Annotated in this window: 56 protein-coding genes, 1 other RNA gene, 2 pseudogenes and 1 riboswitch (2 of these 60 cut by a window edge); of the genes and pseudogenes, 5 read left to right on the plus strand and 54 right to left on the minus strand. The window is 42.2% G+C overall.

The features are described from left to right. The 32 genes and pseudogenes from PGW42_RS05335 to PGW42_RS05490 form a co-directional block, all read right to left on the minus strand. Positions 1 to 982, minus strand: partial view of a hypothetical protein gene (locus PGW42_RS05335; RefSeq protein ID WP_117824752.1) — the 5' portion only. Its footprint begins 536 nt before the window's first position; the window shows 982 of its 1,518 coding nt (coding positions 1-982); its start codon is at positions 980 to 982; its stop codon lies off the left edge, out of view. 437 nt (positions 983 to 1,419) lie between these two features. Then, positions 1,420 to 1,992 (minus strand): CDP-alcohol phosphatidyltransferase family protein, encoded by a 573-nt coding sequence (locus tag PGW42_RS05340; protein WP_117834787.1) that lies wholly within the window; start codon positions 1,990 to 1,992, stop codon positions 1,420 to 1,422. Then, positions 1,982 to 3,046, minus strand: coding sequence for an FUSC family protein (locus PGW42_RS05345; RefSeq protein ID WP_117558430.1), 1,065 nt, complete (start codon positions 3,044 to 3,046; stop codon positions 1,982 to 1,984). Before PGW42_RS05345 ends, PGW42_RS05340 begins: the two co-directional genes overlap by 11 nt. Positions 3,047 to 3,079: 33 nt before the next feature. Further along, positions 3,080 to 4,123: a sensor histidine kinase gene (locus tag PGW42_RS05350; protein ID WP_117558428.1), complete on the minus strand. Its 1,044-nt coding sequence runs from the start codon at positions 4,121 to 4,123 to the stop codon at positions 3,080 to 3,082. Beyond that, complete coding sequence (locus PGW42_RS05355; RefSeq protein WP_044024695.1) at positions 4,123 to 4,833, minus strand: response regulator transcription factor; 711 nt, start codon at positions 4,831 to 4,833, stop codon at positions 4,123 to 4,125. The genes PGW42_RS05350 and PGW42_RS05355 overlap by 1 nt, the downstream gene beginning before the upstream one ends. Continuing rightward, entirely contained in the window at positions 4,812 to 6,245 is a 1,434-nt protein-coding gene (locus PGW42_RS05360) for a phospholipase D family protein (RefSeq protein ID WP_270204058.1), read from the minus strand. Before PGW42_RS05360 ends, PGW42_RS05355 begins: the two co-directional genes overlap by 22 nt. 197 nt (positions 6,246 to 6,442) lie before the next feature. After that, a pseudogene (locus PGW42_RS05365) lies at positions 6,443 to 6,664 on the minus strand (cardiolipin synthase); the annotation flags it as partial. 238 nt (positions 6,665 to 6,902) lie between these two features. Next, positions 6,903 to 7,427, minus strand: a complete 525-nt coding sequence (locus PGW42_RS05370; protein ID WP_270203726.1) for a flavodoxin family protein — start codon at positions 7,425 to 7,427, stop codon at positions 6,903 to 6,905. A gap of 123 nt (positions 7,428 to 7,550) precedes the next feature. Next, the gene (locus tag PGW42_RS05375; RefSeq protein ID WP_173690791.1) at positions 7,551 to 7,694 is read right to left on the minus strand and encodes a hypothetical protein; all 144 of its coding nucleotides are present in this window, start codon (positions 7,692 to 7,694) and stop codon (positions 7,551 to 7,553) included. A 218-nt stretch (positions 7,695 to 7,912) separates the two neighbouring features. After that, positions 7,913 to 9,289: a sensor histidine kinase gene (locus PGW42_RS05380; protein WP_005330846.1), complete on the minus strand. Its 1,377-nt coding sequence runs from the start codon at positions 9,287 to 9,289 to the stop codon at positions 7,913 to 7,915. Continuing rightward, positions 9,277 to 9,939 (minus strand): response regulator transcription factor, encoded by a 663-nt coding sequence (locus PGW42_RS05385; protein WP_015512795.1) that lies wholly within the window; start codon positions 9,937 to 9,939, stop codon positions 9,277 to 9,279. The genes PGW42_RS05380 and PGW42_RS05385 overlap by 13 nt, the downstream gene beginning before the upstream one ends. Before the next feature lie 14 nt (positions 9,940 to 9,953). Beyond that, positions 9,954 to 10,694, minus strand: a complete 741-nt coding sequence (locus PGW42_RS05390; protein WP_195502160.1) for a lantibiotic immunity ABC transporter MutG family permease subunit — start codon at positions 10,692 to 10,694, stop codon at positions 9,954 to 9,956. Position 10,695: 1 nt separating this feature from the next. Further along, positions 10,696 to 11,427 (minus strand): lantibiotic immunity ABC transporter MutE/EpiE family permease subunit, encoded by a 732-nt coding sequence (locus PGW42_RS05395; protein WP_270203725.1) that lies wholly within the window; start codon positions 11,425 to 11,427, stop codon positions 10,696 to 10,698. Continuing rightward, the gene (locus tag PGW42_RS05400) at positions 11,420 to 12,133 is read right to left on the minus strand and encodes a lantibiotic protection ABC transporter ATP-binding protein (RefSeq protein WP_005609481.1); all 714 of its coding nucleotides are present in this window, start codon (positions 12,131 to 12,133) and stop codon (positions 11,420 to 11,422) included. Before PGW42_RS05400 ends, PGW42_RS05395 begins: the two co-directional genes overlap by 8 nt. Positions 12,134 to 12,298: 165 nt before the next feature. Beyond that, positions 12,299 to 12,487: pseudogene (locus tag PGW42_RS05405) on the minus strand (ParA family protein); the annotation flags it as partial. Positions 12,488 to 12,513: 26 nt separating this feature from the next. Beyond that, positions 12,514 to 13,248, minus strand: coding sequence for a zinc-ribbon domain-containing protein (locus PGW42_RS05410; protein ID WP_270203724.1), 735 nt, complete (start codon positions 13,246 to 13,248; stop codon positions 12,514 to 12,516). Positions 13,249 to 13,389: 141 nt separating this feature from the next. After that, on the minus strand, positions 13,390 to 13,908 hold the full coding sequence (locus PGW42_RS05415; protein ID WP_055264514.1) for a ClbS/DfsB family four-helix bundle protein: 519 nt from the start codon (positions 13,906 to 13,908) through the stop codon (positions 13,390 to 13,392). A 54-nt stretch (positions 13,909 to 13,962) separates the two neighbouring features. Continuing rightward, positions 13,963 to 14,565, minus strand: coding sequence for a Type 1 glutamine amidotransferase-like domain-containing protein (locus tag PGW42_RS05420; RefSeq protein ID WP_270203723.1), 603 nt, complete (start codon positions 14,563 to 14,565; stop codon positions 13,963 to 13,965). Between the two features lie 109 nt (positions 14,566 to 14,674). Continuing rightward, the gene (locus PGW42_RS05425) at positions 14,675 to 15,154 is read right to left on the minus strand and encodes an MGMT family protein (protein WP_177586208.1); all 480 of its coding nucleotides are present in this window, start codon (positions 15,152 to 15,154) and stop codon (positions 14,675 to 14,677) included. A 284-nt stretch (positions 15,155 to 15,438) separates the two neighbouring features. Further along, entirely contained in the window at positions 15,439 to 17,382 is a 1,944-nt protein-coding gene (gene lysS, locus PGW42_RS05430; protein ID WP_270203722.1) for a lysine--tRNA ligase, read from the minus strand. Positions 17,383 to 17,415: 33 nt separating this feature from the next. Then, positions 17,416 to 17,898, minus strand: coding sequence for a transcription elongation factor GreA (gene greA / locus PGW42_RS05435; protein WP_008370118.1), 483 nt, complete (start codon positions 17,896 to 17,898; stop codon positions 17,416 to 17,418). A gap of 186 nt (positions 17,899 to 18,084) precedes the next feature. Further along, positions 18,085 to 19,053 (minus strand): tRNA dihydrouridine synthase DusB, encoded by a 969-nt coding sequence (dusB, locus tag PGW42_RS05440; protein WP_270203721.1) that lies wholly within the window; start codon positions 19,051 to 19,053, stop codon positions 18,085 to 18,087. Next, positions 19,050 to 19,388, minus strand: coding sequence for a DUF6145 family protein (locus tag PGW42_RS05445; RefSeq protein ID WP_008370111.1), 339 nt, complete (start codon positions 19,386 to 19,388; stop codon positions 19,050 to 19,052). The genes dusB and PGW42_RS05445 overlap by 4 nt, the downstream gene beginning before the upstream one ends. A gap of 11 nt (positions 19,389 to 19,399) precedes the next feature. Then, entirely contained in the window at positions 19,400 to 20,380 is a 981-nt protein-coding gene (locus PGW42_RS05450; RefSeq protein ID WP_008370109.1) for a biotin--[acetyl-CoA-carboxylase] ligase, read from the minus strand. Positions 20,381 to 20,385: 5 nt separating this feature from the next. After that, complete coding sequence (argF, locus tag PGW42_RS16090) at positions 20,386 to 22,434, minus strand: ornithine carbamoyltransferase (protein WP_270203720.1); 2,049 nt, start codon at positions 22,432 to 22,434, stop codon at positions 20,386 to 20,388. 39 nt (positions 22,435 to 22,473) lie between these two features. Further along, positions 22,474 to 23,265, minus strand: coding sequence for a TrmH family RNA methyltransferase (locus PGW42_RS05460; RefSeq protein WP_270203719.1), 792 nt, complete (start codon positions 23,263 to 23,265; stop codon positions 22,474 to 22,476). A 31-nt stretch (positions 23,266 to 23,296) separates the two neighbouring features. Then, positions 23,297 to 23,986, minus strand: coding sequence for a response regulator transcription factor (locus tag PGW42_RS05465; RefSeq protein ID WP_008370100.1), 690 nt, complete (start codon positions 23,984 to 23,986; stop codon positions 23,297 to 23,299). Next, positions 23,979 to 25,136, minus strand: coding sequence for a sensor histidine kinase (locus PGW42_RS05470; protein ID WP_055249057.1), 1,158 nt, complete (start codon positions 25,134 to 25,136; stop codon positions 23,979 to 23,981). The genes PGW42_RS05465 and PGW42_RS05470 overlap by 8 nt, the downstream gene beginning before the upstream one ends. A 169-nt stretch (positions 25,137 to 25,305) precedes the next feature. Further along, positions 25,306 to 26,493: a methionine adenosyltransferase gene (gene metK / locus PGW42_RS05475; protein ID WP_008370096.1), complete on the minus strand. Its 1,188-nt coding sequence runs from the start codon at positions 26,491 to 26,493 to the stop codon at positions 25,306 to 25,308. Positions 26,494 to 26,632: 139 nt separating this feature from the next. Continuing rightward, a riboswitch (SAM riboswitch) is annotated at positions 26,633 to 26,732 on the minus strand. 102 nt (positions 26,733 to 26,834) lie between these two features. Continuing rightward, positions 26,835 to 28,127, minus strand: coding sequence for a UDP-N-acetylglucosamine 1-carboxyvinyltransferase (locus tag PGW42_RS05480; RefSeq protein ID WP_008370094.1), 1,293 nt, complete (start codon positions 28,125 to 28,127; stop codon positions 26,835 to 26,837). Between the two features lie 268 nt (positions 28,128 to 28,395). Next, positions 28,396 to 28,896, minus strand: coding sequence for a shikimate kinase (locus PGW42_RS05485; RefSeq protein WP_117835063.1), 501 nt, complete (start codon positions 28,894 to 28,896; stop codon positions 28,396 to 28,398). Positions 28,897 to 28,962: 66 nt separating this feature from the next. Next, positions 28,963 to 29,358, minus strand: coding sequence for a hypothetical protein (locus tag PGW42_RS05490; protein WP_270203718.1), 396 nt, complete (start codon positions 29,356 to 29,358; stop codon positions 28,963 to 28,965). 658 nt (positions 29,359 to 30,016) lie between these two features. Between PGW42_RS05490 and PGW42_RS05495 the strand changes: the two genes are divergently transcribed. Together PGW42_RS05495 and PGW42_RS05500 are read left to right on the plus strand one after the other, a co-directional pair. Continuing rightward, positions 30,017 to 30,478: a GNAT family N-acetyltransferase gene (locus PGW42_RS05495; protein ID WP_270203717.1), complete on the plus strand. Its 462-nt coding sequence runs from the start codon at positions 30,017 to 30,019 to the stop codon at positions 30,476 to 30,478. An 18-nt stretch (positions 30,479 to 30,496) separates the two neighbouring features. Next, positions 30,497 to 31,156, plus strand: coding sequence for a DUF2185 domain-containing protein (locus PGW42_RS05500; protein WP_270203716.1), 660 nt, complete (start codon positions 30,497 to 30,499; stop codon positions 31,154 to 31,156). Positions 31,157 to 31,323: 167 nt separating this feature from the next. Here the strand turns inward: PGW42_RS05500 and PGW42_RS05505 are convergent, their stop codons facing one another. The 16 genes from PGW42_RS05505 to PGW42_RS05580 all read right to left on the minus strand — a co-directional run bounded on the left by PGW42_RS05505 (position 31,324) and on the right by PGW42_RS05580 (position 48,185). Beyond that, positions 31,324 to 33,525, minus strand: a complete 2,202-nt coding sequence (locus PGW42_RS05505; protein WP_270203715.1) for a DNA topoisomerase III — start codon at positions 33,523 to 33,525, stop codon at positions 31,324 to 31,326. A gap of 20 nt (positions 33,526 to 33,545) precedes the next feature. Beyond that, positions 33,546 to 35,501 carry a diguanylate cyclase gene (locus tag PGW42_RS05510; RefSeq protein WP_270203714.1) on the minus strand — a complete coding sequence of 652 codons (1,956 nt, stop codon included), beginning with the start codon at positions 35,499 to 35,501 and terminating at the stop codon, positions 33,546 to 33,548. 363 nt (positions 35,502 to 35,864) lie between these two features. Further along, positions 35,865 to 36,266: an ATP synthase F1 subunit epsilon gene (atpC, locus tag PGW42_RS05515; RefSeq protein ID WP_117835073.1), complete on the minus strand. Its 402-nt coding sequence runs from the start codon at positions 36,264 to 36,266 to the stop codon at positions 35,865 to 35,867. Positions 36,267 to 36,278: 12 nt separating this feature from the next. Beyond that, positions 36,279 to 37,670 (minus strand): F0F1 ATP synthase subunit beta, encoded by a 1,392-nt coding sequence (gene atpD / locus PGW42_RS05520; RefSeq protein WP_008370073.1) that lies wholly within the window; start codon positions 37,668 to 37,670, stop codon positions 36,279 to 36,281. Between the two features lie 30 nt (positions 37,671 to 37,700). Continuing rightward, entirely contained in the window at positions 37,701 to 38,567 is an 867-nt protein-coding gene (gene atpG / locus PGW42_RS05525; protein ID WP_022220234.1) for an ATP synthase F1 subunit gamma, read from the minus strand. Positions 38,568 to 38,577: 10 nt separating this feature from the next. Continuing rightward, a complete protein-coding gene (atpA, locus tag PGW42_RS05530; protein ID WP_270203713.1) occupies positions 38,578 to 40,089 on the minus strand; it encodes a F0F1 ATP synthase subunit alpha in 1,512 nt (503 codons plus the stop codon). A 36-nt stretch (positions 40,090 to 40,125) separates the two neighbouring features. Next, a complete protein-coding gene (gene atpH / locus PGW42_RS05535; protein WP_008370066.1) occupies positions 40,126 to 40,671 on the minus strand; it encodes an ATP synthase F1 subunit delta in 546 nt (181 codons plus the stop codon). Beyond that, entirely contained in the window at positions 40,659 to 41,174 is a 516-nt protein-coding gene (gene atpF, locus PGW42_RS05540) for a F0F1 ATP synthase subunit B (RefSeq protein ID WP_270203712.1), read from the minus strand. The genes atpH and atpF overlap by 13 nt, the downstream gene beginning before the upstream one ends. Before the next feature lie 41 nt (positions 41,175 to 41,215). Further along, positions 41,216 to 41,482, minus strand: a complete 267-nt coding sequence (atpE, locus tag PGW42_RS05545; protein WP_117557506.1) for an ATP synthase F0 subunit C — start codon at positions 41,480 to 41,482, stop codon at positions 41,216 to 41,218. Positions 41,483 to 41,546: 64 nt separating this feature from the next. Further along, a complete protein-coding gene (gene atpB, locus PGW42_RS05550) occupies positions 41,547 to 42,266 on the minus strand; it encodes a F0F1 ATP synthase subunit A (RefSeq protein ID WP_022220233.1) in 720 nt (239 codons plus the stop codon). Positions 42,267 to 42,280: 14 nt separating this feature from the next. After that, positions 42,281 to 42,676, minus strand: coding sequence for an ATP synthase subunit I (locus PGW42_RS05555; RefSeq protein ID WP_270203711.1), 396 nt, complete (start codon positions 42,674 to 42,676; stop codon positions 42,281 to 42,283). A gap of 20 nt (positions 42,677 to 42,696) precedes the next feature. Continuing rightward, a complete protein-coding gene (locus PGW42_RS05560; protein ID WP_022220232.1) occupies positions 42,697 to 42,927 on the minus strand; it encodes an AtpZ/AtpI family protein in 231 nt (76 codons plus the stop codon). Between the two features lie 231 nt (positions 42,928 to 43,158). After that, complete coding sequence (locus PGW42_RS05565) at positions 43,159 to 43,656, minus strand: tRNA (cytidine(34)-2'-O)-methyltransferase (protein WP_117557510.1); 498 nt, start codon at positions 43,654 to 43,656, stop codon at positions 43,159 to 43,161. Continuing rightward, positions 43,649 to 44,659, minus strand: coding sequence for an AIR synthase-related protein (locus PGW42_RS05570; RefSeq protein ID WP_055156264.1), 1,011 nt, complete (start codon positions 44,657 to 44,659; stop codon positions 43,649 to 43,651). The genes PGW42_RS05565 and PGW42_RS05570 overlap by 8 nt, the downstream gene beginning before the upstream one ends. Before the next feature lie 53 nt (positions 44,660 to 44,712). Next, on the minus strand, positions 44,713 to 46,221 hold the full coding sequence (locus PGW42_RS05575) for a VanW family protein (RefSeq protein ID WP_270203710.1): 1,509 nt from the start codon (positions 46,219 to 46,221) through the stop codon (positions 44,713 to 44,715). A 203-nt stretch (positions 46,222 to 46,424) separates the two neighbouring features. After that, a complete protein-coding gene (locus PGW42_RS05580) occupies positions 46,425 to 48,185 on the minus strand; it encodes a B12-binding domain-containing radical SAM protein (RefSeq protein ID WP_270203709.1) in 1,761 nt (586 codons plus the stop codon). Positions 48,186 to 48,321: 136 nt separating this feature from the next. On the opposite strand from PGW42_RS05580, the gene ffs reads away from it, so the two are divergent. Further along, an RNA gene (gene ffs / locus PGW42_RS05585) (signal recognition particle sRNA large type) lies at positions 48,322 to 48,585 on the plus strand. Positions 48,586 to 48,667: 82 nt separating this feature from the next. Here ffs and tadA read toward each other — a convergent pair. From tadA to PGW42_RS05600, 3 genes are all read right to left on the minus strand, one after another. Beyond that, entirely contained in the window at positions 48,668 to 49,189 is a 522-nt protein-coding gene (tadA, locus tag PGW42_RS05590) for a tRNA adenosine(34) deaminase TadA (RefSeq protein ID WP_172676465.1), read from the minus strand. Then, the gene (locus tag PGW42_RS05595) at positions 49,113 to 50,180 is read right to left on the minus strand and encodes a hypothetical protein (RefSeq protein ID WP_270203708.1); all 1,068 of its coding nucleotides are present in this window, start codon (positions 50,178 to 50,180) and stop codon (positions 49,113 to 49,115) included. Before PGW42_RS05595 ends, tadA begins: the two co-directional genes overlap by 77 nt. 120 nt (positions 50,181 to 50,300) lie before the next feature. After that, a complete protein-coding gene (locus tag PGW42_RS05600; RefSeq protein WP_270203707.1) occupies positions 50,301 to 51,440 on the minus strand; it encodes a hypothetical protein in 1,140 nt (379 codons plus the stop codon). Between the two features lie 302 nt (positions 51,441 to 51,742). On the opposite strand from PGW42_RS05600, the gene PGW42_RS05605 reads away from it, so the two are divergent. Both PGW42_RS05605 and PGW42_RS05610 read left to right on the plus strand, forming a co-directional pair. After that, a complete protein-coding gene (locus tag PGW42_RS05605; protein WP_008370035.1) occupies positions 51,743 to 52,081 on the plus strand; it encodes a P-II family nitrogen regulator in 339 nt (112 codons plus the stop codon). Between the two features lie 123 nt (positions 52,082 to 52,204). After that, positions 52,205 to 53,455, plus strand: coding sequence for an ammonium transporter (locus tag PGW42_RS05610; protein ID WP_117824094.1), 1,251 nt, complete (start codon positions 52,205 to 52,207; stop codon positions 53,453 to 53,455). A gap of 282 nt (positions 53,456 to 53,737) precedes the next feature. Here the strand turns inward: PGW42_RS05610 and PGW42_RS05615 are convergent, their stop codons facing one another. The 3 genes in view from PGW42_RS05615 to hpt are tightly spaced (at most 19 nt apart) and all read right to left on the minus strand, a layout consistent with a single transcriptional unit that may run on beyond the window. After that, positions 53,738 to 55,780, minus strand: coding sequence for a glycoside hydrolase family 13 protein (locus tag PGW42_RS05615; RefSeq protein ID WP_117557522.1), 2,043 nt, complete (start codon positions 55,778 to 55,780; stop codon positions 53,738 to 53,740). Positions 55,781 to 55,790: 10 nt separating this feature from the next. Further along, positions 55,791 to 57,608: an ATP-dependent zinc metalloprotease FtsH gene (gene ftsH, locus PGW42_RS05620; RefSeq protein ID WP_117557524.1), complete on the minus strand. Its 1,818-nt coding sequence runs from the start codon at positions 57,606 to 57,608 to the stop codon at positions 55,791 to 55,793. 19 nt (positions 57,609 to 57,627) lie between these two features. Continuing rightward, positions 57,628 to 57,671, minus strand: partial view of a hypoxanthine phosphoribosyltransferase gene (gene hpt, locus PGW42_RS05625; RefSeq protein WP_117557526.1) — the end only. Its footprint extends 478 nt past the window's final position; only the last 44 of its 522 coding nucleotides appear in the window; the start codon falls outside the window, past its right edge — the gene reads right to left on this strand; its stop codon occupies positions 57,628 to 57,630.

Below are 57,671 nucleotides of genomic sequence, written 5' to 3' on the forward strand. Positions count from 1 at the left end.
TTGTATCTTTGGGATGTGAAATATTTCCTTTAACAAAACTTTGATAACATTTATGATATACAATTTCTCCATCCTCGAACTGTACAGTGATATTTCGACAACTAGACATTTTAATGATTTCTGCAACCATACCATTATTCATTTTTTTCTTTTCATATAAATGAATCGTTGCACGTTTATTATTTGATACATATTCCTTTATTGTACGTTTATCTTTCTCAAAGTTTATAAACTTATCATCCTTTTTGAGAACATCTCTGACAAAGCTTTTCAGGCAACATTCCAATGAAGCTGACATAAATCTACTATCCTCTAAAATATAGTTTCTTCCACTAACACCAGAACATCCCGGTTCTCTAAAACGATAAAGTTTTATTCCCAACTTTTCAACTATTTTATTCTTTCCTTCATCATCTTTATTTTTAGTATGAGAATATTCACCATCATACTCAATCGCTATTTTCAGCTTATCATTATATAAATCAAGCTCTTTCCCTTCTAAACCAACTCTGTCAGAACGCTTTGAACGTTGTGGAATTCGAACAAACCCCAATGACTCTAAATAAAATCTTAATACCAATTCATTTTGTGATACATTTCCTCCAGAAATTGTAGGATGTGCAATACTACCGATACAAAAATCCCGCCAGGATACTCCCGTTCTTTTTCCGCCATCTTCAAACAAAATATCCATATCATGACTCCCCCTGTATTCAATAACCTCAGCAGTCAATCCATTATTCATTACCTTTTTCTCGCCAATTCGCTCTTCTCTATTTCTTGGAGCTTTAAAATGTTTTTCATAGTTGAAGTTTCCCTCAATAAAGTATCTCCAATTTTTTAACTTCATTTCTTTCCCATCACAAAATCTGATTATAAAATTTTCACAAGTACTATAACTTACAACTTGTGCCCTCTTTCCATCCCTGGATGTACTCTCTACCCCTATTCTTTCACTTGCTTTTGTTATGTATTTTCTCATTTACACGCCTGCATTCTAATTTGATAAGTGTTTCTTTCTAAAATCAAAAAATCCTGTTCTGTACACCAAAACATTATTTTTTGACTTCCTTTATTATATTTTTCTATATAAAGGAATTCCCAGAATACTTACTGCTATCACAATAAGAAATTTTCCAAATCCTGATATTGTATATTCTAGACCTCTCATACAAATAATCTGGCTTCTATTAAATTGTCTTCTCTTCATCACCGTACATGATGAATCATTGTCAAATCATATCTGTTGTCAATTTGATGTCATTTAGTTATTTCTGTTGTCAGATGAAAGTGTTCATAAGCTCTTCTTAAAATATATCCATTGTTGCAGTCAAATGTTCAAATAGTTTGTGTGTTTGACTTACTGTTTATATCTATCTTCTCCTAAATATTTTTCTAGTCATTGCAATATAAAATTGCTTATACAGTCTCTCCCTTAAGAGTCCTGGTATTCTGGATAATATACAGAGCGACCGATATGACCATCATTATAGCGCACAAACCAATCAACAGATCTGATACCATCGGTGTAATGTGGAACCATATAATATGCACCGCTGCAGTTCCATATAATAAAAAGGTTACTATCTTTCCATGCCAGTCTGCACCATGTACTTTTCCTGTCTTTCGTATCACAAGACATCCACTGACTACCATATACAGCTCCTTACCTGCCATTATTACGATTAAAAGAAACACATGCGGAAAACGAGTAAACAGACAGATTAACATCGCTGCCTGTGTCAGCTTATCAGCCACCGGATCAAGTATTTTTCCTAAATTACTAATCCTATGGAATCTTCTTGCGATATATCCATCAGCAAGATCCGTAAGACCAGACAGCAATAAGATTTCACCAGCTAACAGAGGATTTTTCTTTACACAATAACTCCATATAATTACCGGAATCAGACAAAGCCGAAAAAAAGAAAGAAGATTAGGAACCGTAATAATTCTATTCAAATTTTCTTCCTGATTCACTTCACTCTGCATGTACGGTCACCTCACTTTCCTTTTTTTTAGACATAAACCAATAAAATATAACACAAAATGCTAAAGCAAACACAACACCAAAAACATTTTGAATCACTCTAAGACTAACCGCTCCTTGTAGTCCATAAGTCTCTGCAGCAATGGCTAAAGCACCAAATGTGTTAAATACTGCCTGCCAGCCATATTGTGCTGAAAGTCCTACACCGATTCCACCAAGAATTCCTATATATGCATAGATTGACGAAGGAAGCAGAAAATATAATACTGTAAAACATATAACACCTGCAATATTTCCGACAATTCTTTTACGGACTCTGTAGTGCATATCTTCCATAAACGGCAAAATCGCGGACATGGCCGCAATACCAGCCCACATTGCACGTGGCATATTACAAAGTTCTGCAATGCAAAGGACAATCGGTACGCATAAAATCTGACATATCTGCCATTTTGTTCTGGAAGAAGTGATATCAAATTCTTGTATCAGATCTTTCAGATTTCTTTTATAAGTTCTGTTTTTATGATTTCGATAAAATACGAAGCAGGTAAGTGCTGCACCTAAAGCCATTCCGACTAATCGCATCTGATAGCTTTTTCCCGTAACATCATAACCATATAGCAGCAGATACCCAAGAACCAATGTAGATTGATTAAACATGAATGGATTATGGCATCCGAACAGAATCAACACAGCCAGTGCCGCAATATTTAACAGCATTCCCAATACCGGTGAAAACTGATTTGCTAAATGCGGACATACAGTCATAATTACAAAGAACAAAGCCAAAAGCATCGTAGATTGTCCGGTGTGGATCCCCAGATCCGCATTTCTAAACACCATGAGACATAATAAGACTACTACACCTACAATGCTGTTCTCATTTCCAAATAGGATGCTGAAAATACTAACAAAGAAAAAACAAAATGCCAATGTAACAGCTATCTTCACCAGATATACCCACATATGATATAATTTTTCTTTTAGTGTTTCACTCTTTTTCAACAGGTTTTTAGAACCTGCCTGATTTAACTGCAACTCCTGATAAAATGTCATATAAATTCTCCCATCTTCTAATTTATCTTAAAACTATATAATCTCATCTTTCTGCTTTGGCAGCTCTATAACAAATCTGCATCCACCATATTCACGGTTTTCTGCTTTGATTGTTCCTCCGGCACTATCTACAATCCGTTTTACAAGTGCAAGACCTAGGCCATTTCCTTCTGCTTTATGAGATCCATCTACCTGATAGAACTTGTCAAATATTCTGGATTTTACATCATCCTCTATTCCTGGTCCTTCATCTTCCAGAATGAACTTAACAGAATCCTGTTCTTGTTTCAGAAACATCATAATTGTCCCCTTTGAAGGGCTGAACTTAATCGCATTATCCAAAAGATTTATCCAGATATGCATAAAAAGTCCTTCATTCCCAGTATATTTAACTTCCTCCAATTCTACCTGAAAACCAATTTCTTTTTCTGTCCATTTTGTTTCCAATGAAAGAAATGCCTGGCGGATCTGTTCATCCAGACGATATTCTGTTTTTTTCATTGGTATATTCTGATTCTCTAACTTGGATAACAGCAAAATATTACCAACCAATCCGGAAAGTCTTTGGGTGTTAAATAAGATTTTTTCTACATATTCCTCTTGATCCGGAGACAGTTCTTCTCCCTGAAGCAGCATTGTATATCCTTCAATGGCATTAATCGGGGTCTTAAACTCATGAGAAACATTAGATACAAAATCCATCTGCAGCACCTCTGTTGCACGAAGTTCTTTTGTCATAACGTTAAAACTTTGATAAGATTCTCCAACTTCTGCTATACGGCTGTTCGTTTCCAAATGCTGTTCAAAATCTCCCTGAGAAACTTCCTTCATTGCTTTACTAAGTCTGGTAATTGGTTCCAGTAACTTTGCATTGATAAAGGAAGTGATCAGCCCTGCAATCAATGTATTGAAAATCAAAAGCCAGCCAAGCACAGATATGCTGCCCGGCAGATTAAAATAATGATTCAAAAAAGCAAATAATAAAGCAGATATGACTGTTGAAAATACAAGTGCCAGCCAGATTGCACCAGTCAGACAGGATCGGATCCGCAATCCTTTTTCTTTCTTTTGTTCCATTATTTTTTCACCACCTTGTATCCAATTCCACGCATTGTTACGATTTCAAAATCAGGGTTATCTTTAAAACGCTCTCTGATTCTTCCTATATGTACCTCTATCGTATGTGGGTCTGCCTCCGTCTCGTATCCCCATACTTCATCCATCAACTGTTGTTTTGTAAATGTTCTGCCTGGCGAAGCTGCAAGCTTATATAAAAGCAGGAATTCTTTTTTAGGCAAAACAAGACTTTCCTTATCAGTTGTAACCGTCATTGCATCATAATCAAACTCTGTTGAACCGATCACAATTTTGTGTTCATTCAGTATCTGTGCACGGCGAAGCAGTGCTCCAACTCTTAAAACCATTTCATTCACATTTACCGGTTTTACCATATAATCGTCACTTCCCGAAAGAAATCCCTGGCGCATATCATCAAAGGAACCTTTCGCAGTGATCATAAGTACCGGTATCTGATATCCTGCTGAACGGAGTTCCGACACCAGTTCATAACCATCCATAACCGGCATCATAATATCGGAAATGATCAGATCAATATACTCTTTATCCAATATTTCTAATGCCAGTGCTCCATCCGATGCACTTTTGACCTGATATCCATTCTTCTCAAGCACTTTTTGGAATAGCTGGCTTAATTCTTTATCATCTTCTACAATCAATATTTGAAACACGTTTTCCTTCCTCCTTATTAAAACAGATACCTTGCCCATCCAAGCAGATGCTGTACCAAAAGTACGTTTCTCTGACGCTTCTTTGTCAATTCAATTGGCTCTACATGATACGGATCACGATAGGTTCCATCTTCCAATACCTGTCGGGACACTCTTTCATATTCCATCATGCCTTCTTCCAACTGTTTATTAATCTCTTTGCTACGTATTACAAGCATCAGTTCCGTATCCAGATACGTGCTTCTCATATCCATGTTAAAGGAACCGATTACGGATAGATCATCATCAATCAGGATGCTTTTTCCGTGGTAAGAATAGCCGCCTTCATACTCCCAGATATCAATTTCTGTATTTAAAATTCTGTTTCTGTTTCTCGCATAATCAGCAGAACCAAACGGATTTCCATTGTTGGCAACCGAATTGGTCATGATAGAAAAATCCGGAACTCTCTCCGCAATCTCTTTCCATGTATTATACATCATATCATTGCAAATAATATATGGTGTATGAATTTTCACGCGCTCTTTTGCATTTTTCATTAGTTTTCCCAGTTGATACCAGACTACTGGTTCCTTGGAACCTGTGTGGATAGGATTTGACACTAATGCAATCTTTTCTGTCTCAAAAGTTTCGTCCGTGTAATCGGTATCGCAGATTCTTTCCTTATTCTCTTCAAAATATTTCTGATAGCCGTTCTGCAGCTCTAAAACTGCGTTCTTTACAGATTTTCTATTTGCCAGTTTTTTATTGTCATGAAAATAACCACTGTCTTCTTGTTCCCATATCGTTTCAAAATACTCTGACAACTGGTTAACTGAATTTTCTTTCTCAGGTTCATCGCAAACCACTAACACGTCTCTGTCATAGTTCTTATGTCCCGGAAAATCACCCAGGAAATAATTGTATGTATTTCTTCCCCCAAGAATATATCTCTTTCCATCTGCAATCAAATATTTATCATGCATTCTACCCATCATTTTCCACGGTTTCAACGGATTGGCCTTATTATACAGTTTAATTTCAACATTCTCATGGGAAGATAATCCATAGAAATACGGATTTCCTTCCATATCAATCCAGCTCTCCATTCCATCTACTAACAGACGAATATGTACACCTCTGTCTGCCGCATCATGCAGTGCTCCTAAAATCAATTTTCCACTTTCATCGGATTGAAATGCAAAAGTAGAAAGAATAATTTCCTTTTTTGCATTCTTGATCAAACGCACTCTTTGTAAAAGCGCTTCTGGATTCTTTTCTATGATTACTGCCCGTTCTGTATTTTCACTGCATTCGTTCCATGACCCATTTTTTGTTTCTTTTTTGGTTGTATTGGACACTTCCGGCTGCTTTTTATATGCAACGCAGATTCCGAGCAATTCATAAAAAGCCACACATAAAAAAATTGCCAGCATAACAAGAAGGATTTTACATATTTTATACTTTTTCATTGTACATCACCTGATTCCTTTTTATTTCATACTTATACAATACAAAGTCAATCTCAATTTAACCTCAACAAGGTTTGTTTTTTCATCAATGCAAAATCTTCTTTGTACAACAGACTGTTAGATATAGCAAAAACGGCCTTTCAAAAACAGTCAACTTCTAAATCAACTGTTTTTTGAAAGGTCGTTTCATCAGATTCTTATAGCAATCCAGCAAATAATCTCATAAATAATTGTCCCAGTCGCAAATATGCACTTCGTCCGGTTTGATATTGGTCTGTCACATCACGACATTCTCCCATCGTTCTTATCAGATCATTTTTTATTTCCACAACTGCCTGACAATCTGCCATAAAACAGCCGTTTTCAAAATGGTGATATAAACTTCGATAATCCAGATTAATTGTTCCACAAGTTGCCATAACCTGAGTTGGAAGTAACGGATAATTTCTCTCCGACCACTCCGAAACAAGCTCCGGGTGTACTTCTGCTAAACTGTTACTCATATCAAAACCTCCACTTCCTCTGTGATTAGAGTATATGAAGTTTTAGCTTTATCTTGTAGTTTGCGAATATCTGTATAAATAGAAAAAGCCCTTTGAGAAAAGGATTTCTCCTCTCTCAAAGGGCAAGTTGGCAAACTGGAATTTGGAACGTGCTTTATAAATTTTTTCCGATCCCCTCAAGTTCGTTCATGGAATCCTTGTTTTTTTCAAGTTCATCTCTGGCTGTTGCGTAATATGATTTTTTGAAAAGCATATCCCATGAAAGATATTTTGCCATACAGTCAAACTGCTTATCAATCAGCTCATACTGGATACTGTCTATGGGAGAACCGCCTACAACAATCGTGCCAACTTTTTTATTTTTTAACTGCAATCCACGGCAGTAGCACTTATCAATGATAAGTTTCAATTGTGCTGACATTCCCCACCAATAAACTGGTGTAGCAAAAAGAATCATATCTGCGGCAACAATTTTATCAATTGTAGGATTTGTATCATCCTTATCGACGCATCCCTTAGAGCATTGACAGACACCACATCCCTTGCATGGTGCAATGTTGAGTTTGTCAGGTTCAATGATTTCAATTTCATTCTTTTCTGATGCTCCTTTTATAAATGCATTGATTGCTGTCAGCGTGTTTCCTTTTCTGGCACTTCCATTAATGATTACAATTTTCATGCTTGTATCCTCCAACTTCCGATTTTTATATTAAATCCATTTATCTGCTTATTTTTCTTCACATATTTTATCAATATCTCAAAAGCACTTAATAATAAATCCGCACCCGTTTCTTTCCCGTGATCAGTGTGTCCGTAACAACTGTACTGTGTGTTCTTCTTTTGCATTGACTGCCGACAGAATCCTGTCCCGGTACATGAGCCCTCTCTGGATACTGTAAAATCCAAATCTTCTGCGTATATCATCCACCGCTGAATCCATCTTCATCTGCTTTTCACGTTTCTCCACACTTGAGAACAACTATAATGATAGTTATGTAATAAAGAATAGTACGAGCATTTTTAATTTTATCAGCTATCATAATTCTGTATGCCTCCTTCTTCCATGAGATTACAGCAAACGTAGTAGTAATGTCTATCAAAAGGCTTTTACATATTAGATAAAAGCATGTAAAATTTCTTTTACATAGCTTAATTGCGGTCTATTTAGCTTGTTTCTTGACTACTCAGGAAAAATATTTCTACCCTCGCCCCACCTGTATTTTCAGAATTTGAAAGTTTAATACCTCCACCATATTTTTCAGCCACAGTTTTTGCAAAAAATAGTCCCATCCCATAATGGGCTTCGCCATTTCTACTTGTGTCATCCATAAAAAACTGCTCTGTGCCATGCAATAATGCTTCTTTTGTAAATCCTGATCCGCTATCCTCCACAATGAATGTCAGCCGGCCATCCTGCTCCTTTGCGTCAATATAAATGATTCCATTTTCTTTTGTATGCTCCACTGCATTCTGAATCATATTCATTACGGCCCGGAACATTGGATCATAAGCAATCGTTACCTTTTTATCACTTTGTCCCGCCTTCCAATCTATTTTCTGGTGATAGATTTCTACCAGTCCGAGTGCCTGTTCCTTTATATCTGCAAAAAAATCTTCTAACCTCACCGTTGTATAGGTAACATCACTGCAATTCCATGATTTTGTGACATCTATCAACTGTTTTACATAACTTTGTATCTGTGTTGTGCCGTTCAAAACATAAGTGATATTATTCTTCTGTTCTGTGGTCAGTTCAGTCTCTGAAAGTAGTTCTGCATTTCCCCGTACAATCGTAAGAGGTGTTTTAATATCATGCGCCAAAGCAGACATCTGTTGTTTCTTTTCCTGCTCTGTTTTCCACTGCTTTTCTAAAGATTCTCGCAATGCATCTCGCATATCATCGATTGCCGATAAACAGTCATCAAACTCTTTGATACCGGAACAGGATGTCTCATATTCCAGATTTTGATCCTTTATTTGTCTGATTGCGTCTAATACAGGCTGCATCTGCTTTTTGATTCTTTTTCCAAAACGTATGGACGGAATGATGATAATCGCTACCGCTCCAATCACAGACATAATACTCATCACATTCTGTGGTCCTATAAAATGCTCCCTCAAAAAAGCTGAATGATATTGAGGTGTCAGGCGATATTGCAATACAACATATTCATTTTCCCTTACAATTACTTTATAAAAATATTTCCCGGATGCGTTTCCGTACTTTGCAACATTCCATGCTATCTGTTCGTATTGTTCTGACAGATCTCCACCTATTTTCTCTCCATTCTCTGAAAAGATTACATAATCACAAAGTGCGGGAATCATCTCAGCAGTCACTTTATCTGCACGTAGAATCGTATCATATGCTTCATTAATCTTTTGCTCTGCATAATTCGCCGGATAGATACAGCCCACACTAATCAAAAGGTACAGCAGCAGCCAAGCAACAATCACCAAACCTACTAATGATCCAAGCATGACCAGTACATATCTCATAAAAATCCAGCTGAGTGCATTGCTTCTCTTTACTCTTCCCATTTATATCCAATCCCCCAGACTGTTTTTATCGGCATATAATCATAATCCGCAAATTTTGCTCTTATATTTTTGATATGCGTGATTATAGTACTGTCATTACTCTCATTGTCAAAGCCAAAGACCGCTTCCAATATCTGTTCTTTCGAGAAAACCTGTCCTCTGTTTTTAGCCAGAAATTCACAGATTTCGTACTCTGCTTTCGTAAACGGAAGTTCTTTATCATCCATCAACAGTTTCTTTTGAGACATCTGAATGCAGACTCTCCCTAAAACCATTCGGACAGAATGTTCCCTGTGCTCTCTTCTAAGATGTGCATTGATCCTTGCTCGAAGTTCCATCACTCCAAATGGCTTTGAAATATAATCATCTGCTCCTAAAGAAAGTCCGTTTACCAGACTGTTTTCCTCCGTTTTTGCCGTAAGAAACAAAATCGGACAATCCACAAGTGCCCTGATTCTTTTGCATAATTCGAAGCCGTCAATTCCAGGCATCATAATGTCCAGTAAAATCAGGTCATAACGATGTAATTCTTCCATATTAATTTTTAGTGGATTACTTACTTTGGTAACCAGATGTCCATCCTTATTCAAAATGCTTTCTATCATTTCCAAAATTGCCGGTTCATCATCAACTGCCAGTATTTTTGCCATAGTTTCCCTCGATTCTATTCCGATATTCTGTTTCCTTCCCAGTGGTTTACCCACCAAAAATAGTATACCATACTAATCCCTGTAAATATTAAGCAACCTGGTATGAATGACAACCATTCACCTACACTAGTTTCTCCCAATACAGATTGCAGATAAGTATATGGTACTCTACCCGTCCAGCAGACAAATACATATTTCCACACATAATCTCCAAGTCCGGTAAGCATCAATGCACTAATTAGTCCTGATATAATCCCTGCTCCAATGGATACCCCTTTTCCAAACTGAAAAGCCAGAATCAGCTGCCACAGATAAAGTGGAACACTGCTTCCCCACAGCAGCAATGCTGCAAATATACATCCTTTCATGATTTCGATATCGCTTGATGCGATTCTTCCAAATCCAATTCCGAATATGATTGCTGTCAATAGGATAGAGCACAGACACAAAACCAGTAGCATCAACAGTTTCGATAAAAATGCTGCAGGTTTATCCGGTAAAGACAACAGATTTTGAAAATCACCTGCATTTTGTTCCTGTTCCATCACACTTGCTGTAAAAATTCCAATAAGTACCGGAAGTCCTGCTCCTATTGCCTGATAAAATGCAATCATTTTCATATTTTCATTCCATGGTGAAAAAAAGTAATATATTAAAAATATAACGCTGGTTATAATCGGAATCAGTAAGTGTGCCAGAATCACAGATGTTCCTTTCATCTTTCGCAAGTCTGCATTAAGAGATCTTCCAATCATCTTATTTCACCTCTCTTCTCTCAAACCATTTCAAAAACAGAACCGTTACAAAAACAAACCAGATGATTGAGAGACACATTCCCGGAACAATGACTCCCGTATCCAAAAGAGGATTCCCTGCTTCTGTGGCAAGTCCATTTGGTAAAACATGAAGTAACGGGCACATCATTCGCATAGGGATTGCAGAAACAAGTACATACCAGATTCTGGTTTGTGATATTACCACACCGCTGACGGTAATAAATAGGCAGACGAACAGGTTTACAATCATTCCAAATCGTTCACTTAAAAATAAAGCTACCGGAATCTCCCATAACTCAGAAACCGTCAGAAACAATACTGCAATCAACGCTCCTCCAACTGGAACATGTGTCGTTAGAAGAAGGCCTCCAAGCGTTGCTCCTGCAAACACAATCACATTAGAAAACAAAATCATGTACCCAATATAAATAATTTTCCCCAGCAACAATTTTCTTCTGTCTGTGGGAATAGTCATTAAATGATAGTATTTTATCTTTTTCTCCTGCGCCACAGAAAGATAACAAAATAGAGCAATCATCCCCGGCAGCAAAAGTGTATACCACCAGTTCCAAACACTTTCTGCATAAGCATTTGTCATCCCAAGAGTAAATATAAATGCCATGACAAATGTAAGAAGAGGAAATCCCCAGATAAACTTTTTTCGCATGGTTCTTTTGGCTTTTTGATGTTCTGCTTTTATAATATTAACCATGGATTTCACCTGCTTTCTGGTTTTTTCTTACCACATTCATAAACAAATCTTCAAGATTATCTCCCTGCTTTAATGCTCCTTCGTATCCTAAGATTCCACCTGAAATAATTCCGACTTTATCTGCAAGTAACTGTACCTCTGAGAGAATATGACTGGAGAGAATTACAGTGATTCCCTGTTCCGGAAAAGACCGGATCAGCTCTCGTAATTCCTCGATGCCTATTGGATCTAATCCATTCGTAGGTTCATCCAATATCAAAAGTTCCGGTTCTCCAAGCAATGCCATTGCAATGCCTAGTCTTTGCTTCATCCCCAAAGAAAACTGTCCTGCTTTCTTCTTTCCGGTGTTTGTAAGTGATACAATCTGCAAGACCTCATCAATTCTGTTTTCATCTGTACCAAGCAATAATTGTCTTACCTTCAAATTCTCTCTGGCGGAAAGATTTTCATAAATAGGCGGATTTTCAATTAACGCTCCTATTTTTGATAAATCTTTCCTATCCAAAAGTTTTCCATCAAAGTAAATCTTTCCTGCAGTTGGTTTCATCATACCGGTCAGCATTTTCAATGTGGTAGATTTACCAGCGCCATTCGGTCCAAGCAGTCCATAAATCTGTCCCTTTTCGATATTAAGTGAAACATTATTTACCGCTTTCTGTTTTCTAAAATATTTACATAGATTTTGTGTCTGTAACATCATTTCCATCTTTACTATCCTTCCTTCTATATTTCATTTCTTACTGAAATATAACCTAACAGAAAAAAATAAAGATTTGATGAAGATTTATTCCCGTATGGAATAAACCATCAATTGAATATCATTATCAGAACTCGGCTTTCCACTGAAATCAGCAAAGCTGTTACAAATACGAAGCGTGATACCCAGACTGTCCGTATCCTGCCACCCCAGACAAGTGGTTAAATCTCCCTGTGGGTCTGCATCAACAAGTAATACTTTCTTTCCCTGCATTGCAAGACCGATTCCGAGATTGACCGAAGTGGTGGTCTTTCCTACTCCGCCTTTCTGATTGCAGATGGCAATCGTTTTGCAGTTTGACACTTCTTGCGTCCTCCTTTCCTGAATATTCATAGCCCTTTCCTCGACTTTGCATTTACTTCATCAGGCTTCAATGGCAAGTTCTTCTCCGACCACTCCGAAGCAATTTCAGGGTGTGTTGTCTGCAAATCGTTAAACCCTTTCAGGAATATGTACCCACTGCAATACGGGCATTTGCTCCCACCGGAACGAGTAGAAATAAGGGTGTTCCACTCTCTTCTGCAATCCTTACACTTCCACCAAGCCTTACGATTGGCAAAGACCGTAACCTGAGTTGGAAGTAACGGATAATTTCTATCCGACCACTCGGCAGCTATACCCGGCAGAAGTGTTGCAAAGTCATTAAATCCTGCCAACACTTTATTATGAGAGCAGTACGGACAACCTGTTTTATTTATTGTCCTGCTCTTAACGGCAGCTTCCCACTCGTGTCCTTTCTCACATCTCCAAATCACTTTCTTATGAGAGCCAATAGAAACCTCTGTCGGTTTTATCTTATTCTTTTTCGACCACTGCTTTACCAATAGTGGCTCTAATGTCGCCAAATCGTTAATACCTGCAATCACTCTCGCACCGGAACATATCGGACATTTCTCTCCATTAGAACGAGCCTTAACGCTTGCCTGCCATTCATGACCGCAAGCACCTCTCCACCATACTTTTTTATTTGAACCGAAAGTAATGTCATCAGGCGTAAGCGTTAAATTCTTTTCCGACCACTCCGAAACAAGCTCCGGGTGTACTTCTGCTAAACTGTTATTCATAGCCAAACCTCAACCTCCTTGTGCTTAGAGTATATGAAGTTTTGGCTTTATCTTGTAGTTTGCGAATATCCGTATAAATAGAAAAAGCCCTTTGGGAAAGGGATTTCTCCTCTCTCAAAGGGCAAGTTGGCAAACTGGAAGTTATAGTGCAATCTTTTTCCATTTTCTAATCTTGGTTCTAAAGGTTCCGAACGGAGCAACTGTATTAACATGTATGAATTTGTATACTTCCCAGACAGCTGTTTTAGTTGCTTCGTCAGCCCATTTTCTCATATGTGGTTTAAATAATTCTTCCTCACTCAGAGAATCAATCATTACATAAATAGAGTTGATATTCTCATTCAATCTGTCTTTCAATTCTTGCAGTGACAGCTGAGCATATGTATCTGTGAACCATTGATATAATTCGCCAAGCTGATTCCACTTAAAATTATCCGAAGGAGTTTTGACAGGAATACCCTTTCTTTCGTCTGATTCCCATTTAATAACAAGAGTTGTCCAGCCAACCTGATAAGCAAGATTTTCTGCCGGAGTTCGATCGACCTCATCAATTCTCTTATCTTTTAAATGCTCCGGAATATCATTAAATTCTGAAATATACTTTGCAAAGCTTTTATTTATCTCGTTTTTAAGCTCGTCTTTATTCTCATATGTTCTCAATAGTCTATCTCCTCAGCTTCCGATTTTCCAGTTTCAAAAAAAGGATTTTTCAAATTAGTCTTTGCAAATAACCTTTGAACCTTCACCATCAATTACAATTCCCTGATGGTTGTTAATAGGGCATAGATTCAAATCCGAAAATTCAGTCATTATTTTCTCGGTAACTTTCTTAAATGGTGCTGTAAGATAATGCGGAAGAACATAGAAATCAATCAAATCAAGCCCTGCATCATCTTCTTGTGAGTAGTCCTCCGGCTTTTCATCCATTTGCTCGATATATTGGATGCTTGGAGCGCATATAATCGCACCTGCCGATTCACCAATCATCAGTTTTCCCTTTGCCAATTCTTTTTTCAACAGCTCATCCGTTCCCGTTTTACGGAGCTGGTCTATAAGGAAAAAAGAATTTCCGCCGGTAAAATATATCACATCCGCATCTTCAAAAACAGACTGTATCGTTGAATAAGCCTCCGTTGAAATATCAATTTCAGTTACGATTACTCCCAACTTTTTGAATAATTTTCGAGCCGAGCCGACATAACCGGTGTAGCCTTCACGCAGCGAAGCTGTTGGAATAAATGCGACTTTTTTATTTTCAATTTCTTCCTTTATCAGACTTCCTACACTTGAAAAGTGCGAACATAAAAACAGTTTCATCAATATTCTCCTTTATATATAAATTCTAATTTTCCAATTTAACAAATAGGAAGTTATCTATCAATTGTCCAATAATCCTTATAAACGTAACCATCTATTGTTCCAAAGCCTACTTCAAATCAAAAAGAACCTTCTCATAATCTTTTACATAATAGCGTATATTTTTGCGACCTTTTTGTACAATGGTGTGTCCTTCCGCTTCTAATTTTTCCTTTTGTGCTTCAATACCGTTTGGATATTTTTCATTGAGTTCCCCATTAGCTTTCAATGTTCTCCAATAAGGTGTTTCATCATCTGTACGCTGATAACTTGCCCACGCTGCAATAGAAACAAAAATTCCTGCTGTAATAGGCTCTGTAAAATCAGCACCATTTAACTTGGCAAAGTATTCTCGTATCTTCCCAACAGTAATTACTTTACCATAAGGAATTCTTTTCATTGCCTTATCATAATAGATTGGCGGGGCAAAATACATTCTGCTTCCACCATACTTTTCAATACTCTTTTGGTCCGTAATTGTCTGAAATTTTGGCATATCCTTATTGTCATGCAACATAGCGTTAAAATCTTTTTTATCTTCGTTCGCCATTTCTGTCACCTCCTACTTTAAGGATAGTCTATTTGTAATCCCTATGCAATGAGACTGTTTGAATATTTTTGACAACTCCCGATTTGTATTTCCATTCATTTTAGGAAATGGGCAATCCCGATTTGGAATTGCCCATTCATCGTACTAATTATGCGATTTTTTCTTACTTGCACCGATTTCTGCATCAAATGATGTAACTTTGATGTAAATCGCTGTTTTTCCAGTTTTTTATCAAATGAAGTACGTCCCGTCTATTTGGTAAAACGGTACATCTTTACATCATCTTAATAGAGCTTTGCACCTGCCGGAATTCTGTCATTTACCATCAGAAGGTTCAGTCCCTCGTGACCATCTTCCTCGTGTACTGCTGAAATCAGCATACCCTCGGAATCAATTCCCATCATCTTTCTTGGTGGCAGGTTCACGATAGCGATTGCTGTCTTACCAACCAGTTCTTCCGGCTCGTAATACTCGTGAATACCACTTAAAATCACACGGTCTTTGCGTTCTCCGTCATCTAATGTAAACTTCAAAAGCTTCTTTGACTTCGGTACTGCTTCACAAGCTAAAATCTTAACTGCACGGAAATCAGACTTACTGAATGTATCGAAATCTACCATTTCTTCAAAGATTGGCTCAATCTTCACATTAGAGAAATCAATCTTTTCAGACTCAGTTTTTACATTTTTTTCAGGTGCTTCAGAAGCTGTATTATTTACATCATTTTTCTTATTTACACCATCTAAGGACTTCATTGTCGGGAACAGCAGCACATCTCTGATCGCCTCAGCCCCTGTCAACAGCATACACATACGGTCGATACCGAATCCGATACCACCTGTAGGCGGCATACCAATTTCCAGTGCGTTCATGAAGTCTTCATCTGTTGTGTTGGCTTCATCATCACCCTGTGCAAGCAGTTCTTCCTGTGCTTTGAAACGTTCTCTCTGATCGATCGGGTCATTCAGCTCTGAGTATGCATTTGCCATTTCCCATCCGTTCATGAAGAACTCGAAACGTTCTACATAGTCCGGATTTTCCGGTTTCTTCTTTGTAAGTGGTGAAATCTCAACCGGATGATCCATAACGAATGTCGGCTGAAGAAGGTGTTCTTCTACATATTCTTCGAAGAACAGATTCAGAATATCACCTTTTTTATGTCTTTCTTCAAATTCAAGATTGTGTGCTTTCGCAAGTTCTCTTGCCTGTTCAAGAGTTTCTACTTCGTTCCAGTCAACACCTGCATATTTCTTAACAGCATCAACCATTGTGATACGCTCGAACGGCTTTCCGAGATCCATCTCGATTCCTTTATATACAATCTGAGTAGTTCCAAGAACTTCCTGTGCAACAAAACGGTACAGGTTCTCTGTCAGATCCATCATGCCATGATAGTCTGTGTATGCCTGGTAAAGTTCCATCAGAGTGAATTCCGGGTTATGTCTTGTATCAAGACCTTCGTTACGGAATACACGTCCAATCTCATATACTCTTTCCAGACCACCAACGATCAGTCTCTTCAGATAAAGTTCCAGAGAGATACGGAGCTTCAGGTCTTCGTTCAGGGCATTGAAATGTGTCTCGAACGGTCTTGCAGCTGCTCCTCCGGCATTCTGTACAAGCATCGGAGTCTCTACTTCCATAAAGCCTTCATTTCCAAGATATTTACGGATTGCGGTAAGGATCTTGGAACGTTTAATAAAAGTATCCTTTACTTCCGGGTTCATGATCAGATCCACATATCTCTGACGATAACGGGTATCTGTATTTGTCAGTCCGTGGAACTTCTCCGGAAGGATCTGCAGACTCTTTGAGAGAAGCTTTACAGCAGATGCATGAATGGAAATCTCCCCTGTCTTTGTTTTGAATACTTCTCCTTCAAGACCTACGATATCACCGATATCCATCTTCTTGAATGCTTTATATTCTTCTTCTCCGATACTGTCTCTTGCTACATAAGACTGGATATTTCCCTGTAAATCCTGCACATTACAGAAAGATGCTTTTCCCATCACACGTTTGGACATCATACGTCCTGCGAGTACAACGTGTTTTCCTTCCAGTTCATCAAAGTTGTCTTTCACTTCCTGGCTGTGATGTGTTACGTCATATTTTGTGATCTCAAAAGGATTCTGTCCGTTTGCCTGCAGTTCTGCAAGTTTCTCACGGCGCACCTTTCTTAAATGATTCAAATCCTGTTCCTGTCCATTGTTCTGCTGTGTTGCCACTTTTTTCACTCCTTCTCTCTGCTGTATACCATCTTATACTGAACGATTGATCTTCAGTACTTCGTACTCAATAACTCCTGCCTGTGTCTCAACTGCTACTACGTCTCCGACTTTCTTACCGATCAGGGCTTTTCCTACCGGAGATTCATTGGAAATCTTACCTTCCAGGCTGTTTGCTTCTGTAGAACCTACCAGCTGAAATACGATTTCCTCTTCAAATTCTTTATCATATACATCTACTGTACATCCGATGTTGATGGTATCAAGATCTACGTCATCTTCTACTACAACTTCTGCATTCTTGAGGATTTTCTCAAGTTCTTCGATACGTGCCTCGATATCACGCTGCTCGTCCTTTGCTGCATCGTACTCAGCGTTCTCTGAAAGGTCTCCCTGTTCTCTGGCTTCTTTGATCTTTCCTGCTACTTCTTTTCTTTTCACAACTTTTAAATTTTCAAGCTCATCTTCCAGTTTCTTAAGTCCTGTATAGGTGAGTAATGTTTTCTTTGCTTCCATTATAATTCTCCTTACTTACCGACAAATCATTTTCTATTCAAGCCGCAGATACTGATTTTATCCGCATTTAAAGCTACTTTCACAATTTCATTATTATACATATTTCCGGCGGCTGTGTCAACAATTCTTTGCTGGTTTAATATATGCAAAAACGCATTCTCTCATGCGAAAGAACACGTTTTATGTCTATCCGATTTTTTCCATTAAAAGGTTCTCCAGTTCTTCATAACTTTCCACCTGATTGATCTCATCTCTGAGCTTCGCAGAACCCTGCATTCCCTTGGTATACCATGCCACATGCTTGCGCATTTCACGGATTCCGATATAATCTCCCTTGAACTCGATCTGCAGTCTTGCATGACGCAGCATTGTTTCCCGGATCTGGTCTGTGCCCGGTCTTTCCGGAATGGATCCGGTCTCTTCATATGCCAGTAATTCCCTGAAGATCCATGGATTTCCCTGGCAGCCTCTTCCGATCATCACACCATCACAGCCGGTCTGCTCAAACATATCCAGTGCCTTCTGTCCGCTTGTCACATCCCCATTTCCGATTACAGGAATCTTCACTGCTTCTTTCACCTTACGGATAATCTCCCAGTCTGCATTTCCGGAGTAATACTGTTCTCTGGTCCTTCCATGTACTGCGATTGCCGCTGCACCTGCTTCTTCTGCAACCTTCGCAATCTCCGGTGCATTGATACAGGTATCGTCAAATCCTTTGCGGATCTTTATCGTCACCGGTTTCTTGATTGCTCTCGCTGTCTTATATACAATATCATAGATTCGCTTCGGATCCTTCATCAACGCCGAACCTTCTCCATTGCGCACGACCTTTGGAACCGGACAGCCCATATTGATATCCAGGATCTGAAATGGAAGTTCTTCGATCCGCTTTGCCTGCTCGGCAATGATGTCCGGATCTTCCCCGAAAAGCTGAAGTGATACCGGGTATTCTCTTGGATCGATCGCAAGCAGCGCCTTGGTATTCTTATTCTTATACCGGAGCGCCTTTGCACTGATCATTTCCATGCACAGAAGCCCTGCTCCCTGTTCCTTGCATAACAGACGAAATGGCAGGTCTGTTACCCCTGCCATCGGTGCCAGCACATAACGGTTCGGAAGCTCTACATTTCCTATCGTCAGTGTCTTTATCATTCAATCTCTTCCCCCAGAAAAAATACTTTGTAATAAAGCTGAAGCTGTGTCAGAAGCTCCTGCTTCTTCTCGTCTGTCTGAATCTCCTTGATCTTCAGACGGCTTCCGATCTCGTCAAACATCGGATCTCCCTCTGCAGAAGTCACTTCAAATTCCAGCTCCCCATTCTCCTCAAATACAAGTGTAAGGATTCCCCCGACATCATGTACATACAGCACACACATGATCTTCAATTCATCTTTGATGTGCTGTGGCAGATTATCAAAATCCGGATTCATATAAAATTTTTCTTCGTAAGAGTTGGCTCCGCATAATACGATCTTATCCTGATACATAAATTCTCCTTCTATACATACCCATAAATTCCACGTACCGAAACTTCTCCGGCAAAGACAGACTTTCTGCTGCCGTCTTCACATTCTACCTGCAATTCCCCGGTCTTGTCAATCCCCAGTGCCAGTGCATCATATTCATGTTCCGGTTCCAGTACACGCACCCGACGCCCACAGTTTACCAACAGACGGTTATAATCTTCCATGATCGGCTCCAGACTTCCCGCCTCGCAGACCGCTTCGTAGGCTTTTTCAAAATGCTCCATAATCGCAGCGATCAGCTCAAACCTGCGAAATTCTTTGCCCGCTTCGATCCGCAGTGAAGTCGCTGTCTTTGCGATATCTTCCGGAAAAGACTCCATATTGACATTGATTCCGATTCCGATCACTACATGATTGATGTAATCGATCTCTGCGCTCATCTCCGTCAGTATCCCACTGATCTTCTTTCCACTCACGACCAGATCATTCGGCCATTTGATTCCTATATCCAACTCGGTCTTTTCACGCAAAGCTTTCGTTGCCGCATATGCCATGACAAGTGTCAACATCGGTGCATCTGACGGATTCATCACAGGTCTTAACAGAATCGACATGGAAATACTGCTGCCCGCCGGTGATTGCCAGCATCTGCCGCGTCTTCCTTTTCCCGCCGTCTGCGTCTCTGCAACAAAAAGAGTTCCATCTGCACCTCCGGCCTCGCCTAGTGCTTTGGCCCGGTTATTAGTCGAATCGATCTCGTCATAATACTCCAGATTTTTCGCCATCCATTTTGTCTCCAGACAGCTTTTTATCGCATCCGCGGTAATCCGATCCGGAATATCCACAATGCGATAACCTTTGTTTCTCACGGCTTCAATCTCATAGCCTTCTTCTTTTAACTGATTGATTGCTTTCCACACAGCAGTCCTGGACACCTGAAAGTGGTCACAGAGCTGCTGCCCCGACAGATACCCATCGCTCTGCCGGAGCATCTTTAATATCTCCGCTTTCATGCTTATTATTCGTTCTCTCCTAAAGTTGCAACCATAACTGCCTTGATTGTATGCAGACGATTCTCAGCTTCATCAAATACTCTTGACTGTGGTCCTTCAAATACTTCTTCGGTAACTTCTTTTTCTTTGATCGCCGGCAGGCAGTGTGAGAAGATTGTAGTATCTTTTCCTGTACGTTCCATCAGAGCTGCATTTACCTGATATGGCTTTCCGAGACGCTCTCTTTCCTGCTCTTTCTTTTCTTCGCCCATGGAAATCCATACGTCTGTGTAAATGACATCTGCTCCCTTTACACCATCAAGGTCATCGGTGATCTCGATAGTTGCTCCGGATTCTTTTGCATATTCGTCACATCTCTTCCACAGGGATTCCGAAGTCCAGAGGGCCTTCGGTGCAACGATTGTTACATCTACTCCGATTTTGGCGCATCCTACCAGAAGGCTGTTCGCAACGTTGTTACGTCCATCTCCAAGATATGCAACCTTCAGACCTTTCAGATGTCCGAATTCTTCTTTCATGGTAAGGAGCATAGCCAGACACTGTGTCGGATGTGTGGTATCTGTCAGACCATTCCATACCGGAACTCCACTGTACTCTGCAAGTACATCTGCGTATCTTTGTTCAAATCCACGGAATTCGATTCCATCGAACATTCTTCCAAGTACACGTGCTGTATCTTCGATACTCTCTTTATCACCTAACTGGATCTCATTACCTGCAAGGTATGTCGGGATTCCACCTTCATCCTGTGCTCCTACGGTAAATGCACATCTGGTTCTTGTAGACGGCTTTTCGAAAATAAGGGCAATGTTCTTCCCTTCCAGGCAGTGTCCTTTAATTCCTGCTTTTTTCTTTGCCTTTAATTCACCTGCCAGGTCAACGAGATATTCAATCTCTGCCGGTGTATAATCTTCCAGTTTCAAAAAACTTCTTCCTTTTAAATTCATCTTGTAGTCCTTTCTCAGCTTTGCAATCGCATGGACGAATTTCGGCAGTTTTTCTTTTCCCTCATCTGTACGAGTCTCGTACTTTCTGCTCGTCTCATTCCACAGTTCATCTGCTGTATAAATATTATATTTTGGAATTCTCATGAGCTTCGCACTTGCCTCCAGCATTCCATAGAACAACTCTCTGTCTGAACAGCCGATCGGCAACTTGAGTTTGAAACGATATTCCGTCTTTTCAAGTTCGCTCAAAAGCTTCATTATTTCTACATAATAACACTCTTCTCGTGTTTCTTCAATATAGTAAATCGATCCAGTGAGCCCGTAAAGCGCTCTTTTTGCATCATAATAGCCAATTTTCAAATTCTGTCTGCTCCGCTTTGCCGAAAATTCGAGAATACTGCCAAGTCCTACTCTCGGTTCGATCTCCAGCAGAGAGCCGTCTTCCGGAATCGTCGTCTTCGGCACTCTTCCCGGACCAAAGATCCTTACCTGGATCAGATCCTTATATCCCCTTTTTAGAAGAGACGCGGTCGGCACATTATTGACCGCACCACCATCAATATATGTCTTGCCGTGCAGCGGTTCATTTTTAAATCCAAGCAGATATGCGCTGGCAAGAAGAAAATCCTCCAGAAGACCTTCCGGTATATCTTCAATACTCAGATCAAGTTCCTTCATATCCGATACAGAAAATGTCAAAAGGCAGAATTCTTTTCCGCATTTCCTGATCTTTTCTTCGTCTACAACCTCATGGATCAATTCCTTAAGCGGTGTAATATCAATTCCACCATCTGCAAGCTTCTTCCAGAGACCTTTCAAAATCTCTCTTATGGATGCCTCTCCATCAAAGAACTGTTCCATCAACTCATCATCCACATCCATAACACGGGAAAATGCCATCTCTTTCCAGATATGTCCTGCTTTCTCCAGATCTCCCATACAAACAAGGGCGCCATTCAGGGCGCCCACAGAAGTACCCGCTACTGCACTGATCTTCACACCAGCTTCCGAAAGAGCCCGCCACGCACCGATCTGATACGCACCTCTGGCTCCTCCTCCATCGAATACCAATCCATATTCTTTATTTAAATCGATTATCGGTTTCATCAAATCACACTCTCCTTTGCGCTTGATTTCCCCTCATCACTACCGTCGCTGTCTTGCCGCCTCGAACATCAGAACCGAAGATGCAACCGCCGCATTCAGTGATTCTACCTCTCCACACATCGGAATCTTGATATAACACTCTGCTACATCTGCCACTTCATCCCGAAGTCCGTTACCCTCATTTCCAATTAAAAATGCTGTCCCTCTTGTGTAATCCTCCTGATCGTAGCTGTTCTTTCCTTTCAAATGTGCCGCATAGGAATGAATCCCGGCTTCTGCAAGTACTTCCAGAGTTTCTGGCAAATGCTCTACATACACAAACGGCATTCGGTAAACCGATCCCATCGTTGAACGGATCACCTTGGGATTGTAAATATCCACACAGTCGTGACTCATGATCACGCCGGTTACGCCTGCCGCTTCCCCTGCACGGAGAATGGTTCCCAGGTTTCCCGGATCCTGCAGATTATCCAGCACCATCAGAAGCGGTTTCCTTCCCTGCGCGTCCAGATCCAGCATCTCACATATCTCACAGCTCCTCTGCTTCATCACAAGCAGGATCCCCTGTGGTGTCTTTGTATCTGACACGTGGGAAAATACATGATCTGACAGGATTTCCAGCTGTCTTCCCCATGCCGAAAGTCCCAGCTCTTCTCCATATCGGCTGTAAAACTGCTCCGATACATAAACCTCTCTCACCTGCGCACGCGGAGCTTCCCGGTACATCCGGATCCCTTCTACGATATAGACCCCTTCTTCATCACGTGCCTTTCTCTTTTTCTGCCATGTAACAAGCTGTTTTACCCTGGCATTTCCTGTACTGGTTATCATACTGTAATCTCTTTCCTTTTATTCTTTTTCATTACATCTTGAAACGATATCCCACACCCCAGATTGTCTCAATATACTGTGGGTTTGAGGTATCATATTCAATTTTCTCACGGATTTTCTTGATGTGCACAGTTACCGTTGCGATATCTCCGATGGATTCCATATCCCAGATCTCGCTGAAAAGTTCATCCTTGGTATATACATGGTTCGGATGACTGGCAAGGAAGGTCAGAAGATCAAACTCTTTTGTTGTAAAATTCTTCTCCACTCCGTTTACCCACACTCGGCGTGCAGTGGTATCAATCTTAAGTCCACGGATCTCGATCACCTTATTCTCTTCCACGGCACTTCCGATCAGCCGCTCATAACGTGCCAGATGTGCTTTTACCCTTGCCACCAGCTCGCTTGGACTAAACGGCTTGGTCATATAGTCATCAGCCCCAAGTCCGAGTCCTCTGATCTTGTCGATATCATCTTTTTTCGCAGATACCATGATGATCGGTGTATTCTTTTCCGCACGAACCTTACGACAAATCTCAAAGCCATCCACGCCCGGAAGCATCAGATCCAGGATCACCAGATCAAAATCACCGAAAAGCGCCTTATCAAGCCCTGTCTGTCCATCATTTGCAACCTCTACTTCAAATCCACTCAGCTCCAGATAATCTTTCTCCAGATCTGCAATACTCTCTTCGTCTTCTACAATTAAAATCTTACTCATTTATCGGTACCTCCTGATATTTTCTGATTACAAAATACATCACTGTGCCAACACCTTCCCGGCTGGTCGCCCAGATTTTGCCACCGTGATCTTCAATGATCTTCTTCACGATCGAAAGACCGATTCCGCTTCCGCCCTTGGATGAATTCCTTGAAGCATCCGTCCGGTAGAACCGGTCAAATATATTCGGCAGATCTTTCGCTGCGATTCCTTTTCCGTTATCCTCAAGCTCTACCTGAATAAAATCACCTACGTCTTTTACCCGCAGATTGATCAGCCCGTGCTCTCGTTCCATGTATTTCAAAGAATTGCTGACAATGTTGTTGATCACTCTCTTTAACTGTTCCGGATCTGCAATGATCTTCTGATCACCCTCTACATAATTGAAATAACCAAATTCTACATTCTTTGAATCCAGCTCCATCTCAATATCTTCGGCACAGTCATTGAAATAATCGTTGACTGAAAGCGGTGCAAAGTTGTACGGGATCCGGTTTGTATCGATCTTCGCATATAAGGTCAGTTCGTTGATCAGCGTATCCATCTCATTCGCCTTATTATAAATGGTTCCGATATATTTTTCCATCTTCTCCGGCGTATCTGCAACCCCGTCACGGATTCCTTCCACATAGCCCTTGATCGCTGTGATCGGCGTCTTTAAGTCATGGGAAATATTGCTGATCAGTTCTTTGCTTTCCCGGTCACTCTTCAGCTTCTCCTCTGCATTATCTCTCAGACGGATCCGCATCTTTTCAAATGCCTGCATCAGCCGTCCCATCTCATCATCTTTTTCCGGCTTGATCTCAAAATTCAGATTGCCTTCTTCTACGTTCTGCGCTGCTTCCTGCAACTTGTGAATCGGACTGATGATACTTCCATAAATCCACACCATCATGATCATCGCTGTAAATGCCAGAATCAGGACTACTGCGATACATGCGCTTATAATAAACTGCTGGATCTCCGGCATATCTCCCAGCACTCTGATGGATTTTGCAAAATCTTTATATTCCTCACCGGTAATTCCATAAGTATGCTCGATGACTCCGATCTGATAACGCGCAATTCCAAAAATAAATGCCGTTGTCAGGATAGTCGGTATCATGATCATCGTCACAAAAGAAATCACCAGTTTCGTCCTTAGTTTCATGCTATATTCATCCTCCATTCATCGTGCACGCCCGGTTATGAGGTCCGTATGGCGCTCACGCAAGTCTGCCTGATAACTAATAGCATATCATAAAAACGGGTGCTTCACATCAAAGCACCCGTAAAATTTTCTAAATTTTTTCTAAAACGATCAAATTCAGAACCTGTTATTAAAGATATTTCTTCAAAGTATCCACTTTATCCAACTTCTCCCATGGAAGATCCAGGTCGTTACGTCCAAAGTGTCCGTAAGCTGCTGTCTGTTTGTAGATCGGACGTCTCAGATCAAGCATCTTGATAATTCCAGCCGGACGAAGGTCAAAGTTCTCTCGAACGATTTCCACAAGCTTATCATCTGCAATCTTTCCTGTTCCGAAAGTATCTACCATGACAGATGTCGGCTGTGCAACACCGATTGCATAAGAAAGCTGGATCTCGCATTTTTTGGCAATTCCTGCTGCTACGATATTCTTAGCAACATAACGTGCTGCATAAGCTGCTGAACGGTCTACCTTTGTACAGTCTTTTCCTGAGAAAGCTCCACCGCCGTGACGCGCCATTCCCCCATAAGTATCTACGATGATCTTACGTCCGGTAAGGCCGCTGTCCCCATGTGGTCCACCGATCACAAAACGTCCGGTCGGATTGATGAAGAATTTTGTATTCTCATCTACCATATCTGCCGGAAGGATTTCATCAAAAATGTATTTTTTCACGTCTTCATGGATCTGTTCCTGTGAAACATCCGGATCATGCTGTGTAGAAAGTACTACTGCATCAAGGCGGGCCGGAACTCCATTTTCATCATATTCTACTGTTACCTGTGTTTTTCCATCCGGACGAAGATATGGAAGTGTTCCGTTCTTTCTTACTTCTGTAAGACGTCTTGCAAGTTTGTGTGCAAGAGCGATCGGATAAGGCATATATTCTTCTGTCTCATCAGATGCATATCCGAACATCATTCCCTGGTCTCCTGCACCGATTGCTTCCAATTCTTCATCTGACATCTTGTGTTCCTTTGCTTCAAGAGCTTTATCAACACCCATGGCAATATCGCTTGACTGTTCGTCAATTGCTGTCAGAACGCCACATGTGTCAGCATCAAATCCGTACTTTCCTCTTGTATAACCAATTTCACGAACAGTATCACGAACGATTTTCTGAATATCTACATATGCATTTGTAGTAATTTCTCCCATTACCATAACAATTCCTGTAGTCGCGCATGTCTCGCAAGCTACACGGCTCATTGGATCCTGCTCCATAAGTGCATCCAGGATCGCATCGGAAATCTGGTCGCACATCTTATCCGGATGTCCTTCAGTTACTGATTCAGAAGTAAATAATAATCTCTCCATCTTTTTTCCTTTCTTTTCTTCTTTGTATCTGCCTCTCTTATCTCTGGAATAATGAAAATCGACAAACAGAATTTCTCTTCTGTCTATGCAAATTTAAAGGTCAGCCCCAAAGGACTGACCTGATATCTCATCATCAATCCTCTTATTGTTCGATTGCTCGCTCAGGTTGGCACCTTCCGGCTTACCGGGGTTGCCGTGGCTTCGCAGGTCCTTTGTACCTCCACCACTCTGAATAAGAGAAAGCGTATTTAATTGTTACCGCTACACATCATAACACTGTCCATAGCTTCCGTCAATATACATTTTGGGAAATATGTTCTATCAAAACAGGAATTCCTGTCTTAACCTACTTTTAACTTGAATTTCTGGATCTCACGTTCTGTAGAAACTCTCTCGATCACTGCGCCGAGACTTCTGAGCTTCTCTTCAAAACGTTCGTATCCCCTCTGGATATATACGATGTCATCTACGATCGTAATGCCATCTGCGGCCATTCCTGCAATCACAAGTGCTGCTCCTGCACGAAGATCCGGTGCACTGACCCTTGCTCCCGAGAATTTATCTACGCCTTCGATAGTCGCTGCATTGCCTTCAACCTTGACATTTGCACCCATTCTTGCAAGTTCTGAAAGATATTTGAAACGATTCTCGAAAATACTTTCTGTAATCGTGCTTGTCCCTTTACAAAGAGCAAGTGTAACACCAATCTGCGGCTGCATATCTGTCGGGAATCCCGGATATGGAAGAGTCTTCACCTGTGTATTATGAAGATCTCCTTTGGACACAACACGCACTGCATCATCAAATTCTTCTACTTCACATCCGATCTCAACAAGCTTTGCAATCGTAGCTTCCAGATGCTTCGGAATGACATTCATAACAGTCACATCACCTCTGGTTGCTGCTGCCGCAAACATAAATGTGCCGGCTTCGATCTGATCCGGAATGATAGAATAATCTGTCTTATGAAGGCGGGATACACCGCGGATCTTGATCACGTCCGTACCTGCTCCACGAATGTTCGCTCCCATACTGTTCAGGAAGTTTGCCACATCGACAACATGAGGCTCTTTTGCCACATTCTCAAGGATCGTAAGTCCTTCTGCCATCGATGCCGCCATCATAACGTTGATCGTAGCTCCTACGCTTACCACATCAAAATAAATGTGCTTTCCGATCAGACGCTCTGCTTCTGCGATAATCTTGCCATGCTCGATATCCACATAAGCACCAAGCGCACGAAAACCTTTCAGATGCTGGTCGATCGGACGGCTTCCGATATTGCATCCTCCCGGAAGAGCGACTTCTGCTCTTTTATACTTACCAAGAAGTGCTCCGAGCAAGTAATAAGATGCACGGATCTTCTTGATGTAATCATATTCTATATCAAAATTTTCAATGTTGCTTCCGTTGATTCTGACTGTGTGCCGATCAATACGGTCAACCTCGGCACCAATTCCACTGATTGCTTCCAGCAGAACGTTGATATCATTGACATCCGGAAGATTATCGATAGTAACTGTCTCATCTGTCATAATCGCAGCTGCCAGAATTGCCAGTGCTGCATTCTTTGCTCCACCGATCTCGACTTCGCCAACCAGCGGATTGCCACCCTTAATAATATACTGTTCCATTTCGCACCTCAATTAACGATTTCTTTCCCTCTGAAATATATCCTGTTCTATACTTCTGTCAAACACTCTATTCATACTCTTTATTATTTCATGAATAAAAAACCTCATACTTTTTATTCTTTCCAGATCTCTCAGGATTTGTATGAAGCTTTTTGTAATAATCCTCTATATCACATATCAGTATAGCATATTTCTATATTCATTGCAAAATTATTTATCTTGCCTTCTTCATTTTCGTAAAACTTTTGTAATAATTTCTTTAAAAAATTTATTGATTTTCCAAAATTTCCATTACATTTTCAATGGTTTCTTCCAGCTCCAGTCCATCCTCTGAAACAGTAATATCTGCATATTTTTCAAATAATACTACTCTTTCGTCATATAGATCCTTCAGCGTCTGCCCGTCCCGAAGTGCAACTCCCCTTTTCTTTGCATTCTTCAGTCTGGAATTGATAACCTCAAATGACGCATGCAGATAAACAATGGTTCCGATCTCTTTGTAATGCTTCATTGCTTCTTCACAGTAAACTACGCTTCCTCCCGGGGAAATCACCGCATGTTCCGCTTCCACATCACGATTGACCTGATTCTCAATACTTAAGAATCCGTCCAGACCTTCTTCTGCGATAATCTCCCGCAAAAGTCTGTTCTCCTGCTTCTGAATCAGCAGATCTGTATCAATAAACTCGTATCCAAGCCGCTTTGCGACTACCACTCCGACGGTACTTTTTCCAACCGCCGGCATTCCGATAAATATAATATTCTTCATATGTACCCTGGCCCACTCCTTACCGAAACTGTGTTTCAGATGCTGTCATTTTTATATCGGACGATATTATAGCACAAGTCCTGTGCATGAAGCAACTGTTTTTTCCTGTTGCCGCCTGCCTTTTCCTCTTCTTTCCATCAATTCCTGGTACATCAGGATTTCTACGATCTCCCGGATCTGTTCCGGAGTATAGGTCTCTTTTTCCCATTTTTCCTGTTTCATGACCTGTTCATACGCCCTACGACACATCAGGCACAGCTGGAGCTTATCCGGGTACTCATCATAGATCATGCTTCCTTCATATTCCTGGCGGTCGCATTCTTCCTGTATATATGGAAAAATCTTTTTTGCTGTTGCCGGATACATACTTTGCAGGTATTCCCGGTCGCGCTTCTGGATTTTGTCTTCGTCAAATGCGTGTGGAATCGGATACATCATATAATAAGGCAATCTCAGGTCCATGTCTGACACTTCCATTTCTTTTTTCTATGCTTTAGTGTATGCGGTATGGGGGAGTGGGGTTCCTGGGGGTGGGTGTGGAAGGGGGACGATTTTCGGGCAATCCTGTTTCCGGGGCGGATTCGGAATGTAACAGGGAGATAACGGGGAAGGAAGCGGCAAGTGGCGGCACCGGACAGATTCGCCTCGAAATCTGATGATTTCGCGGCTCAGGCTGTCCTCACCAGTCGTGCGGGAGGCACGGCTGGTGTCCACCTCTTGCCACTTCCTTCCCCTAACTCCCTGTAACGTTCCTGCATATGCCCCGGAAACAGGATTGCCCGAAAATCTGCGCGCTTCAAGACGGAGGGGTGTCCCGGAACTCTACTCGCGAAGTTGAGTGTTGTTCAGGACGGGCGCCAGGCGGACGTTTGTCCTGTGGCTTGGCAAATGTGCGGTTGAAATTTGTTGATGAAAAGGTTATTTATTAAAATGTTTTTATGAAAAGATGATATTTGTTGTGTGGAAATTACTTTACTAGTTTTTTGATTACCATATAATTTGCTATGAGTAGCAAATCTTTTAAATTATAAAAGGACATATTCTATATTGAAATAATTGAGTTTATGGTATACTGAATTATAGGTATATATTTTTTCATGCTTTACGAAGGAGGATATATATGGATATAATTATCAGACCTGCGGAAACCAGTGATTTTGACAGTGTAGTACATATCCTGAATCAGGTTCAGGCTTTGCATGTGAACTGGCGGCCTGATATTTACAAAGAAAGTAAGGATTTTTTCTCTTTGGATGCTTTTCAGGATGCTTTGGATAAAGAAGCTTTTTATGTTGCCGAATCAGAGCACAGGATTATTGGAATTCTGGAGCTTACATACCGGCATATTGAATTTCCTTCGATGCTTACCCGTGATGTAATTTATATCGATACAATGGCGGTTGATGAAAATTACAGAGGTATGGGTATCGGACATCATTTTTTTGAAATGCTAAAGGACTTAAAAAAAGAGAAACATTTTGATGGCATTGAATTACAGGTAAACGCTAAAAATGTTGCTGCATATGAAATGTACAAAAAATATGGCTTTACAGAAAAATCAATCAACATGGAATTATTATAAGTAGTGAGGTGCAAAGTTATGAATAATGAAATTGTGAATGCTATGGAGGAACTTGAAAACTGGTTGGCTGATCCGACTGAACTGGGGCGGAAACCGGCGAAGATTGAGTATACAGCTTCTTTTGAGGATGAAGATGGGATCAAATGTATGATCTTTAAATTCAAGAAATCTTTCTTTGGAAAATGGCTTCTTGGCATCGTCAGTGAATCTGGAACCTTCAGTGAGATGAAGGAATACAATTCTGCCACAGAAACAGAAGATGCTAAAGCGTTACTTCATATATTAAAAGAATACTGGAAAAAAATGGCAGAAAAAGAACAGGGATTTATCGAAATCCCGATTGAAAATCTGATCGAATGGGACGAGCCGAATGGGGAAGGTTGTGTCGTTTCCGATAAGATCACAAAAGAAGGCTATAAAGTCGGCTACATGCTCCGCGAAGAGCCAACAGAAGGGAATCCGGACAGTGGCTGGAGATTCATGGCTGGCAATGAAGATGACGAATATATGGACAATCCGGATAATCATCATGTCTTTGCACTCAACACCATCTGCAATTACGACAGCGATATTATCCCTTATCTTCATGCCAAAATCGGATCTGCTTTCATACGTGTAGATGAGTCCCATTTTGAAAAAGATCATGAATTTAAGCCTATGTTCATCCAAAAGCAATAAATAAGTAAAAATAAACTCTGTTTTTCCCACTTCGCCACAACATCCTCGTCTGCCAATGCACAGGCGTGTGGAAGGTTTGACTTTCCGGTTCCGTTTTGTACTACAGCCATCAAGTCAATGAGACGTACCAGAAAGCCAAACCTTCCACACGCCATCCCATTCGCCACCTACAACTTAATCTTAGCCAGCGCATCCGCAAATGGATTATTCACCGGCTCATCCTTCTGCTGTCTTAAATATTTCTGCACATCCTTCTTGCTGACTCCCGCACCTTCTTTCTTCCGTCTCTCCTGGAACGATGTCAGCTTCTCCTTATGTCCGCAGACACACACAAAAATCTGTCCATCCCCTCTTCCTTTCAGCTGCATCTTCTTGTGACACACAGGACATCTCGCATTCGTTGTCCGTGATACTGTTTCGCGGTATCCGCACTCTCTGTCCTGACAAACCAGCATCTCACTGTTCTTTCCTTTCACTGCAAGCATTCTCTTACCACATCGCGGACATTTACTATTTGTCAGATTATCATGCCGGAACGTTCCTGCTCCCGCCTTAATCTCAGAAACCACCTGATCCGTATATTTATCAATATCCTTCATAAAATCCTTCCGCGAAAGCTTTCCCTTCGCAATCTGCGACAAACGCATTTCCCAGTCTGCTGTAAGTTCCGGCTGTTTTAACTCTTCCGGCACAAGTTCCAGAAGCTGCTTCGCTTTCGATGTAAGATAGATATCTTTTCCACGCTTTTCCAGCAAAAAGCTTTTAAAAAGTTTTTCAATAATATCCGCTCTTGTCGCAACCGTTCCCAATCCTCCTGTCTCGCCAAGCGTTTTCGCCATCGCTTTGTCATGGCTTTCCATATAAGCCGTCGGGTTCTCCATTGCTGACAAAAGTGTTGCTTCATTAAAATGTGCCGGTGGCTTCGTTTTACCTTCTGTCAATGACAACACAAGTCCTTTAATCTCCTGTCCTTTTTCCAGTTCCGGCAGTGTCTGTCCCTTCAAACCCTTTCCAGACTCATACGCTTCTTCCTCTTCTTCATCCTCATCTGAATAGACTTCCTCTTCATAAGCAGCCCGCCATCCCTGCGCTTTCACAATCTTTCCAGACGCAAGGAAAGTTTCACCGCCAACCTTCACCATAATCTGTGTCTGCTCATACTCAAATGACGGATAAAGCACAGCAAGAAAACGCCGTACAACCAGATCATAAATCTTCCGCTCTTCATTTGTCATATGACTCAGATCCACAAACTGCTCCGTTGGGATGATCGCATGATGATCCGATACCTTTGCATCATTTACAAAAGCGAGCTTTCCACTCAGATCCTTTTTCTGCGCTGTCATTGCAAGCTTACGGTACGGTCCTGTACCACACGCCTCCAGACGGTCCTTGATCGTCGGAACAATGTCTTTGCTCAGATATCTGGAATCCGTTCTTGGATAGGTCAGCACCTTATGATTCTCATACAGTCTCTGCATGATATTCAGCGTCTCTTTCGCCGAATATCCAAACCGCTGATTGGCTTCTCTCTGCAGCTCTGTCAGATCATATAAAGGCGGTGCATACGTTTTTTTCGGTGTTTTTTTAATCTCTTCCACTACCGCTTTCTGTCCATCCAGCTTTTTCATCAGTCCGGTCATTTTCTCTTTATCGAATGAGCGATAACTCTTTGACTTCTGATCCTGCCATGTCAGCATAATATTTTGTCCTTTTGCGATCATTCCATAATAACCTTCCGGAACAAAACTACGGATCTTTTCTTCTCTCTTTGCAATCATTGCAAGCGTTGGTGTCTGCACACGTCCACAGGAAAGCTGCGCATTATATTTACAGGTCAGTGCCCTTGTTGCATTGATTCCAACCAGCCAGTCTGCCTCGGCACGACACATTGCAGCATCGTAAAGCGAATCATACTCATGCCCGTTCTTCAACTTTGCAAAACCTTCTCTGATTGCCTTATCCGTTACAGATGAGATCCACAACCTCTTGATCGGCTTTTTGCTTCCTGCTTTTTCCAGAATCAGCCTTGCTACTAACTCTCCTTCTCGTCCTGCATCCGTAGCAATGATAATCTCATTCACATCCTTGCGGTGAATCTGTGTTTTCACCGCTGCGAACTGTTTTCCGGTTTGCTTTATTACTTCAAGCTTAAATGGAGCCGGCTTCATCGGAAGCACATCCATTTTCCACTCTTTATATTTTTTATCGTAATCTTCCGGATCTGCCAGCGTAACCAGATGACCAAGTCCCCAGGTTACAATATAACACTCTCCTTCAATTGCTCCATTTATCTTTTTCCCACATTTAAGTACGCGCGCAATATCACGCGCAACAGAAGGTTTTTCTGCAATTACAAGTGCCTTCATTCTGTCTTTTCTACTCCTTTTTATTCTTCTTCTGCCACTTCCATCATTGTCTTTAATTTATCCTGCGCTTCGGTCATACACTGGAGTAACAGTGGGTTAAATGTACCGCATTCACCATTCCTGATCATTTCCAGTGCTTTTTCATGCGAAAATGCCTTCTTGTAAACACGTTCACTCACCAGGGCATCGTACACATCCGCCAGCGATACTACTTGTGCCGAAATCGGAATTTCTTCTCCGACAAGTCCGTCCGGATATCCCTTTCCATCATATCTTTCATGATGCCAGCGGCAAATCTCATATGCAAGCTTGAGCAGCTTTTCATTCCGGTACATATCCAGATTATCCAGCATTTGTGCACCGATCAAGGTATGTGCCTTCATAATCTCAAATTCCTCTTTGGTAAGCTTTCCCGGTTTGTTCAGAATTCTCTCGTCAATTCCAATCTTTCCGATATCATGCAAAGCCGATGCTGTTGCAATCAAAAATCTATCTTCCCATGAGAGCTGATATTTTCCTGTCTTTTTCACCAGTTGTTCCAGTAAAAGCTGTGTGATCAGATTGATATGGATCACATGCCGACCGCTTTCTCCGTTTCTGAACTCAACAATCTGACTCAGGATACCGATCAGCATTCGGTTGTTTCTCTCTTTTTCGTAAATCTGTCTGGTCACCAGACGGATCAGTCTCCTCTGTTTTGCATATAGCTTGATCATGTTCAGGACGCGTTGATATACGATTTTCGCATCAAACGGGCGGCTGATGTAATCTGAAACGCCCATCTCATATGCCCGTCTGATATAGCTATCTGAATCTTCACTGGAAATCATGATTACCGGAATATCTTCAATCCAATGATTCTGGTTCATCGCAGCAAGGACTTCAAATCCATCTATTTCCGGCATCACAATATCGAGCAGCACCAGTGAAATCCCTGTTCCATACCGTTCCAGTTGTTCCAGACATTCTTCTCCATTAGCCACCTCCAGGATCCGGTAGTCCTCTTTCAGGATCTCTTTCAGAATCTCGCGGTTTATTTCCGAATCATCCACGATAAGGATCTGTTGTTTCAGTTTTTCTGATGCAGAATTTTCTTCCTTTTTCTTTCCATTTTCATCCCATTCTGTGACAACCATATTTTTATAATTTTTAGCTATATACATCTGTCTGTCAGCACTGGCAACAGCATCTTCAATATTGCCTTCGCGGAATATAGCTCCGCCGATGCTGACCGAAAGCTGCATTTTCTCATAATTCGGCACAACCGCATCGTGGATTTTTTCCTGGATCAGTTTCAGCTTATCCTCAAAAATATGCTTCTTAATCGAAGGTAGGATCAGTAAAAATTCATCTCCACCATACCGGATCAGAATATCTGTCTTCCGGATATATTTTTTGATAATGTTCGCAGTCGTTATAAGTGCCGCATCTCCTGCACTGTGTCCATAAGTATCGTTATGGAGCTTAAAATCATCCAGATCGATCACTGCAATTCCGGCTTCATCCTCCATCTTTTTGATCTCTTCTTCAAAAAAACGCCGATTATATATCCCGGTCAGTACATCCGTATATAACTTTTCATTATATCCTGAAAGTTTACTGATCAGCTTCTCATACCCTTCCTGATCAATCTGAATACTCTCATCAAGATTCTGAATCATTTCCATAACATAAGGTCTGCCATCAATCTCAACATAACGCGAGATGACCTGAAATACCTGCGAATCCAGAAATTCAAATTTTATCTTCTGCGTCTGTTCTTTCAGTGCCAGAAGAGAGCTGCAGTTCTTGCATTCCTTGTCTTTTTTCCAGAAAGTGTAACACTGACACGTTTCAGATAAATCTCCTGCATTTATCCGTTTTTCCCGATCCATCAGCATTTTCCCGTCTACCAGTCTGACAACCTGAAACACTTCCCTCAAAGATTCCATCTTTCTTTCCGCTTCCTGCATTGTCATTTGGTCCTGTTTGTTCATCCCTTTATCCTCTCAATTTTATCCTGCCATTCATACTCTTTTTTACGCTATATAATGATGTTGGGGTCAAAAAGTATTTTGACCCCTTTGATACCAGATTGCTACGTGCTTTGGCACTCTCGCAATCCTCAAAAACATTCGTAATCCGCTCATTTTTCTTTGAAAAATGGCTACTTACTCATGTTTTTGGCGGATCAAGAGGTCAAAAATCCTCTTGCAAGCAAGCTTGCATCGGCTTTCTGACCTTTTGACCCTGGTATCATCATATAATAAAATTATTATAGGCAAATTCCTCCTTATTGTCCAGTTTTCCTTCATTAAAAAAACCGAAAATCCAACAAAGGATTCTCGGTTTTTAATGCTTTATGACTGAGTTGCTCCAATTCGGGCAACTGCTCTTTTCAGTGCTGCCTCTGCACGACGCATGTCTGTGCCTTCCTGCTTCGCAGCAATTCTGTCCTCAGCGCGCTTCTTCGCCGCTTCGGCACGTGCCACATCAATTTCATCCGGCCACTGTGCATCTTCTGCAAGCACCGTTACCTTCTCCTGCAGGATTTCTACAAATCCTCCAAGGATTGCCGCTTTCTTAATCTCCCCGTCATTGTGGATTCGCATCACACATGGTTCAAGAATCGTCGTCAGCGGAATATGCTTTGCATAGATGCCAAGCTCTCCCTCAGTACTTACAAATTCAAGGAATTCGCAGTCACCCTCCAGAAACTTCTTTTCCGGCGAAATAATGTTAAGTTTAAATTTATCTGCCATAGGACGTCCCTCCTATTTCACACGGGCAAGCACGTCATCGATATTACCTGCATTCAGGAAATATCCCTCCGGAATATCATCATGCTTTCCTTCGAGGATCTCTTTAAATCCCTGAATTGTCTCGCCAATTGGAACATAACGTCCTTCCAGACCTGTAAACTGTGTCGCAACGTGGAATGGCTGGGAAAGGAATCTCTGGATCTTTCTTGCTCTGGATACGACCAGCTTATCTTCTTCGGAAAGTTCATCCATACCAAGAATTGCAATGATATCCTGCAGTTCTTTGTATTTCTGAAGAATTTCCTGTACTCCACGGGCTACTTTATAGTGTTCTTCTCCGACAATGTGTGGATCCAGAATACGTGAAGTAGATTCCAGTGGATCTACAGCCGGGTAAATACCAAGCTCTGTGATCGCACGGGAAAGTACGGTCGTTGCATCCAGATGGGCAAATGTTGTTGCCGGAGCCGGGTCAGTAAGGTCATCGGCTGGCACATATACTGCCTGCACGGATGTGATGGATCCGTTCTTCGTGGATGTGATACGCTCCTGCAGCGCACCCATTTCTGTCTGCAGTGTCGGCTGATAACCTACCGCTGAAGGCATACGTCCAAGAAGCGCTGATACTTCGGAACCTGCCTGTGTAAAACGGAAAATGTTATCAATGAAAAGAAGTACATCCTTTCCACCTTTATCACGGAAATATTCTGCAAGAGTCAGTCCTGTAAGTCCGACTCTCATACGTGCTCCAGGTGGTTCATTCATCTGACCGAATACCATCGCTGTCTTTTTGATAACTCCGGATTCTGTCATCTCATAGTAAAGGTCATTTCCTTCACGGGTACGTTCTCCTACACCAGTGAATACAGAATAGCCGCCATGCTCCGTTGCAATATTGGTAATCAGTTCCTGGATAAGAACGGTCTTTCCTACACCAGCTCCACCGAACAGACCGATTTTTCCACCTTTCTGATATGGGCACAGAAGGTCAACAACCTTGATACCTGTCTCCAGCATCTCTGTCTGTGTTGCCTGCTCTTCAAAGCTTGGAGCTTTTCTGTGAATCGGTGCGTATTCAACATCCTTCGGAGCCTCTTTTTCATCAATCGGCTCACCCAGTACGTTGAAGATACGTCCGAGTGTTGCTTCGCCAACCGGAACTGAAATCGGTCCCCCGGTTGCTACGGCGTCCATGCCTCGCACCAGTCCGTCTGTCGGTCCCATGGCGATACATCTTACGATATCATCACCCAGATGCTGTGCAACTTCTACCACAAGTTTTCCTCCATCCTTGCGCGTAATCTCAACCGCATCGTTGATCTCCGGCAAGTATCCTTCCGAAAACTTAAGGTCAAGAACGGCACCGATAACCTGGGTAATTTTCCCTATATTTTTATCTGCCATTTTCTCCTCCTTACATACAGAAACCTGTATTTATCCGATCGCCTCTGCTCCGGCAATGATCTCGGTAAGTTCCTGTGTGATCGCACCCTGACGTGCTCTGTTATATTTCAATTCCAAATCATCTATCATCTCTTCCGCATTGCTGGTTGCCGAATCCATCGCCTGCATACGTGCACCGTTCTCACTGGCAACTGCTTCCACAAATGCGCCATACAGAATGCTGCTGATATATTTCGGAACAAGAAGGCTGATTGCCTCTTCCGCTTCCGGTTCAAAGTTCATCGGTGTAAGCTGCGCCTTTGCATCCTCTTCTCCCGCTTCTTCCTGCACCTCTGCCGGAAGGACTTTGATCATCGTCGGAATGTGACTTACCGTATTTTTGAAAAATGTGTAGATCAGATAGATCTCACCAATCTCACCATTTTCAAAATCTGTCAGAAGTCTTTTGGTAATACTCTTCGCATCATCATAGGACGGTTCTTCGATCATCTCTGAATAATCAGCGACAATATCATATCCTTTGTGTTTCAGAAGTTCCAGTCCTTTTCCTCCAATTGCATAGATCCGGATATTCTCCTTCGTAAAGGCTTCGTTTTCAGTCACCATCTTCACTACATTGGAGTTATATCCACCTGCCAGTCCACGATTGGATGTTACAACAATGACTGCTTTCTTCTTCGAATCATCTGCTTTCAGATATGGATGATTGATATTCCCTGCCTTTGCAAGCAGAGAGGTCATTGTTGCATACATACAGTCAAAATACGGCTTTGATTCTTCTGCCCGGGTTCTTGCTTTCTGCAGCTTTACGGTAGAGACAAGTTTCATGGCTTTTGTAATCTGCTGCGTGCTCTGTACACTGGTACGGCGACGCTTGATATCTCTCATAGATGCCACTTTGTATCACCTACCTTGCCTGAAATTGTTCTTTATATTCTCCGATTGCTTTTCTGAGAGCTTCTTCTACTTCTTCCTTCAGCACTTTGTCATTCTTGATAGATTCTGGAATTTCCGGATATTTTGTCTTAATATAATCAAAAAGTCCGCTTTCAAAAGCCAGAATATCTTCTACCGCAATATCAAGAAGAAGCTTCTTAACTGCTGCATAAATGATAATAATCTGGTATTCTACCGGCATCGGCTGGTACTGCGGCTGTTTCAGGATCTCTTTGATCCGGACTCCCTGTGCCAGACGTTCGGAAGTCTCTGCATCCAGTTCCGATCCGAACTGTGCAAAGGATGCCAGCTCACGGTACTGTGCAAGATCAATACGGATTGTACCAGCGATCTTCTTCATCGCCTTGATCTGTGCCGATCCACCTACACGGGATACAGAAAGTCCGGCATTAACGGCCGGTCTGAAACCAGAGTTGAACATCTCTGTTTCCAGATAAATCTGTCCGTCTGTGATGGAAATAACGTTGGTAGGAATGTATGCTGATACGTCACCTGCCTGTGTCTCGATAATCGGAAGTGCAGTAAGTGAACCTCCGCCAAGTTCATCTGAAAGACGGGCTGCTCTTTCAAGAAGTCTTGAATGCAGATAGAATACATCTCCCGGATAAGCCTCACGTCCAGGTGGACGTTTCAGAAGTAAGGAAAGGGTACGGTATGCAGTTGCATGTTTGGACAGGTCATCATAAACGATCAGTACATCATCTCCGTTCTCCATCCATTCTTCTCCCATCGCACATCCTGAATACGGTGCGATGTACTGCAGTGGCGCAAGCTCACTGGCTGTTGACACAACTACAGTTGTATAATCCATTGCCCCAAAGGTCTCCAGAGTCTTAACAAGGGAAGCTACGGTCGAAGCTTTCTGACCGATTGCTACATAAATACACTTTACACCCTGCCCTTTCTGGTTGATGATCGTATCGATCGCGATCGCTGTCTTACCGGTCTGTCTGTCACCGATGATCAGCTCTCTCTGTCCACGACCGATCGGAACCATGGAGTCGATCGCTTTAATACCTGTCTGAAGCGGTGTATCTACTGACTTACGGGAAATAACCCCCGGTGCCACACGCTCGATCTGACGATGCCTGATTGCCTGGATTGGTCCTTTTCCATCGATTGGCTGTCCAAGTGCATTAACTACACGGCCAAGCATACAGTCGCCTACCGGAACCTCTACAACTCGTCCGGTTGTCTTTACAGTATCACCTTCATTGATATTCTTATGATCTCCAAGAAGAACAGCACCTACGTTGTCCTCTTCCAGGTTCAGGACCATTCCGTATACTTCTGAAGGGAACTCCAAAAGTTCACCCTGCATTGCATTTTCAAGGCCGTGGACACGCGCAATACCATCTGCCACCTGAATAACCGTTCCGACATCCGATACGTTCAGCTCAGAGGAATATCTTTCAATCTGTTCTTTGATCACAGAACTTATTTCTTCTGGTCTTAAATTCATGGAGCGAATCCACCTTCTTTCTACTAATTCTAACTGCTATACCTGAATTTTCTTCAGGCTCTTTGACAGTTCATACAGCTTTGTCTTAATACTTGTATCCACAACTCTGTCACCGATACGGATCACCATTCCGCCGATCAGAGAAGCATCTACCTGATAATTCATCTCAAAGGATTCATATTTTGTCGTCTGAAGAAGCCGCTGCATGACTGCTTCTTTCTGTGCCTCGCTCAGTTCTACTGCTGTAGCGATATATGCAATCCCGATTTTCTTTTCTTCTTTTACAAGTCCGATAAAATATTCAAATACAGAATCTATCTTGCTGTAGCGCCCTTTTTCGATCATCAGCTTCATCAGCTCTACAATCTCATTTGAAACACGTCCGCGGAAAATCGTCTCGATCATCTGCTCTTTGTCTTCACGCATAACTCTCGGATTTCCGAGAATCTTCTGAAGCTCTGCATTTTCTTCGAGGATCACTCCGATACTCTGTACTTCCTCGAATATCTCATCCATTTTTCCGCAGTCACGGGCAGCTTCAAACAGGGCGTCACCATATACCTTTGATACTAGCTTAGCCATGTCTGTTCTCCCATTTCTTTTAATGTCTCTTCGATCAGTTCATCCTGTACACTGGTATCGATCGAAGCTGCTACTACTTTACCTGCCATTGCTGATGCAATGGCGATCATCTCCTGCTTCATATCATCAAGCGCACGCTTCCGTTCCAGTTCGATCTCATTATTGGCACGTGTGATGATCCCTGCTGCTTCTTCTTTTGCTTCTGCAACAATTTCATTTTCGGTCTTCATCGCTTTTTTCCGTGCTTCACTGAGAATAGCCTGCGCCTCTTTATCGATTTCTTTTAATTTCTGTTCGTATTCTTCTTTGTAAACGGCTGCCTCTTTCCGGTCATTCTTTGCTGACTCCTGTTCATCAGCAACTCTCTGCTTTCTGTCCTCCAGAAGTTTTCTTACCGGTTTGAAAAGCAGATATGACAGAAACGTGAACATGACAAGCATACTGAGTGCCATGACACAGGCATCAAAAAGAAGCTGCGCATCCAGATTAAACAAACGTTCCAAGGCGTTGCCTCCTTTCTCTTATTTTACAGGCAAAACCTTTTTTACAGCTTTCCAAGAAGCGGGTTTGCGAACAAGAGAATAAGTGCAATAACCAAACTGTACAGACCTGTTGTCTCTGCTACTGCCTGTCCTAAAAGCATTGTAGACGTGATGTCTGATCTTGCTCCCGGGTTACGTCCTACTGCAGATGCACCATGACCTGCCGCAATACCCTGTCCTACACCAGGACCAATACCTGCGATCATCGCAAGTCCTGCGCCGATTGCTGAACACGCTAAAACTAAAGCTTCATTTGAAATATTACCCATAATAATTTTCCTCCTTAATCACTGCAAACCTGATACTGTCTGAACTTAGATCCCAGTTTGCTTTTTACTCCGCTGACGGCATCTTGTCATTGATATATACCATCGTCAGCATGCAAAATACATATGCCTGAATTGCTCCCGAGAACACATCGAAATAGATGTGTAGAAATCCCGGCCATGCCCATGCGATCTTATACAGAAGACCATAGATAAGTCCCATGATTACAGTACCGGACAGCACATTTCCAAACAGACGAAGTGAGATGGAAAATGGTGCTGCGATCTCCCCGATCAGATTGATTGGGAACAAGAACGGCAATGGTTTGAACAGGCCTGTAAATGCCTCAATTTTGTTGTATTTGATGTTATTGAACTGAATCAGCACAAATGTGATAAGTCCAAGTGGAAGTGTTACACCATAATCTGCAGTTGGTGGCCGAAGCCCCAAAAGTCCCGAAAGGTTTGCCACAATCAAAAACAAAAACAAAGACCCGATATAATTCCGGAACGCCAGTCCGTTTTTCCCCATGCTTCCTTTTACCATATTGTCAAGCATCTCAACGATAAGCTCGGCAATATTCTGCAGGGTTCCGGGTTTGCCTTCGGCATCGCTCAGCTTAGCTCGGACAACCAACGCAAAAATCAGCAGTAATAACGCTACGATCAATATGCTGACATGTGTAGTGGTGAGCCATAACTCCTGCCCAAATAACTGGAATTTAACGAGACCGTGAATTTGAAAATCCGGCTCCTTAGCTGCCAGCATTCCTAAGCTGTTCCCCACGCGCTCTACCTCCTTTACTTAGATTTTTTGAATTTAGCGAAAAGCTTATGCATAATTGGCTGCAAATATGCCGCAAGCTTTAAACTCATAATTCCTGCAAACAGTGTAAGTACATTCACAATCCGAAGCCAGCTGACGGCTATAAATACTACAACTACAACCAGATATCTTATCGCGTAAGATTTCTGCATGTATCTCTGTGCTTCCTGTTCTCCATAAAGTACCGCCTCATCCAACGAGTTTTTCATATGGATTACCATGAAAACACCTGCAGCCACCCCGATCCAAAGCCCTGCTGTCATTCTCAGATGATCCCCTGGGATAATCAGACATACAATCTGTGCGATTATTCCATACAGAAGCATAGTGATGATCATATCCTTCAGTACGGTATTGTCTGTATTACTCATGTCGTTTCATTCCTCCCTGCTCAATTTTTGTTTTTGTCTTCCGGATCTTCATTCGCATGTCTCGCAAGTACCCATGCATTGCGCAGGCCTGCCAATACACCCACTATCACCAAAGGGATAAAAACTGGAAAAGAAACCTTCTTTTCCAGCCATGTACCAAAAAAAGTGCATAGCAAAATGGGAACCAGTATACTGATGCCTAACTGACTGATGAGTGCAAAGGTTTTATATACGCTTTGTTTATATTTCATGATACTTATCTCCATTCTCTATATCACTTTCCATTTATTATATCCTTTTTTATGAAATATGTCCACTGGTTTACACACGATTGTATTTTTTCTTATACAATTTCCAAATATTGTCATCACTTTTACCGATAAATGCCATTAAATGCGTTGATTATTTAAAATATTTTATATGGTCATTTTTTTCACAATAGTAAAAGTGCTGCAAAGCGTTTTTAGCCTTGCAGCACTTTTTTATTCATCCCATTCCAGTCTGTGAAGATGTCCTTCTGTATTCATTCCGGCAAACCCATTCTGCCGGAGCGCTTCATATAACACGATCGCAACCGAATTTCCAAGATTCAGTGAACGGATATCTCCGATCATCGGAATCCGAATGCTGTCTTCCTTGTGGTGACAGAGGATTTCTTCCGGAATCCCTGCGCTTTCTTTTCCGAACATGATATAACAGTCCGGTTCATATTTAACATCCGTATAAAGATTCGGTGATTTTGTAGTTGCCATATAAATCTTCGCTCCCGGATTTTTTTCCATAAAATCCCGGTAATCAATATAAGTCGTCACATCCAGATGTTCCCAGTAATCCATCCCTGCCCGTTTCAGGTTCTTTTCATTTAACCGGAAACCAAGTGGCTCGATCAGATGAAGTCTGGTATTCGTCGCCACACAGGTCCTTCCGATATTTCCGGTATTTGCCGGGATTTCCGGTTCAAAAAGTACAATATTAAGCATTTACATTCTCCTTCATTTCGTAAATTCGTGCCAGTTCGTCCGGTGCCGGTCTGTCGAGAAATCTTTTTTCTCCCCCACCCCAGATGATTCTCTCGTTTCCTTCTGTTGTGTGTCCGATGATCTCTGCCGGAATACCTTCCCTTTTCAGTCTTTCCTTTAGTTCTTCACCCTTCGGTGTCACCATAAGAACCGCTCCTGTACTGGTAAGCTGGTAAGGATTCAGATGAAATACTTCACAGACTTCAATCGTTTCCTGACGTACCGTCATTTTCTTCATCTCTACCGAAAGACCAATTCCTGCACCTTCTGCCATATCCCAAAGTGCTGCAAGAATCCCTCCTTCTCCGATCGGATGCATTGCTGACACCCCGTTCCGGCCGGCAATCTCCATTGCCCTGTCACTGAAAATTTCATCTCTCATATCTTCCAACTTATTTAAGAATCCCGGCGCAAACCGCTCTGCCAGAGCCGCCCCTTCTTCCCGTATGATCCGTAAGGTTCCTTCCATACCAATCCATTTAACCAGGACAATCTCTTCGCCTGCTTTTGCCGATCTGCTTGCAAGCAGCTGTTCTTTTTTTGCCTCACCGTGTGCTGTTACATGAACAATACTCGTCTGGATCCCATTTACACTTTGCGCATCTGCAAAGAAAACCCTGAGACCTTTTTCTTTACATATCTCCGAAATCTCCACCATCATCGCTTTCAATCTGGACTCATAGGCAAACGTCGGGAGCATGATCCGGACACTGATTCCATATGCCCGCGCTCCTCTGGAAGCCAGCTGATCCACTGCCTGCGCTATGGCAAATACTCCAAGATCTTTTTCATTTCCGGCTAATGAAACATCCGTTGCGATTGTGATCCGCTCTTCACTTTCATCTGCTATATAACAGGTTTCCTCCTGTGACGGTCTTAAAAAATCTATACCTTCTATATTATTCTGTATCTGTTTTAAAACCGAACGCCGATAGACGGTCTGTGACACTCTTCCTGCTTTCATACTTTTATCCTCTTTCTGTTCTGCCATTCTTTCCAACAGCCGCCTGCTTTTTATTACTTAAGTGCAGATGCCTTGCTGATCGCCGCATTAATCTTCTCCTGATCCTGGGTTGCAATTGCTTCCTCCACCAGCTTAGTTGCCTCTGCATTATCTGATTTTGTCCCGACTTTCACGGTAACATCAGAAGTCTGATAGGTGCTGTTATTGATTACTTCCCGGCTGACCTCTTCTCCGTTTTCATAGGTAACTTTCCAGAGCCGTGCCGTGCTTCCATCCATTCCGGCTCCCTCTGTTTCCTGTGAGCCGATCGCACTTTCCGTATCTTCTACATACTTTTTCGTATACTCTGTTGTCTCCAGAGTCTCACTTTCAAATTCCACGGAATGTCCTGCAGCTCTGGTATCTTTTCCGTAAATATAAAAACCAAGCTGGTTATTGCCATCAATATATCCTTCGATCAGGATCGGTGTATCGTAATTATTGACAAATTTAAAATCACTGATTCCTTCCGCTATCATTGCATCCCTTGATGGTTCTACATAACTGACACTCATGGAATGCGGTGCACGCCGGGTGATCTCCAGTTCCGCATAAAGAACCGCATTATAAAGCGTCGTAGATACCTGACACAGACCACCTCCGATACTCTCTACAATCTGTCCGTTCTCATAGGCACTTCCTGCCACATAGCCATTCTCTTCTGTGTAAGGAAGTGTGGCCTGTTCCACTGAAAATTCTTCTCCCGGCATAACAACAGTTCCGTTGATCAGCTCCGTTGCACGCCTGATGTTCTGCACGCGGTCCCCCCATCCGGCGTTTGTCGTATAAGAGCCAAGCTCATCCTGCAGGGATTCCAGATCTGCCTTTTTGATCGTCGGCTTTTCCATATCCAGCTTTAACTCGACTTCTGCGTCCTCGTAATTCCATTTTTTGTTCATGAAATTCTTAATCTTCTTCAAGGATTTATCTACATCAACCGTATAACCTTCTGCTTCATCCGTCAGATCGAATCCGCTTCCGTTATAGGATGCCGATGCATTGACCGCTTTCTGTTCCAGCGGAACCGCACGTTCCTGGATCAGCTCTCTGAGTTTTGCTTCATCAACTTTAAAGCTTTCATCTATGACATATTTCTTCTTATCTAAATTATGTATCTTCTGATAGCGGCTCCAGATGCTTCCATTTTTTCCGTATCCGACCGCCTTTTCTGCAAGCTTATCAATATTTTCTACTTCCGCTCCCATTTCCTCGATTGACACATCTGCGCCCTGATCTTTTACCTTCAGTACAAGTCGCTTGTTCCGATAATCTCCAAGTGTATTGTTTACCGCTTTCACTGCTTCTTCCTTGGTCATTCTGGATACATCTGTCTTCCCTATAAAAACATTTTTGCAGACATGCTCCTCATCCACCTTGCTCACATACCGCCATAATGTGAACTGAATCACGGAGAAAATAATCACGATGGCTGCAATAACCGTAATCCCCACATGCAGATTTCTCTGCCGGACACGCTTTTGTGCCTTTTCACTTAACTCTCTCTTTTTCTTTCGTGCCGCCATCAAAAAAATCCTCCTGATTTTATATGATATATGGAATAATTGATGTTGCTACCATTGCAACAATAACAACAAGAATAATCACTGCCGCTATCTTCCGTGTCTGTTTTGGATTAAACACTTTTTTTCACCTCAAATCACACATTTGTTTTCATTCTATACTCTTTCATTTCTTTTTTCAAGATATCCATTACTACTGTCAGCTGTTACTGTTTGCATAATTCCCGGATTTCTTCTGTAACACAAAATACCTTTGCCTGATGATCCAGTGGGTTCCGGTTCTGGTAGTCAAACAGAAGCACACATTCTTCCTCTTTCATATCCCCCAGAACATCATAAGAAAACCTCTCAATGTGCGTCATTTTTCTAAGCTGCCGCTTCTCCATATTTTCATAATTTTCCAGATAACGCCTCTCTTCATCCTCACGGTCATAGAACAGGCGGAACTCTTCTTTGGAAATCCGCTCATCGCCTGCAAATAACGGACGGCTCTTTGCATTCTCCCTCAGATAAAAGTCCAGTGTCAGAAGCTGCTTATACGCCTCACATCTTTCTGCATCATAAAATCTTGCAAAATCATACAGGATCTCATATCTTGCCGTGCGTGCATGACTTAAAGTATCCAGCCCATTTTCTTCATAATACTCTGCCAGCTTTTCAAAAAGCGTAAATGGTCTTTTAAAGTGTCGGATCAGATAAGGAAGCGTGTAACAGAACTGCCTGCTGTTATAGTAGGTCTCCACCATTTCCTCGATCCCTTTCAGGCGCAGGGTATCCTCATATGGAAGCCACTTTGTATACAAAACTTCATACGGTGGCATTCCTTTATAAACCAGTCCGTAATCGTCTTTCTTCTCTTCCATATAAGAACCCTTCAGTACTTTCAGAAAACCAAGCTGCAGCTGCTCCGGTTCCAGTGCATAAACATCATCAAAGGATTTTCCAAAGCTTTCATAATCTTCATACGGCAATCCTGCGATCAGATCCAGGTGCTGATGTACATTACCATAAGAATTGATTCTCCTTACCACTTCTGCAACCTGTTCAAATTTCATTGTCCGGTGAATCTCACGTATCGTATCCAGGTTGGTAGACTGCACACCGATTTCCAGCTGGATCAGCCCTGGCCGCATGGTTTTTATCAATTCCATTTCTTCTTCATTCAAAAGGTCTGCCGCAACCTCAAAATGGAAATTGGTAATGCCGTTATCATGCTCTTTGATATAACGCCAGACTGTCATGGCGTGATCATGTTTGCAGTTAAATGTACGGTCTACAAATTTAACCTGAGGTACTTTATGATCGATAAAAAATTGCAGTTCTTTTTTTACCAGTTCCAGATCACGGAACCGCAGACACTTATCTATAGAAGAAAGACAATAACTGCACGAAAATGGACATCCACGGCTTGTCTCATAATAAATAATCTTATGTTCAAAAAGCCCCATATTCTCATATACAAACGGAACCTTACTCAGATCCATGGTCTTGCGCCATTCATTTTCCACAATCTGTCCGGTCTGTTCACGGTAAACGATTCCTTTCATATTCTGAAGTCCGTCCGCCGTCTTGTTCTGATAAAAGTGTAAAAGATCGCAGAAAGTCTGCTCCCCTTCTCCTTTCATGACGCCATCCACTTCTGGCAGACGCTCCAGCACCTTTACTCCATCATAAGATACCTCCGGTCCGCCTATCCAGATGATGATCTGCGGCATCACTTTCTTGATCTCCCTGCAGATCTCTTCAACATAAGTAAGATTCCAGATATAGCAGGACAGACAGAGCATGTCCGGATTCCTTTTGTAGATATCCCGCAGAATCTCATCGAGCTGCTGATTGATCGTATATTCTCCAATACTGATCTCATCTGATGTATCACCATACTTTTCCGCATATGCTTTCAGACAGTAGACTGCCAGATTGGAATGTATATATTTCGCATTGACTGCACCTAAAAGTACTTTCATATCGTTTCCTTTCCGTTTCCAAAAAGTTTTATCTTTAGTATCATACTCCATTTTCAGATTGGCGTAAACCAAAATGATAAAATAAAATCTCCTCAGATACATTGACATTTTTACAAAAACACGGTAAAATAATGTTCTGTGCAGCCGGGGTGCTAGCGGTACCCTGTACCTACAATCCGCTATAGTGGGGGTGATGCTGTGCCGAGGGCTTTACTTGTCAAAGCTGCCTCTGGTTTGTGGCGTTGAGATTTGGGTCTTACGCGGCGGGACTCTGTGAACCGTGTCAGGTCGGGAACGAAGCAGCACTAAGCAGAACCTCTCGGGTGCCGTAAGGTAGCCTGGGTTGAGTTTACAGCCAGAGTAACGTTTGGTAGGCTTTAGTTCGACGCACAGCGCACAGAAAAAAGAAATTACAAAAGCTACGGATTTTGCTTCCGTAGCTTTTTTCATACAAAAAAGCCTGCCTTTGACAGGTTCTTCGATTAAGGATTTTCTTCCGGCATATTTGCTGATTCCTGTTCTTTCTTTTTCATCTTCTGCTTCTTGCGCAGTTCCTTGAAAAAGCTCTTCATCATCTGTGAGCATTCTTCTTCCAGAACTCCTGTCGTAAGCTCTGCCTGATGATTAAACGCTTCCACCTGTAGAAGATTCAGGATGGAACCGGCGCATCCGGCTTTCGGATTCATACATCCAACAACCACTCGTGGAATCCTTGCCTGTACAATGGCTCCGGAACACATCTGACATGGTTCCAGCGTTACATATAAGGTGCATTCTTCCAGCCGCCAGTCACCCATTACCTTACTTGCCTTTTTGATTGCAGAAATTTCTGCATGTGCAAGGGGATTCTTATCCGTTGTCCGCCTGTTGTATCCTCGTCCGATAATTTTCCCCTGATATACGATCACACAACCAATCGGTACTTCCTCAATCTTCCATGCTTTTTTCGCCTGACGGATCGCTTCCTTCATGTATTTTTCGTCTTCGGTCAATATCTGCCGCATCTTCCTTCTCCTTTACTTCTTTTCGAATCACTGCCCCTACCGGTCTGCACCAGTAACCGAAATGTTCCTCATCTTCAATCTCATATTCTTCCAGATCCAGTTCACCATCAGATGGCTTCATGAACTGACTGAATCCAAATGCTCCTGCCGCCCGCTGCTCACCAGGAAAATAAAGTCCCGGAACCCCAATCCAGCATTTCCCTTCTTTTTCAAATGATACCAGATGATGGTAATTATAATATCCATGGAGAAGAAAATGATTATTCGCAAGCTTCCATTCCTTTCGCGGAAGTCCGGCAATCTCCTGACGGGTGATTTTATAGATGATATCCTTTGTGGTTTTTGGTGGTAAATCTGAATTTGCGTTCTGAGAGTTTCTTTCTTCCGGCACATTTGGGTTGCTTTTCGATTTCCTAACTGCATCTGTGTTTTTAGATTGTTCTGAGGTATCCTGTTCTTCTATATTCTCAGATTTTCTCTGGCTTGTTTTCTCCTCAAGTATTTTCTCATTTCCTGGCTTCTCGTATTTTTCATTGCTTAGCACGTCTCCGCCATTTGCAATTTTTTTATTTTTCCCCGATTTGTTTAGCTTCCATTCTTCTTCCGTAATCATCCTGCTAACATCTACCGGTCTCGCCTCATTCCAGACTGCTCCATAATATCCTGCATCCGCTCCGTTTCCAGCCCGAAGGATCATTCCACCAATCCTGCCAAACTGTCCATCTCCTCCCACATCGTCTGTCGTATAGCTCAGCTTATAACCAAATGCTGCCTGCGCCCCTCTGATCTCTCCCATTAAGATCCCTATGCACTGTCCATCCTCTTCATAAAACAGATAAATTTCCAGTGTACGACCTCCCGCTACGGGAAATCCTCTCCCATAAATCTGGACCACGGTCGCCTCTTCCTGCTCAAGAACCTTTACAAAACCTGTATTTCTTGTCCTTTTTCCATTCTGATATTCATATAAATACCGGATAAAGCTTTTCATAATCTAGCACCTGCACCTTCCTTCTAACTGCCTGTTCTAAACTATTCTGACTTTCCGGTAAAAATTACCATTTTTAAAAAATCAGAGCGGAATCTTCCGCTCTGACAAATAACTCATTGATTAATCCAGATAAATCGGTGGCTCGTAGTCTTTTCCCATCGTAGCTTTCTTTCGCTCTTCCACCCCAAGGAACGCCCACTCTGTCATGTCTGTCCACTTGTGATCTTTTCGGTCATATACCTGTACATAACCGATTCTGTGTGGATGCATACGCACACTGTTTGTCCGATACTCATGTCCGGTATATGGGTTCACATCTCCATTTACCAGATCTTCATCAATATCCTCCCGACGCTTGATCGGCTGGAAATCTTGCGGCCATCCGGAAGATTTCTTTTCCTTTTTCGGAGTGATCAGCTTTGTAAGTTTTGAAAATGGTGATTTTTTCTCCTCATGAACATTTTCAGTTTCCGCATCTTCTACTGCAGGAGTTTCCTCTTCCTGATAGGTTTCCGGCTGATTCTCTTCATAATAAGCCGGCTGTTCCTGGTACGCTTCCTCCTGCGGTTCTGCCTCTTCCTGGTAAGCAGCTTCAGAAGTTTCCTCCGGAATCTCCTCACCCCCGGCTTCTTCAACCGCTTCCGCTTCTATTTCCTGTTCGGGCTCCTGTAATTCTTCTTCAATCCGTTCTGCGTCTTCTGCAGATACTTCCACATCATCTTCTGCCGGTTCTGTGTACGGCTCTGTTTCTTCTTCAGTCAGAATATCCTCTTCCAAAGTATCTGAATCCGCAATGCTTTCCGTCTCCTTGGCAGCATGTTCTTCTGCATCAAGATCCAGTTCCATCTGTACAGCTTCTTCCTCCGGTTCTGCTGTGGTCTCTTCAAGTATATCTACAATCTCTCCAACTGTAATATCACGTTCTACATTCTTTTTTGCTTCTTCTCTTGCTGCCTTTCTTTCTTTTTTCGCGGTAAGCTTCTCAAGTTCTCTTCCCGTCGGCATCTCTTCTTCATCCAAAGCTTCCTTTTCCGAATCCGCATTACCCAGAATGCTGAGCTGGAACGGGCATCCAAGAATATCTGCAATCATACGCATATCCTGCTCCTGAAAATTATCTCTGCCAAGCCGCTGTGTCAGATTTTGACGGGACATCTTTTTCCCGGTTCTTGCTTCGATTTCTTCTGCAAGCTCTTTAATTGTCATATCTTTTCTGCTTAAGACAATTTTTACCTGCTCCCCGAATGTGAGATTAATCATGTATTTTTCCTCCTTTTCTCCCCGTATAAATATATCTTCTTTCTAAATACAGACTTATTGCTTTGTTAACTTAAAACTTTCTTGATAAAGGAATCTTTTTCACTTATCTTTTATTCTAGCAAATGACATTTTATCCGTCAACACCTAATAAATGCGCGAATTTTTTGTATTTTTTCAAAAAATAATTTGACAAATCAAAATCAGTCGCTATAATAAAGCGTATCAAGAACGATGGCGTTCCCTATTATCCGGGGAACGCCTTTTTTGTTCTTTCTTTTAAATCGAGAAGGAGGGAATCAGTTATGAAAAAACTAGAAATCATTATCCAGCCGGAAAAACTGGAGGCTCTGAAAGCAATCCTGGATGCTTCCAATGTCAGCGGTATTATGATCAGTAACATTATGGGATATGGTAATCAGAAAGGACACAAACAATTTTATCGCGGTGCTGAATACAGCGTAAATCTTCTTCCTAAGATCAAAGTAGAAACTGTTGTTGAACCGGAAGTTGCAGAACCTCTAATCCGGAAAATTGTCGAAGAGATCAAAACCGGTGCGTACGGCGATGGTAAAATTTTTGTTTACGAAGTACAGGATGCTGTAAGAATCCGTACCGGCGAACGTGGCTCTGCTGCTCTTTAGCTAAAAATATATGTGAATTAGAATAGTGTTGAATATCGTTATCAAAGAGGATAACTACAAATGAACTGCCTGTAGATCATTCATTGTAGCTATCCTTTTTATTTGAAATGGAGGATGTTAAATATGGGATTATCTGATTTAATTGCGGGCGGAATGGATGCAACCGCCGCCACTGAACTACTGCTTAATGTTGTCTGGACAATTGTCGGTGCAACTCTTGTTTACTTTATGCAGGCTGGATTTGCAATGTGTGAAGCCGGATTTACCAGAGCAAAAAATACTGGAAATATACTGATGAAAAATATGATGGACTTTGTACTTGGAAGTTTGTTCTTTTTCATCTTCGGATTTGCGATCATGCACGGAACCGACTGGAATGGTATCATCGGTATAAAAGGGTTCTTCAATCCTACAACACTTGCCGATGCCGACGGACTTTTCAACGGACTGCCAATCGGAGTCTTCCTTATTTTCCATACAGTATTCTGCGCCACATCCGCTACTATCGTATCCGGTTCTATGGCAGAACGTACAAAATTCCTTGCTTACTTATTATATAGTGCAGCAATCAGTATTTTTATTTACCCGGTAACCGGCCACTGGATCTGGGGCGGTGGATGGCTCGCTCAGATGGGATTCCACGATTTTGCAGGTTCCACAGCAGTCCATATGGTCGGCGGTATCTGTGCACTTGTTGGTGCCAAAATCCTCGGACCTCGTATTGGAAAATATGATAAAGAAGGGAATGCCCGTGCGATTCCCGGACACAACCTTTCCATTGCAGCTCTTGGCGTATTTATTCTCTGGTTCTGCTGGTTCGGTTTCAACTGCGGCTCTACCACAGCAGCTTCCACAAACCTCGGTGATATCGCAATGACAACCAATCTTGCCGCTGCTTCCGCAACACTTGCAACCCTTGTTGTAACCTGGATCCGCTATGGAAAACCAGATGTATCCATGACATTCAACGGTTCCCTCGCCGGACTCGTAGCAATCACCGCCGGATGCGACACCGTCAGCAACTACTCTGCAATCATCATCGGACTGATCGCTGGTATCCTCGTCGTATTCTCCGTAGAATTCTTCGACAAAGTAGCCAAGATTGATGACCCGGTAGGTGCGATCAGTGTCCACGGCGTATGCGGTTTCACAGGCAGTATCCTCGTCGGAGTCTTCTCCCCGGAATACACCCTCAAAACCCAGGTGATCGGTGTCCTTTCAACCGTAGCCTACGTCCTCGTAATGGCAATCATCGTATTCACCATCATCGATAAAACCGTAGGTCTCCGCGTCACCAAAGGAGAAGAACTCGACGGTCTCGATATCCACGAACACGGCTGCTCAGCATATGCAGACTTTAACTTCCGTTTATAGCCGGGCGAAGTAAAATAAAAAGATACAGCCTCTGGGATGCTTGCATTTCAGTGGCTGTATCTTTTTATTTTAATGAGCGGCTACGCGACTGAGGAAAGTCATCAGACTTTCCGAGGTTCGCCCGGCGGACGTCCTGTACTACCTTTATCATTCTACAGCCACTGAAATCCTTCCATTTCAGTGGCTGTATCTTTTTATTTTAATGAGCGGCTACGCGACTGAGGAAAGTTGCCAGACTTTCCGAGGTTCGCCCGGCGGATGGCTTGTACTACTTATATCATTCTACCACTTCTTATTCTTCAGCACGATCGCCGATTTCTTACCCATCATCAGTGAAATATTTCCCTCTTTCACGATATACTCTTCGAATTCTCCAATATACCCATCTTCATAAGAATACATCACTCGCGCCATATTATGTCCTTCGGCAACTTCTGCCTGCCATACCGGAACCCTTACTTCCTTCAGATGATCGGAATTATTGATAATAACCACGATCTGCTCATTCCCCCAGAATCTTCCATAGGCCAGAAGATCCGGTTCTGCTTTCAGCATCTTGATTGACCCCTTTCTGAGAGCCAGCGACTTTCTGTGGATTTGGATCATCTCACGGTAGAAATTGATCAGATCCCGTTTTTCTCTTCCCCACGGATAAGTTCTCCGGTTATCCGGATCCGTGAAACCACAAAGTCCTGCTTCGTCTCCATAATAAAGGGTCGGTGCTCCCGGCCAGGTCATCTGCATGATGATCGCTTCCCGCATAACTGCAAGGCTTACCCCTTCTTCTGCCGCACGCGACCCAAGCTGTCCCACACGGCCAACCTTGTGGTTGGTACGCGTCAGAAAACGGGAATGGTCATGGTTTGACAACTGGTTCATCGCCGTCTGAAGTGACGGTGTCATCATATTTGCCATATGATGTTTCATAGCATTCACAAAATTGTCTGCATTTCCGAGAAGATCGCCGCGATATTCATCACTGTGCTTCTCCATCCCGGTCAGGAACCAGGTGACCGGCTCCATAAATGCATCGTAATTCATAACGCTGTCCCATTCATCGCCCTGTAGCCAGTCACTCGGATCTCCATAGTGCTCGGCAAGGATCAGTGCGTGTGGATTTGCTTCTTTTACTGCCTTACGAAATTTCTTCCAGAATTCATGATTGTACTCATTGCTTCTTCCAAGGTCTGCTGCAACATCCAGTCTCCATCCGTCTACATTATACGGCGGTGAAACCCATTTCTTTGCGATACCAAGAACATACTCTTCCAGCTCTTTTGAATCTTCATAATTCAGCTTTGGCAGCGTATCGTGTCCCCACCAGCCGTCATAGCTTCCATTTCCCGGCCATTCATTCTCCCCGGTACGATGGAATAGAAAATAATTCCGGTACGGACTCTTCGGTGACACAAAAGCACCTACTTCATAACCATCGGCGCTCTCGTAGATCAGCTCTCTGTCCAGCCATTTATTGAAAGAACCACAATGGTTGAAGACGCCGTCAATGATGATTCGCATTCCCCTCTTATGGAGTTCTTCTACCAGCTTGATGAACAGCCGGTTACTTGCTTCCAGATTCTCTTTTCTGGTAGTTCTTGTCCGGTAACGGTCCGCATGGATATTGTTATTTTCTCCCGGATCCAGAAGCCTTCCTTCATCGACTTCAATTTTACCGACATGCGGATCAATATAATCGTAATCCTGTGTGTCATATTTATGATTAGATGGTGATACAAATAGTGGATTACAATAGACAACTTCTACTCCAAGTCCATGCAGGTAATCCAGTTTATCAATGATCCCCTGGATATCTCCTCCGTAAAATTCCCGTACATCCATCGGCTGCGGATCCCGGTACCAGTCATCTACATGATGAACCTGCTCTCCAATATAAAAGTACTCTCCCGTCTGTACATCATTATCCGGGTCGCCGTTACAGAAGCGGTCTGTATAAATCTGATACATGACCGCTCCTTTTGCCCAATCCGGTGCCGTAAAGCCCGGCACGATTTTAAAATCATAATAATCCACAAGTTTGCTCTCTGCTCCCCATTTGTTATAGTAGCAGATCTCATTTCCTGATCTGATCTTAAAATGATACCGGAATGGTTTATCTTCTAATTTGTATTTCACTTCATAAAAGTCAAATGCCTTATTTGAGATTACTTTGTTCATTGGAATGCATAGTTCGCGGTTTTCCAGATAGACTTCGTCTACGTCGTGAGCTGCTGTACGGAACCACAACTGAAGTTCATCTCCTGCCTCCGGTTCCGGCGGACTCACATACGCCTCTGTTCCATCACAAAACAATGCTTCTTTTTTCATAATCTAGCCTCTATTCTTCAAATAATGCTTCAAATTCTTCTCTTGTAATCTTCTCTTTTTCAAGAAGCAGATCTGCACATTTATAAAGAACAGCTTCATGCTCTTTAATAATGGTCTTTGCACGGTCATAACATTCGTCAATGATCCGCTTCACTTCACTGTCGATCGTTGTGGCAACCTGTTCACCATAACCTCTGGAGGTATGACCAAAATCTCTTCCGATAAATACTTCATCATTATCATCTCCATAGCTTACAAGACCAAGTGCTTCCGACATACCGAACTTCGTTACCATGGATTTGGCGTATGCTGTTGCCTGCTTGATATCCTGGGATGCCCCGGTTGTAATATCATCAAAGATCAGCTCTTCTGCCACACGTCCACCTAGTGATACGGTAATATCCTGCAACATCTTTCCTTTGGTATTGAACATCTCATCCTTTTCAGGAAGCGGCATCGTATATCCGGCTGCCCCTACACCGGTAGGAATGATCGACACGCTGTACACCGGTCCTACATCCGGAAGTACATGGAATAAAATGGCATGTCCTGCTTCATGGAATGCAGTGATCTTCTTCTCTTTATCCGAAATCACACGGCTCTTCTTCTCTGCACCGATTCCGACTTTTACAAATGCTCTGCGGATATCCTCCTGCTGCAGATACACTCTTCCATCCTTCGCCGCAAGGATCGCAGCCTCATTCAGAAGATTTTCCAGATCAGCTCCGGTAAATCCTGCCGTTGTTCTTGCAACCTGTTCCAGATCCACATCATCCCCGAGCGGTTTGCCCTTGGCATGAACCTGAAGGATTTCCAGACGTCCCTTTACATCCGGTCTGCCAACCATGACTTTACGGTCAAAACGTCCCGGTCTTAAGATCGCCGGATCAAGAATATCGACACGGTTGGTTGCTGCAAGCACAATGATTCCTTCGTTCGCGCCAAAACCATCCATCTCTACGAGGAGCTGGTTCAGCGTCTGTTCTCTCTCATCATGTCCGCCGCCCATACCGGTTCCACGACGTCTTGCCACGGCATCGATCTCATCGATAAAAATAATACAAGGTGCATTTTTCTTGGCATCCTCGAAAAGATCTCTTACACGAGATGCTCCGACACCGACAAACATCTCCACAAAATCAGAACCTGAAATAGTAAAGAACGGGACACCTGCTTCTCCCGCAATTGCTCTTGCAAGAAGTGTCTTACCTGTTCCCGGAGGTCCTTCAAGAAGAACACCTTTCGGGATTCTGGCTCCTACCTGCGTATATTTTCCAGGACTCTTGAGGAAATCCACGATCTCTGCAAGCTCTTCCTTTTCTTCCTGCAGTCCGGCAACCTGTGCAAACGTCACATGGTTTTCTTCCTGCGTGCTCATCTTTGCCCTGCTCTTTCCGAAATTCATCGCTTTTGCATTCGATCCGCCCTGACGATTCATCATCATCACAACAAATACCATGATGCCTGCCATCAATATGATCGGAACCAGTGTTGTTGACATCCAGCTATCCTGCGGGACGTTGTCCACACTGTAGGAAATGTCATAAGATTCAAGCAGATCCTCTGCACTGTTGACATCGGATACATGAAGCTGTTCGATGTCATCATTCTTCAACCGGATCTTCAATGTCCCGGTCGGTGCGACTTTGTTCTGCTTGATCTCTACACTTTCTACCTTCTCTTTTTTCAGATCTTTCTGAAAATCCTGATACGTGTATGCTGTCTGCTGCACACCCGACTGGCTCATAAACCAGTACACACCTGCCAGCACCAGAACACAGAGCAGAATCGAAAGACCACTGATTCCTCTTGTCTTATTATTATTCAAAACCTGCTCCTTCCACCTGTTACATCTCTACAATTCCGATGTACGGTAAGTTTCTATATTTTT

Source organism: Coprococcus sp. TM115-187, assembly GCF_027679115.1.
In the GTDB taxonomy this organism is placed as follows: Bacteria; Bacillota; Clostridia; order Lachnospirales; family Lachnospiraceae; genus Allocoprococcus; species Allocoprococcus comes.

Excerpts from the sequence above, each read along its gene's own strand:
- PGW42_RS05390 (WP_195502160.1), bottom strand. The coding sequence starts at position 10,694 with ATGATTGGAAGATCTCTTAATGCAGACTTGCGAAAGATGAAAGGAACA.
- argF (WP_270203720.1), bottom strand. The coding sequence starts at position 22,434 with ATGAAACCGATAATCGATTTAAATAAAGAATATGGATTGGTATTCGAT.
- PGW42_RS05615 (WP_117557522.1), bottom strand. The coding sequence starts at position 55,780 with ATGAAAAAAGAAGCATTGTTTTGTGATGGAACAGAGGCGTATGTGAGT.
- PGW42_RS05470 (WP_055249057.1), bottom strand. The coding sequence starts at position 25,136 with ATGAAACTAAGGACGAAACTGGTGATTTCTTTTGTGACGATGATCATG.
- PGW42_RS05505 (WP_270203715.1), bottom strand. The coding sequence starts at position 33,525 with ATGAAGGCACTTGTAATTGCAGAAAAACCTTCTGTTGCGCGTGATATT.
- PGW42_RS05345 (WP_117558430.1), bottom strand. The coding sequence starts at position 3,046 with ATGACATTTTATCAGGAGTTGCAGTTAAATCAGGCAGGTTCTAAAAAC.
- PGW42_RS05485 (WP_117835063.1), bottom strand. The coding sequence starts at position 28,896 with ATGAAGAATATTATATTTATCGGAATGCCGGCGGTTGGAAAAAGTACC.
- PGW42_RS05460 (WP_270203719.1), bottom strand. The coding sequence starts at position 23,265 with ATGATAACCAGTACAGGAAATGCCAGGGTAAAACAGCTTGTTACATGG.
- PGW42_RS05375 (WP_173690791.1), bottom strand. The coding sequence starts at position 7,694 with ATGAAGATGGATTCAGCGGTGGATGATATACGCAGAAGATTTGGATTT.
- atpE (WP_117557506.1), bottom strand. The coding sequence starts at position 41,482 with ATGGGTAATATTTCAAATGAAGCTTTAGTTTTAGCGTGTTCAGCAATC.
- PGW42_RS05580 (WP_270203709.1), bottom strand. The coding sequence starts at position 48,185 with ATGAAAGTACTTTTAGGTGCAGTCAATGCGAAATATATACATTCCAAT.
- PGW42_RS05360 (WP_270204058.1), bottom strand. The coding sequence starts at position 6,245 with ATGAAAAAGTATAAAATATGTAAAATCCTTCTTGTTATGCTGGCAATT.
- tadA (WP_172676465.1), bottom strand. The coding sequence starts at position 49,189 with ATGCGGCAGATATTGACCGAAGACGAAAAATACATGAAGGAAGCGATC.
- PGW42_RS05480 (WP_008370094.1), bottom strand. The coding sequence starts at position 28,127 with ATGGAACAGTATATTATTAAGGGTGGCAATCCGCTGGTTGGCGAAGTC.
- PGW42_RS05600 (WP_270203707.1), bottom strand. The coding sequence starts at position 51,440 with ATGATTAATCTCACATTCGGGGAGCAGGTAAAAATTGTCTTAAGCAGA.
- PGW42_RS05380 (WP_005330846.1), bottom strand. The coding sequence starts at position 9,289 with ATGGGAAGAGTAAAGAGAAGCAATGCACTCAGCTGGATTTTTATGAGA.
- PGW42_RS05340 (WP_117834787.1), bottom strand. The coding sequence starts at position 1,992 with ATGCAGAGTGAAGTGAATCAGGAAGAAAATTTGAATAGAATTATTACG.
- PGW42_RS05370 (WP_270203726.1), bottom strand. The coding sequence starts at position 7,427 with ATGAAAATTGTAATCATTAATGGAAGTGCCAGAAAAGGAAACACGCTG.
- PGW42_RS05575 (WP_270203710.1), bottom strand. The coding sequence starts at position 46,221 with ATGGCGGCACGAAAGAAAAAGAGAGAGTTAAGTGAAAAGGCACAAAAG.
- PGW42_RS05595 (WP_270203708.1), bottom strand. The coding sequence starts at position 50,180 with ATGAAAAGCTTTATCCGGTATTTATATGAATATCAGAATGGAAAAAGG.
- PGW42_RS05500 (WP_270203716.1), top strand. The coding sequence starts at position 30,497 with ATGAATAATGAAATTGTGAATGCTATGGAGGAACTTGAAAACTGGTTG.
- PGW42_RS05420 (WP_270203723.1), bottom strand. The coding sequence starts at position 14,565 with ATGAAACTGTTTTTATGTTCGCACTTTTCAAGTGTAGGAAGTCTGATA.
- atpC (WP_117835073.1), bottom strand. The coding sequence starts at position 36,266 with ATGGCAGATAAATTTAAACTTAACATTATTTCGCCGGAAAAGAAGTTT.
- atpA (WP_270203713.1), bottom strand. The coding sequence starts at position 40,089 with ATGAATTTAAGACCAGAAGAAATAAGTTCTGTGATCAAAGAACAGATT.
- PGW42_RS05400 (WP_005609481.1), bottom strand. The coding sequence starts at position 12,133 with ATGGAAATGATGTTACAGACACAAAATCTATGTAAATATTTTAGAAAA.
- PGW42_RS05560 (WP_022220232.1), bottom strand. The coding sequence starts at position 42,927 with ATGAAATATAAACAAAGCGTATATAAAACCTTTGCACTCATCAGTCAG.
- PGW42_RS05510 (WP_270203714.1), bottom strand. The coding sequence starts at position 35,501 with ATGAACAAACAGGACCAAATGACAATGCAGGAAGCGGAAAGAAAGATG.
- PGW42_RS05385 (WP_015512795.1), bottom strand. The coding sequence starts at position 9,939 with ATGGCAAAAATACTGGCAGTTGATGATGAACCGGCAATTTTGGAAATG.
- PGW42_RS05495 (WP_270203717.1), top strand. The coding sequence starts at position 30,017 with ATGGATATAATTATCAGACCTGCGGAAACCAGTGATTTTGACAGTGTA.
- metK (WP_008370096.1), bottom strand. The coding sequence starts at position 26,493 with ATGGAGAGATTATTATTTACTTCTGAATCAGTAACTGAAGGACATCCG.
- PGW42_RS05350 (WP_117558428.1), bottom strand. The coding sequence starts at position 4,123 with ATGGAACAAAAGAAAGAAAAAGGATTGCGGATCCGATCCTGTCTGACT.
- greA (WP_008370118.1), bottom strand. The coding sequence starts at position 17,898 with ATGGAAGCAAAGAAAACATTACTCACCTATACAGGACTTAAGAAACTG.
- PGW42_RS05445 (WP_008370111.1), bottom strand. The coding sequence starts at position 19,388 with ATGTATCAGGATAAGATCGTATTATGCGGAGCCAACTCTTACGAAGAA.
- PGW42_RS05450 (WP_008370109.1), bottom strand. The coding sequence starts at position 20,380 with ATGAAAGCGGAGATATTAAAGATGCTCCGGCAGAGCGATGGGTATCTG.
- PGW42_RS05355 (WP_044024695.1), bottom strand. The coding sequence starts at position 4,833 with ATGGGCAAGGTATCTGTTTTAATAAGGAGGAAGGAAAACGTGTTTCAA.
- PGW42_RS05555 (WP_270203711.1), bottom strand. The coding sequence starts at position 42,676 with ATGAGTAATACAGACAATACCGTACTGAAGGATATGATCATCACTATG.
- PGW42_RS05610 (WP_117824094.1), top strand. The coding sequence starts at position 52,205 with ATGGGATTATCTGATTTAATTGCGGGCGGAATGGATGCAACCGCCGCC.
- PGW42_RS05410 (WP_270203724.1), bottom strand. The coding sequence starts at position 13,248 with ATGAATAACAGTTTAGCAGAAGTACACCCGGAGCTTGTTTCGGAGTGG.
- atpD (WP_008370073.1), bottom strand. The coding sequence starts at position 37,670 with ATGGCAGATAAAAATATAGGGAAAATTACCCAGGTTATCGGTGCCGTT.
- PGW42_RS05395 (WP_270203725.1), bottom strand. The coding sequence starts at position 11,427 with ATGGTTAATATTATAAAAGCAGAACATCAAAAAGCCAAAAGAACCATG.
- PGW42_RS05570 (WP_055156264.1), bottom strand. The coding sequence starts at position 44,659 with ATGAAAGCAGGAAGAGTGTCACAGACCGTCTATCGGCGTTCGGTTTTA.
- PGW42_RS05425 (WP_177586208.1), bottom strand. The coding sequence starts at position 15,154 with ATGGCGAACGAAGATAAAAAAGATTTTAACGCTATGTTGCATGACAAT.
- PGW42_RS05605 (WP_008370035.1), top strand. The coding sequence starts at position 51,743 with ATGAAAAAACTAGAAATCATTATCCAGCCGGAAAAACTGGAGGCTCTG.
- atpH (WP_008370066.1), bottom strand. The coding sequence starts at position 40,671 with ATGGCTAAGCTAGTATCAAAGGTATATGGTGACGCCCTGTTTGAAGCT.
- PGW42_RS05465 (WP_008370100.1), bottom strand. The coding sequence starts at position 23,986 with ATGAGTAAGATTTTAATTGTAGAAGACGAAGAGAGTATTGCAGATCTG.
- dusB (WP_270203721.1), bottom strand. The coding sequence starts at position 19,053 with ATGATAAAGACACTGACGATAGGAAATGTAGAGCTTCCGAACCGTTAT.
- PGW42_RS05490 (WP_270203718.1), bottom strand. The coding sequence starts at position 29,358 with ATGGACCTGAGATTGCCTTATTATATGATGTATCCGATTCCACACGCA.
- PGW42_RS05565 (WP_117557510.1), bottom strand. The coding sequence starts at position 43,656 with ATGCTTAATATTGTACTTTTTGAACCGGAAATCCCGGCAAATACCGGA.